The 57,671-nt window shown below is 50.1% G+C and carries 49 protein-coding genes and 6 pseudogenes (2 of these 55 cut by a window edge); 25 read left to right on the forward strand and 30 right to left on the reverse strand.

The genetic code is table 11. The features are described from left to right. From ACM1PF_RS05345 to ACM1PF_RS05355, 3 genes are all read left to right on the forward strand, one after another. Positions 1 to 357: the 3' end of a pentapeptide repeat-containing protein gene (locus ACM1PF_RS05345; RefSeq protein ID WP_416672886.1), read on the forward strand. It extends 369 nt beyond the left edge of the window; only the last 357 of its 726 coding nucleotides appear in the window; the start codon falls outside the window, past its left edge; it ends in the stop codon at positions 355 to 357. After that, positions 339 to 620, forward strand: a complete 282-nt coding sequence (locus ACM1PF_RS05350) for a pentapeptide repeat-containing protein (protein WP_416672888.1) — start codon at positions 339 to 341, stop codon at positions 618 to 620. The genes ACM1PF_RS05345 and ACM1PF_RS05350 overlap by 19 nt, the downstream gene beginning before the upstream one ends. Before the next feature lie 301 nt (positions 621 to 921). Further along, a complete protein-coding gene (locus ACM1PF_RS05355) occupies positions 922 to 2,379 on the forward strand; it encodes a glycoside hydrolase 100 family protein (RefSeq protein WP_416672889.1) in 1,458 nt (485 codons plus the stop codon). Between the two features lie 51 nt (positions 2,380 to 2,430). Here ACM1PF_RS05355 and ACM1PF_RS05360 read toward each other — a convergent pair whose 3' ends face one another. Both ACM1PF_RS05360 and ACM1PF_RS05365 read right to left on the reverse strand, forming a co-directional pair. Then, positions 2,431 to 2,676, reverse strand: coding sequence for a hypothetical protein (locus ACM1PF_RS05360; protein WP_416672892.1), 246 nt, complete (start codon positions 2,674 to 2,676; stop codon positions 2,431 to 2,433). Between the two features lie 524 nt (positions 2,677 to 3,200). Next, positions 3,201 to 4,630: pseudogene (locus ACM1PF_RS05365) on the reverse strand (folate/biopterin family MFS transporter). A gap of 138 nt (positions 4,631 to 4,768) precedes the next feature. Between ACM1PF_RS05365 and ACM1PF_RS05370 the strand changes: the two are divergent. Beyond that, complete coding sequence (locus ACM1PF_RS05370; RefSeq protein WP_416672895.1) at positions 4,769 to 5,095, forward strand: hypothetical protein; 327 nt, start codon at positions 4,769 to 4,771, stop codon at positions 5,093 to 5,095. Positions 5,096 to 5,212: 117 nt separating this feature from the next. Beyond that, positions 5,213 to 6,078: pseudogene (locus ACM1PF_RS05375) on the forward strand (M28 family peptidase). Positions 6,079 to 6,193: 115 nt separating this feature from the next. Here the strand turns inward: ACM1PF_RS05375 and ACM1PF_RS05380 are convergent. The 5 genes from ACM1PF_RS05380 to ACM1PF_RS05400 all read right to left on the reverse strand — a co-directional run bounded on the left by ACM1PF_RS05380 (position 6,194) and on the right by ACM1PF_RS05400 (position 10,956). Continuing rightward, positions 6,194 to 7,219: a 2-hydroxyacid dehydrogenase gene (locus ACM1PF_RS05380; protein ID WP_416672897.1), complete on the reverse strand. Its 1,026-nt coding sequence runs from the start codon at positions 7,217 to 7,219 to the stop codon at positions 6,194 to 6,196. A 362-nt stretch (positions 7,220 to 7,581) separates the two neighbouring features. Further along, positions 7,582 to 8,121, reverse strand: coding sequence for a cofactor assembly of complex C subunit B (locus tag ACM1PF_RS05385; protein ID WP_416672898.1), 540 nt, complete (start codon positions 8,119 to 8,121; stop codon positions 7,582 to 7,584). Between the two features lie 199 nt (positions 8,122 to 8,320). Next, on the reverse strand, positions 8,321 to 8,695 hold the full coding sequence (locus ACM1PF_RS05390) for a PadR family transcriptional regulator (protein WP_416672900.1): 375 nt from the start codon (positions 8,693 to 8,695) through the stop codon (positions 8,321 to 8,323). A 631-nt stretch (positions 8,696 to 9,326) separates the two neighbouring features. Further along, positions 9,327 to 9,983, reverse strand: coding sequence for a response regulator transcription factor (locus tag ACM1PF_RS05395; protein ID WP_416672901.1), 657 nt, complete (start codon positions 9,981 to 9,983; stop codon positions 9,327 to 9,329). A 334-nt stretch (positions 9,984 to 10,317) separates the two neighbouring features. Continuing rightward, entirely contained in the window at positions 10,318 to 10,956 is a 639-nt protein-coding gene (locus ACM1PF_RS05400) for a hypothetical protein (RefSeq protein ID WP_416672903.1), read from the reverse strand. A 163-nt stretch (positions 10,957 to 11,119) separates the two neighbouring features. Between ACM1PF_RS05400 and ACM1PF_RS05405 the strand changes: the two genes are divergently transcribed. Together ACM1PF_RS05405 and ACM1PF_RS05410 are read left to right on the forward strand one after the other, a co-directional pair. Beyond that, the gene (locus ACM1PF_RS05405) at positions 11,120 to 11,797 is read left to right on the forward strand and encodes a response regulator transcription factor (protein ID WP_416672906.1); all 678 of its coding nucleotides are present in this window, start codon (positions 11,120 to 11,122) and stop codon (positions 11,795 to 11,797) included. A 2-nt stretch (positions 11,798 to 11,799) separates the two neighbouring features. Then, positions 11,800 to 13,287, forward strand: a complete 1,488-nt coding sequence (locus tag ACM1PF_RS05410) for a sensor histidine kinase (RefSeq protein WP_416672909.1) — start codon at positions 11,800 to 11,802, stop codon at positions 13,285 to 13,287. Between the two features lie 260 nt (positions 13,288 to 13,547). On the opposite strand, the gene ACM1PF_RS05415 is transcribed toward ACM1PF_RS05410, so the two are convergent. Next, complete coding sequence (locus tag ACM1PF_RS05415) at positions 13,548 to 13,796, reverse strand: hypothetical protein (RefSeq protein WP_416672911.1); 249 nt, start codon at positions 13,794 to 13,796, stop codon at positions 13,548 to 13,550. Between the two features lie 323 nt (positions 13,797 to 14,119). On the opposite strand from ACM1PF_RS05415, the gene ACM1PF_RS05420 reads away from it, so the two are divergent. Further along, positions 14,120 to 15,025 (forward strand): Rpn family recombination-promoting nuclease/putative transposase, encoded by a 906-nt coding sequence (locus ACM1PF_RS05420; RefSeq protein WP_416672912.1) that lies wholly within the window; start codon positions 14,120 to 14,122, stop codon positions 15,023 to 15,025. 36 nt (positions 15,026 to 15,061) lie between these two features. Here ACM1PF_RS05420 and ACM1PF_RS05425 read toward each other — a convergent pair whose 3' ends face one another. Then, entirely contained in the window at positions 15,062 to 15,706 is a 645-nt protein-coding gene (locus tag ACM1PF_RS05425; protein WP_416672915.1) for a hypothetical protein, read from the reverse strand. A gap of 332 nt (positions 15,707 to 16,038) precedes the next feature. Further along, a complete protein-coding gene (locus ACM1PF_RS05430; RefSeq protein WP_416672917.1) occupies positions 16,039 to 16,257 on the reverse strand; it encodes a ribbon-helix-helix domain-containing protein in 219 nt (72 codons plus the stop codon). A gap of 75 nt (positions 16,258 to 16,332) precedes the next feature. Between ACM1PF_RS05430 and ACM1PF_RS05435 the strand changes: the two genes are divergently transcribed. The 4 genes from ACM1PF_RS05435 (at position 16,333) to ACM1PF_RS05450 (ending at position 20,053) form a co-directional block, all read left to right on the forward strand. Next, a complete protein-coding gene (locus ACM1PF_RS05435) occupies positions 16,333 to 17,034 on the forward strand; it encodes a response regulator (protein WP_416672920.1) in 702 nt (233 codons plus the stop codon). After that, entirely contained in the window at positions 17,034 to 18,446 is a 1,413-nt protein-coding gene (locus ACM1PF_RS05440; RefSeq protein ID WP_416672922.1) for a HAMP domain-containing sensor histidine kinase, read from the forward strand. Before ACM1PF_RS05435 ends, ACM1PF_RS05440 begins: the two co-directional genes overlap by 1 nt. Before the next feature lie 233 nt (positions 18,447 to 18,679). Next, the gene (locus ACM1PF_RS05445) at positions 18,680 to 18,988 is read left to right on the forward strand and encodes a hypothetical protein (protein ID WP_416672923.1); all 309 of its coding nucleotides are present in this window, start codon (positions 18,680 to 18,682) and stop codon (positions 18,986 to 18,988) included. A gap of 240 nt (positions 18,989 to 19,228) precedes the next feature. Continuing rightward, positions 19,229 to 20,053: a calcium-binding protein gene (locus ACM1PF_RS05450; protein ID WP_416672926.1), complete on the forward strand. Its 825-nt coding sequence runs from the start codon at positions 19,229 to 19,231 to the stop codon at positions 20,051 to 20,053. Here the strand turns inward: ACM1PF_RS05450 and ACM1PF_RS05455 are convergent. Continuing rightward, entirely contained in the window at positions 20,031 to 20,261 is a 231-nt protein-coding gene (locus tag ACM1PF_RS05455) for a hypothetical protein (protein ID WP_416672928.1), read from the reverse strand. The two genes, ACM1PF_RS05450 and ACM1PF_RS05455, sit on opposite strands and share 23 nt — an antisense overlap. Positions 20,262 to 20,334: 73 nt before the next feature. Here ACM1PF_RS05455 and ACM1PF_RS05460 point away from each other — a divergent pair, with 73 nt between their 5' ends. After that, entirely contained in the window at positions 20,335 to 20,769 is a 435-nt protein-coding gene (locus ACM1PF_RS05460) for a DUF29 domain-containing protein (RefSeq protein WP_416672930.1), read from the forward strand. A gap of 21 nt (positions 20,770 to 20,790) precedes the next feature. Here ACM1PF_RS05460 and ACM1PF_RS05465 read toward each other — a convergent pair whose 3' ends face one another. Further along, positions 20,791 to 21,732 (reverse strand): YihY/virulence factor BrkB family protein, encoded by a 942-nt coding sequence (locus ACM1PF_RS05465; RefSeq protein WP_416672932.1) that lies wholly within the window; start codon positions 21,730 to 21,732, stop codon positions 20,791 to 20,793. A 45-nt stretch (positions 21,733 to 21,777) separates the two neighbouring features. After that, a complete protein-coding gene (locus ACM1PF_RS05470; protein ID WP_416672935.1) occupies positions 21,778 to 22,410 on the reverse strand; it encodes a hypothetical protein in 633 nt (210 codons plus the stop codon). A gap of 476 nt (positions 22,411 to 22,886) precedes the next feature. On the opposite strand from ACM1PF_RS05470, the gene ACM1PF_RS05475 reads away from it, so the two are divergent. Further along, positions 22,887 to 24,191, forward strand: coding sequence for a YegS/Rv2252/BmrU family lipid kinase (locus ACM1PF_RS05475; RefSeq protein WP_416672938.1), 1,305 nt, complete (start codon positions 22,887 to 22,889; stop codon positions 24,189 to 24,191). A gap of 90 nt (positions 24,192 to 24,281) precedes the next feature. Here the strand turns inward: ACM1PF_RS05475 and ACM1PF_RS05480 are convergent, their stop codons facing one another. The 10 genes and pseudogenes from ACM1PF_RS05480 to ACM1PF_RS05525 all read right to left on the reverse strand — a co-directional run bounded on the left by ACM1PF_RS05480 (position 24,282) and on the right by ACM1PF_RS05525 (position 37,050). Next, the gene (locus ACM1PF_RS05480; RefSeq protein ID WP_416672940.1) at positions 24,282 to 25,949 is read right to left on the reverse strand and encodes a SulP family inorganic anion transporter; all 1,668 of its coding nucleotides are present in this window, start codon (positions 25,947 to 25,949) and stop codon (positions 24,282 to 24,284) included. Next, positions 25,930 to 26,316 (reverse strand): YqhA family protein, encoded by a 387-nt coding sequence (locus tag ACM1PF_RS05485; RefSeq protein ID WP_416672943.1) that lies wholly within the window; start codon positions 26,314 to 26,316, stop codon positions 25,930 to 25,932. Before ACM1PF_RS05485 ends, ACM1PF_RS05480 begins: the two co-directional genes overlap by 20 nt. A gap of 31 nt (positions 26,317 to 26,347) precedes the next feature. Further along, a pseudogene (locus ACM1PF_RS05490) lies at positions 26,348 to 27,706 on the reverse strand (DUF1254 domain-containing protein). Between the two features lie 63 nt (positions 27,707 to 27,769). Continuing rightward, a pseudogene (locus ACM1PF_RS05495) lies at positions 27,770 to 29,166 on the reverse strand (DUF1254 domain-containing protein). Between the two features lie 176 nt (positions 29,167 to 29,342). After that, complete coding sequence (locus tag ACM1PF_RS05500) at positions 29,343 to 29,537, reverse strand: hypothetical protein (RefSeq protein WP_416672946.1); 195 nt, start codon at positions 29,535 to 29,537, stop codon at positions 29,343 to 29,345. A 100-nt stretch (positions 29,538 to 29,637) separates the two neighbouring features. Beyond that, a complete protein-coding gene (locus ACM1PF_RS05505) occupies positions 29,638 to 32,013 on the reverse strand; it encodes a sulfatase-like hydrolase/transferase (RefSeq protein WP_416672948.1) in 2,376 nt (791 codons plus the stop codon). 82 nt (positions 32,014 to 32,095) lie between these two features. Continuing rightward, a complete protein-coding gene (locus ACM1PF_RS05510; protein ID WP_416672950.1) occupies positions 32,096 to 32,623 on the reverse strand; it encodes a YqhA family protein in 528 nt (175 codons plus the stop codon). Positions 32,624 to 32,692: 69 nt separating this feature from the next. Beyond that, on the reverse strand, positions 32,693 to 34,663 hold the full coding sequence (locus tag ACM1PF_RS05515) for an alkyl/aryl-sulfatase (protein WP_416676574.1): 1,971 nt from the start codon (positions 34,661 to 34,663) through the stop codon (positions 32,693 to 32,695). An 822-nt stretch (positions 34,664 to 35,485) separates the two neighbouring features. Next, positions 35,486 to 35,674 (reverse strand): hypothetical protein, encoded by a 189-nt coding sequence (locus ACM1PF_RS05520; protein WP_416672952.1) that lies wholly within the window; start codon positions 35,672 to 35,674, stop codon positions 35,486 to 35,488. 206 nt (positions 35,675 to 35,880) lie between these two features. After that, on the reverse strand, positions 35,881 to 37,050 hold the full coding sequence (locus ACM1PF_RS05525) for an ATP-grasp domain-containing protein (protein WP_416672953.1): 1,170 nt from the start codon (positions 37,048 to 37,050) through the stop codon (positions 35,881 to 35,883). 324 nt (positions 37,051 to 37,374) lie between these two features. Between ACM1PF_RS05525 and ACM1PF_RS05530 the strand changes: the two genes are divergently transcribed. Then, positions 37,375 to 38,349: a formylglycine-generating enzyme family protein gene (locus ACM1PF_RS05530; protein ID WP_416672956.1), complete on the forward strand. Its 975-nt coding sequence runs from the start codon at positions 37,375 to 37,377 to the stop codon at positions 38,347 to 38,349. Between the two features lie 79 nt (positions 38,350 to 38,428). Here ACM1PF_RS05530 and ACM1PF_RS05535 read toward each other — a convergent pair whose 3' ends face one another. Continuing rightward, positions 38,429 to 39,388, reverse strand: a complete 960-nt coding sequence (locus tag ACM1PF_RS05535; RefSeq protein WP_416672958.1) for a helix-turn-helix domain-containing protein — start codon at positions 39,386 to 39,388, stop codon at positions 38,429 to 38,431. 464 nt (positions 39,389 to 39,852) lie between these two features. Between ACM1PF_RS05535 and ACM1PF_RS05540 the strand changes: the two genes are divergently transcribed. The 5 genes from ACM1PF_RS05540 to ACM1PF_RS05560 all read left to right on the forward strand — a co-directional run bounded on the left by ACM1PF_RS05540 (position 39,853) and on the right by ACM1PF_RS05560 (position 46,544). Then, entirely contained in the window at positions 39,853 to 41,346 is a 1,494-nt protein-coding gene (locus ACM1PF_RS05540; protein ID WP_416672960.1) for an arylsulfatase, read from the forward strand. Between the two features lie 120 nt (positions 41,347 to 41,466). Then, a complete protein-coding gene (locus ACM1PF_RS05545; protein ID WP_416672963.1) occupies positions 41,467 to 42,384 on the forward strand; it encodes an HAD family hydrolase in 918 nt (305 codons plus the stop codon). 56 nt (positions 42,385 to 42,440) lie between these two features. Further along, on the forward strand, positions 42,441 to 43,124 hold the full coding sequence (locus ACM1PF_RS05550) for a hypothetical protein (protein ID WP_416672964.1): 684 nt from the start codon (positions 42,441 to 42,443) through the stop codon (positions 43,122 to 43,124). Positions 43,125 to 43,265: 141 nt separating this feature from the next. Then, complete coding sequence (locus tag ACM1PF_RS05555; protein ID WP_416672967.1) at positions 43,266 to 44,351, forward strand: lipase family protein; 1,086 nt, start codon at positions 43,266 to 43,268, stop codon at positions 44,349 to 44,351. 450 nt (positions 44,352 to 44,801) lie between these two features. Then, complete coding sequence (locus tag ACM1PF_RS05560) at positions 44,802 to 46,544, forward strand: mechanosensitive ion channel family protein (RefSeq protein WP_416672969.1); 1,743 nt, start codon at positions 44,802 to 44,804, stop codon at positions 46,542 to 46,544. 32 nt (positions 46,545 to 46,576) lie between these two features. Here ACM1PF_RS05560 and ACM1PF_RS05565 read toward each other — a convergent pair. Further along, positions 46,577 to 46,708, reverse strand: a pseudogene (locus ACM1PF_RS05565) (DDE-type integrase/transposase/recombinase); the annotation flags it as partial. Between the two features lie 931 nt (positions 46,709 to 47,639). On the opposite strand from ACM1PF_RS05565, the gene ACM1PF_RS05570 reads away from it, so the two are divergent. The 3 genes from ACM1PF_RS05570 to ACM1PF_RS05580 all read left to right on the forward strand — a co-directional run bounded on the left by ACM1PF_RS05570 (position 47,640) and on the right by ACM1PF_RS05580 (position 49,532). Next, positions 47,640 to 48,803, forward strand: coding sequence for a Na/Pi symporter (locus tag ACM1PF_RS05570; RefSeq protein ID WP_416672972.1), 1,164 nt, complete (start codon positions 47,640 to 47,642; stop codon positions 48,801 to 48,803). A 197-nt stretch (positions 48,804 to 49,000) separates the two neighbouring features. Further along, entirely contained in the window at positions 49,001 to 49,219 is a 219-nt protein-coding gene (locus tag ACM1PF_RS05575; RefSeq protein WP_416672975.1) for an L-lactate permease, read from the forward strand. A gap of 13 nt (positions 49,220 to 49,232) precedes the next feature. Beyond that, positions 49,233 to 49,532: a hypothetical protein gene (locus ACM1PF_RS05580; RefSeq protein WP_416672978.1), complete on the forward strand. Its 300-nt coding sequence runs from the start codon at positions 49,233 to 49,235 to the stop codon at positions 49,530 to 49,532. Positions 49,533 to 49,684: 152 nt separating this feature from the next. Here the strand turns inward: ACM1PF_RS05580 and ACM1PF_RS05585 are convergent. The 4 genes and pseudogenes from ACM1PF_RS05585 to ACM1PF_RS05600 form a co-directional block, all read right to left on the reverse strand. Beyond that, positions 49,685 to 51,051 (reverse strand): annotated as a pseudogene (locus ACM1PF_RS05585) (chloride channel protein). Between the two features lie 471 nt (positions 51,052 to 51,522). Continuing rightward, positions 51,523 to 52,257, reverse strand: a complete 735-nt coding sequence (locus ACM1PF_RS05590; protein WP_416672980.1) for a beta-ketoacyl-ACP reductase — start codon at positions 52,255 to 52,257, stop codon at positions 51,523 to 51,525. A 69-nt stretch (positions 52,258 to 52,326) separates the two neighbouring features. Next, entirely contained in the window at positions 52,327 to 53,520 is a 1,194-nt protein-coding gene (locus ACM1PF_RS05595; protein WP_416672982.1) for a thiolase family protein, read from the reverse strand. Between the two features lie 283 nt (positions 53,521 to 53,803). After that, positions 53,804 to 54,883 carry a patatin-like phospholipase family protein gene (locus tag ACM1PF_RS05600; protein ID WP_416672983.1) on the reverse strand — a complete coding sequence of 360 codons (1,080 nt, stop codon included), beginning with the start codon at positions 54,881 to 54,883 and terminating at the stop codon, positions 53,804 to 53,806. 434 nt (positions 54,884 to 55,317) lie between these two features. On the opposite strand from ACM1PF_RS05600, the gene phaE reads away from it, so the two are divergent. Both phaE and phaC read left to right on the forward strand, forming a co-directional pair. Further along, positions 55,318 to 56,373, forward strand: coding sequence for a class III poly(R)-hydroxyalkanoic acid synthase subunit PhaE (phaE, locus tag ACM1PF_RS05605; RefSeq protein WP_416672985.1), 1,056 nt, complete (start codon positions 55,318 to 55,320; stop codon positions 56,371 to 56,373). Between the two features lie 64 nt (positions 56,374 to 56,437). Next, on the forward strand, positions 56,438 to 57,541 hold the full coding sequence (gene phaC / locus ACM1PF_RS05610) for a class III poly(R)-hydroxyalkanoic acid synthase subunit PhaC (protein ID WP_416672987.1): 1,104 nt from the start codon (positions 56,438 to 56,440) through the stop codon (positions 57,539 to 57,541). Between the two features lie 75 nt (positions 57,542 to 57,616). On the opposite strand, the gene ACM1PF_RS05615 is transcribed toward phaC, so the two are convergent. Further along, positions 57,617 to 57,671: the final stretch of a hypothetical protein gene (locus ACM1PF_RS05615; protein ID WP_416672990.1), read on the reverse strand. It continues 281 nt past the right edge of the window; only the last 55 of its 336 coding nucleotides appear in the window; the start codon falls outside the window, past its right edge — the gene reads right to left on this strand; it ends in the stop codon at positions 57,617 to 57,619.

Raw genomic sequence — 57,671 nt, forward strand, 5'->3', positions numbered from 1 at the left:
GGCGCAGACCTGCGGGGGATCAACCTGCGATCGGCGAATTTGCAGGGAGCAAACCTGAACTGGGCGAATTTAACTGGGGCAAAACTGAGCGGAGCCTGTATTGAGGGTGCTTCTCTGTATGGGGCAAAACTGAGTGAGGCTTTTTTAAACGGGGTGGACTTTCGCGGGTTTGATCTCGATGGCGTGGATCTGAGTCAAGCCAGGCTGAATGGAGCCAACTTTGCTGGGGCGAATTTATCTGCCAGTAATTTAAGCTGGACTCAGGTGCGGGTGTCTAACTTGATTCAGGTGAACCTGCGGGCGGCAAATTTGACGGGGCCGATCTGCGGCGATCGGATTTGCGGGAGTCCAATTTGAGTAAGGCGGATCTGACCGAAGCAGATTTAAGCGAAGCGGATTTAACGGGGGCCATTCTCAATGCTGCGGTTTTGAAACAGGCTAATCTATTTGCGGTTTGCCTTTATGGTGCTTATCTCTGGGGAGCCAAACTAATTGATACGAATCTGCGGCGGGCCAATTTAACCAAGGCCAGCCTGCGGGGAGCGGTGACGGCAGGGGGCGATCGTCAGGAGGTGGTCTGGAGTGAGGTAATTCTGCCGGATGGAACGCTGCATCGTTGATGGGGATGGATTGAATCACACTTTAATACAGTCTAGGGAATACAGTCTGGGGAATACAGTCTGGAGTGAATAACATTTGGGCGTAATGGCATTATTGAGAGGATGGAAGAAATATAGGTTCGATCGGGAGCATCCCAATTGTGCAAGGTATTTCACTTCCGTAGCGCAGGCATCTTGCCTGCCAGTGAGATAGTTGTCGCGCAAACGCGAAATTGGGATACACCCGTTTAGATCGCCGCTCCATCCCTGCTTCTGCTTCTCTCAATTCTTTTTCGCCAATTTTTTTCGCCAATTTTTCCCCATGAGTCAGCCTACTTCATCCTCCACAGTTGTTCAGATGGCCGAAGCGTTGCTGTATCAGCAGGCAATGGTGCAAATTCAGGGAGCCTGGGCTGGAACGTTGGCCGCGATTCCACCTAAATCATTCAAACCAGATGCAAAACCAGGGGCGATCGAGCCTGATCTGAACTACAGCGAGCTATTCATTCGGGACAATATTCCGGTGATGATCTACCTGCTGATTCAGGGCAAGCATGAGATCGTCCGCCATTTCCTCACCCTCTGCCTATCCCTCCAGAGCCAGCATCCTCCCACCAGGGGCATTTTTCCCACCAGCTTTCTCGAAGAAGAGGGCAAACTGATTGCAGATTACGGTCAACGGGCGATCGGGCGAGTGGTTTCCGTGGATGCAACCCTATGGTGGGTGATTCTGGCTCACTGCTATGTGGAGCGATCGGGCGATCAAGCCTTTGCCCGGCAACCCCAGGTACAGTCCAGCCTCCAGAGCTATCTGGATCTGATTCTCCGTCCTTCTTTCCGAGCGGCTCCCACCCTTTTTGTTCCTGATGGAGCCTTTATGATCGATCGCCCAATGGATGTGTGGGGAACGCCGTTGGAGATTCAGGTGTTGCTGTATGGCTCGTTGCTGAGTGCGATCGGGTTGATGCAGGGAGGAGAGGGAGTTGGAAAGGGAGAATGGGGAATTGGGGATGTCGCGGAGTATGCCCATCGGTTGCGGCAGTATGTGTTGAAGCAGTATTGGGTGACGAGTACGACGGTTCAGGTGTTGCGGCGACGACCGACGGAAGAATATGGTGAGGCGATCGAAAACGAATACAACATCCAGACAGAAACAATTCCCCACTGGTTGCAGGAGTGGCTGGGAGAGCATGGGGGGTATTTGATTGGTAATGTCCGCACGGGACGGCCGGATTTTCGCTTTTTTACATTGGGCAATAGTTTGGCAGCTATTTTTGATCTGATTACTGCACCTCAACAGCGATCGTTGTTCCAATTGATCTGGCAAAATCAGGCTGACCTGGTGGCGCAAATGCCGTTACGCATCTGCCATCCGCCGCTGGAGGGGGAAGAATGGCGCAGTCAGACGGGATACGATCGCAAAAATTTGCCCTGGTGTTACCACAATGCGGGACACTGGCCCTGCCTTCTGTGGTTTCTGGTGGTTGCGGTGCTGCGACATCAACAGCTTCACCCGGATGCCGATACCGATCTGCTGGCTGGGATGCGGGAACTGATGGAGTCGAGCTATACGCTGCTGTTGGAGCATTTGCCGCGACAAAACTGGGCGGAATATTTCGATGGCCCGACGGGAAGATGGATGGGGCAGCAGGCGCGACATTATCAAACCTGGACGATCGTTGGTTTTTTGCTGGTGCATCACTTGCTCTATGTCAATCCAGAGGATGCCAATATTTTGAATCTGCCGACTCTGAAGGACATTCGATTGGGGGAGGAATAGGGGCATAGTCTATATCAGGTTATGCCCCTACCTGGAATCATTCAGAATCTGTTATTGGTTCCTCCGGCGGTAGTGAGTGTTGATTTTCATCACCTCGTTTGGATTGGGCGTAGGCAGAAACCGACTCCAGGTGGTGGCATCGCGGAAATTGAGGACGTGCAGTTGATGGATGATCTCGTTCACGCCTTCCGGGGAACCGATCGCAATCAATTTGATCGATTCCCGATGGGGCAACTCCTGATGGGGCAACGAGTCGGATTCGCTGCCAGAGTTGAATATGCAGTTTTCGCCTGTCATGAAAAGAATTCCTTTGAATATTTGAGGGAAGAAACTCAGGAACCCAGTTTTCCCCACCAAACCAGAATCGCTCCTAGCCTTGGACGAACCTCAGCTAAAATAGACCCCAGCCTGTACAGACTCGTTGCTAGCCTGTCTGTCGGGTTAGTGGCTGAGTGGTGTTGGATCTCACCGCTCGGTCACGCCAGATTCCTGAGAGCCAGGCGACGTTTTTTACCACACCAGGGGATTTCATCGCCTTAATCGAATAGCGTAGTGAATTCTGAGGGTTCCGTCAATCTCTTTGCCCAAGATTTTTTATTGATAGATTCCCGTAGCGCAGGCATTCTGCCTGCCTGTGAGATATGAGTCATGCAAGTGTAAAGATACACCTGTAGACTGGGCGGGCAAGATGCTTACTCTACAAGAGTTTGAGTGGGTAGACTGGGCGGGCAAGATGCCCACTCCACAAGAGTTTTAGTAGGTAGACTGGGCGGGCAAGATGCCCACCCCACAAGAGTTTTAGTTGATTGAATTTGTATTCCTTAAGATCGAATATCGGTAACGAGTTCCTTGTCGATCGCCGTTGCTGTGGAGGATGGATCGTCTCGATCGGCTGTGGGGGAGATGGACGCTGAACCGTTGGTATCTAGATTCGGTGGGTTAACGGCTCCAGCCTGGGCATCGGGCAGCCAGCGCAGCAGGGGCAGGGGCAGCAGGGTACTGAGGTTAGTGATCGTAACCAACAGCCAGAGATTGTCAAAATTGGTTTCATTCACGCCCAGCCACTGAGTCAGGAGGCCCCCAGTTCGTAGGACAGTAGCCCCGCTAGATTAGTGACGGACATCAGTAGGGCAAATAGGGTCGCTTCCACCCCTGGAGGACATAGCCGAGCCGCCAGCACCAGGACAGGCATATAGGCAATTTGCCCCATCACCGTCAGAATCAGGCTATCCCCCAGGCTGAACCAGTGATCATCAATGCCGATCGCCCGGTTGGCGTGGGTAACGAGCAGTAAGGAGGTCATGCCTAAAAGGGTGGAGATGATAATTGACCAGGCAAAAAAGGTGCGAAAGGGAACGGTGCGGAAAAATCGTTGAAATAACCATACCCCCAGTAGGGACGCGATGCTGGTCACAAGCCGAACCCGCCCTAAAAATTCAGGTTGGAAGCCTAGCTCATTTGTGGTGAAGAAGAAGAAAGCAGCATCGGCCGTGGGTGTTGCCTGCCAGAGGAAGAGGAACGCCGTTGGCAACCAGATCGCCTTCTGGGTAATTGCGCCCCGCAGTTGGGTAATTTGATTCCAGACGATCGACCAGTCCTCTGCCCGTTCCACCCTGGATTCAATGATCAGCCAGGCCACCAGAGACACGATCAGGGGAAAGGTGGCTGTCACTCCAAATACGGTGCGATTGCTGAAGTGTTCCAGCAGAAACCCGCTCAGGTAAGCCGTGAGTAAGCCTCCGACTGCCGAAGCTCCCCAGCAGAGGGATTGCAGCGATCCTGCATCGCTAGCCGACTCATCCCGGGCCCGCTCCACCACCAGGGAATCGACAATCACATCACTAAAGGCGATCGACAGGGAGCTAAACGTAATTGCCGTGATGGCGGCCCAGGCTGAATGAACAACGGTGGCCATTGCAACCCAGGCTCCTGCCCCCAACAAGCCCGACAAAATCAGGTAGGGGCGGCGACGGTAGCCAAAAATCGGCAAACCATCTGAGATAAAACCGAACACAGGTTTCACCATCCAGGGCAGAGCTGCAATTCCCATCAATGCCGACACCTGAGCTGGACTTAAACCCAGATCGTCCTTCAGGAAAAAGCTGACGGCCAGGCGGGCCAATCCCAAAATTCCCTGGACAAAGTAGACCAGCAGAATAGCGATCAACTCTGGGCTCGGTTCGTTCCCGAAGAAAATCTTCTCGGTCAGGAATCGCTTGGCAGGGGTGAAGCTGGGGAAAGAAATCGTCACAGGGATCGTTAAGAAATATCAACTGCTTAATATCATAGCCTTCCCCTTCGTCCTGTCCAGGCTTATCCTATGCAGTAGAGGTTAGGGAGATCGCTCAATGCCCCGCCTCTGCTGTGTTTTCCCTTTCTCCCGTTTCTAATGCCCAATCGCCGCCATGATGGTTTTTATTTTTTGCAAGGCATGACCGTTACCTTTGCGGTTCTGGGCGCAGTAATGACCCTGGGAGCGGGCTTTCTGGTCTTCATGATTGCCTTAGCTCCCAGAGAATTGGCGGAGCCGTTGCGGCAGGCGGGTGGACGGACGCTGGAGGGGGATGTGATGTTAGCTGCCTTCATCCAAACAGTGGGCTGGTTCTGGCTGCCCCGGATTCATTTTGTTTCATCTCAACTGGGGCGAGGGATGATGATCACAATGGGAATCCTGACGTTACTGATGTTTGGGATGGTTGTGGTGGCTCTGTTCTAAGGAATGCGAATTTAATAGTCTGAAATTTTTGTGGGGTGGGCATCTTGCCCGCCCAGTCAGCGGAGTAAAACATTGCACAGGTTATCTAACCCATGATCCTAAGCATATCTGGTTTGTATGGATGACTCTACCCTAGACGCTACGCTGCGGCACAATCTGCTGGCTCACCTGGAGGAAGTGGTGCGCGATCGAGATCCGTATTTTGCGCCGACGGGTCATCTGTATGTGCGGGAATACGTGCGGGAGCAATTGGGACAATGGGGGGCGATCGAAACCCATGAGTTTGAGTTTCGGGGGGAAACCATCAGAATTTGATTTTGCAGGTGCCCGCCCAAACTGGAGAACCCGATCGCCCGCCGATTGTAATTGGGGCCCACTATGATGCAGTTCCCGGCGTTCCCGGCGCGGATGATAATGCTAGCGGGCTGGCGGTGCTGCTGGAAATGGCGCGGAGTTTTGCCGATACGCCTTGCCGCTATCCGGTGCAATTTGTGGCGTTTGATCTGGAAGAAATGGGTTTAGTTGGCAGCAAAGCCTATGCCCGAACTCTGCATCAACAGGGGCAAAAGCTACGACTGATGCTGTCGCTGGAAATGGTGGGCTATTGCGATCGGACTTCTGGCTCTCAGCGCTATCCGGCTGGACTGGAGCGGTTTTATCCCGATCGCGGTGACTTTATTGGGCTGATTGGCAATATTCCCACCCTTCCCGACTTACTGCGCCTCAGCCGTCAGATGCGTAAAGCGGGGCCAGTTCCCTGCGAGTGGCTGCCAGCCGGACAAAAAGGATTGATTGTGCCTGAAACCCGCCTCAGCGATCATGCTCCATTCTGGGATCTGGGCTACCGTGCCCTGATGGTGACAGATACTTCCTTTATGCGGAATCCCCACTACCACAAAGAAAGCGATCGCCTGGATACCCTCGATCTGGATTTTATGACTGGCGTGTGTCGAGGATTAATTGCAGGCGTGCGATCGTTGTAATCCTCGTAATCCTCTTCAAGGCTGCAAATTGAGTCAAGCTGACTGTGGATATTACGGATCTGACAGTGCTAAAGCGTTACAGCGGTCGTTTTTCAGATTGATTCGTTCATAGTCCTTATGCTGTGACTTTTGGAGTACTTGATTCAGGGAGCTTTAATTCATTGGTCAGTGCTTCCCCCTGCTCAAAACTGCTGATGTTGGACAGGGTTGTTTCAGCAATATTTTGTAACGCATTTTGAGTGAAAAATGCCTGATGAGCGGTAATCACTACATTGGGGAAAGACTGGAGCAATTGAAAGGCATCATCTTGGATAATGGAATCTGACCAGTCGGCAAAAAATAGTTCTTCCTCTTGCTCATAGACATCAATTCCCAGGTAGCCAATCTTGCCGATCTTAATCCCTTCGATCGCCGCTTTCGTGTCAATTAACCCACCCCGACTGGTGTTAATCAGCATTACGCCGGTTTTCATCTGATCGATCGCATCGGCGTTAATGAGGTGATGGGTTTCAGGCAGTAGAGGACAGTGCAGTGAAATAATATCAGCATTCTCAAACAGTTCTGATAACTCAACGTAGCGAGCTGCCCCAATCGCTGTGAAGTCTGAATTAGGGTAAGCATCGTACCCCAACAGGGAACAGCCAAATCCGTGCATAATCTGAGCAAAAATCAGGCCAATCTTACCCGTTCCAATTACACCGACCGTACTGCCATAAATGTCAAACCCTAACAGTCCTTCTAGCTCAAAATTATCTTCCCGTACCCGGTTATACGCTCGATACAGCTTCCGGTTCAGCATCAAGATCAGACCCACTGCATGTTCTGCGACTGAATAGGGAGAGTAGGCGGGCACACGCACCACAGTCATTCCCAGGCGAGCGGCAGCATGCAAATCGACATGGTTAAACCCAGCAGAACGCAGGGCAAGCAGACGGGTGCCGCCAGCCGCTAAAATTTCTAAAGCTTCCGCATCGGCCTTGTCATTGACAAATAGACAAACACAGGGGAATCCATTGGCTAGACGGGCAGTTTGTGAGTTTAGTTTCGTTTCTAGAAATACCAGCTCGTGATTGTGCCTGGTGTTGGTTGAACTCAGGCTCTGACGATCGTATTTCTTGGTACTAAAGACGGCAACTTTCATGTCAGCGTCTGCCTCCGAAAAAACAACTCAGTCTTAAACAGTCTTAAACAGTTTTAAACAGTTAGTTTGAACTAGAAGATGGTCAGGTATGGGCTGCTTTCACCCTTCCCAATACTACCCATTTTCCCTGAGCTAGACATTCCCTGCGGCATTCTCCCCGCAACCCAACATGGTCAATTCCATATCATCCAGGTTAAGTTCCTCGATTGCGCTGTGTAAAGCTATTGGTCAAGCGATCGAATGTGGGAGTATCCTATTGCTGCAAATTGAGAATTGCTACCCCGCAGGCATCTTGCCCACCAATGAAGGATTGGTCATGCAAATGCACAATTGGGACACACCCTCGAACGTTGGATGAATCGTTAATCTCCCTCAAACTCTTGTAGATTGAGCGATCGCCGCATCGCCAACACCTCATCTCGGTGAGCAGTAACCGTCAGCAGGCTCTTGGCTTGAGCGTTAGCCTGCGTTAAAGTTTCAACCTGAAGGGAAACCTGTTCTGGACGACCTGCCTTCTGCCAGTAAAACCAGCCCGCGATGGGAGCAATCAGCACCAGGGCAGGTAAATAACTCGCTGCGGCAGGAAAAAGGAAAGACAATACCAGAGAGAGACAGAAAATCCCGATCGCAGCTAAAAAAGTAAGAAAAATTGCCAGAAATAGGCTGGGACGAACCAATCCCTCATACCGGATCTGATGTTGCTCTGCATCGACCCCACTGAGACGATACGATCGCTGGGTGAAGTAGGTTTGCAGTTGCTCAAACAGGGGTTCCTCCTGCTGATCGGTGACAAGCTGAACCACCTGAGTCCGATCTTTAGCAGAGGCTCGGATAAAGAAAAACAACCCTACCGACAACAGCAGTGTCAGCAGGGCAGTTGATAAAAGAACTGGATTTTGCATTACCAACCAATCTTACGGCTCAGAAAGGGCTACCAGATTTGAGTATAAGGCACACCCTTCAACTAGACGTAGAAGACCGTCCGATTGGGCAAAAAAGCACCTGGTAAAAAAGCGTTCAGCAAAAAGCGTTCGGCAAGAAAGCGGACAGGCACAGCCCTGATCAGAAGACCGGATCCGACGATGTCCCTCTGATGTCCCTCTATCGTTGCGAAGAAGCCTGCTGAAGCGGTTCAGACCGTCCAACATAGCTATACCAAAGCCGAGCTAAATCCTGAGCCTGCTGTTGCCAGTCTGGACAAATTTGGTACATCCGACGGGGCCGACCCCGCCCTTCCACCTTCTTCCAATAACCCGTGATTGCTTCCGCATCCTCAAGGAATTTCAACGCGCTATATAGCACCGTGTCGGACAATCGGTAGTTGGGGTACTCATGCTCCAGTAAGCTAATCAGTTCTGTCCCGTAGGAATCTCTATGTAATAAAACAGCCAGCACGTAGCAAACTGCCAATTCCTTATTAAGATAGAACGGAGGAGGATTCCGAAAAAACTGGTATATGTCTTCAAAAGTAGTCATATCGCCCATTACCCTAGAGATTGACTAGTCAGTGAATCAATGCCAGCAGTTTTGTTAAAAACCGTCTAGGTAGAGATAAACTTGTCGAAATATGAAACAGTGCTTCAAAACAGCATTAATACTGTCTTTACCATCTCGCTCACACCTGAAGCTTCATCTGCCAATGCATATTGACCTGCGTATTGACTAATGATCTCACTGATGCATCTGCCTAGTCCTCACTGTTTAAGCCATCACTAGGATCACTTAAACCCGATCGGAACTAAATTCAAGCAAAAACCGCCCTGAACATAAGCCTGTTCAGGTTAGATTGCTTACTGCCAGATAATATTCATATTGTAGTCACTCAGGGCTAAATTCGTCTGTTAATAATCAACGCGAGTTTTGCTGAAAGTGCCTTGAAATGGGCTTTTCAGGTTCCGCCTTTTTAGCCCATTCATCCAGTTTTGATTGTTACTTACGCCATAGGTAGCGTCCGAAAAAAGAAAATCTGTAAAAGCGTACCTACCTACAGGGATTGGTTTTTTGTTACAAAAATTAATGTTGATTGCCAAAAAATTGCACTTTTACCTTGATCCCTGGAACGTGGGTCAAAGCCGCTGACAAGATAGCTCCGTTGACAAGGCAGCTCCTAAACTAATCCGGCTCGCAGTGCCACAACCGCCGCCTGGACTCGATCGTCTACCGCCAGTTTGTTCATAATGCCCCGAACGTGGGTTTTGACGGTGTTAGGACTCAGGTAGAGAGCCGCCGCAATTTCAGGATTACTCAGCCCTTCGACCATCAGCTTCAGCACTTCCAATTCTCGTTGGGAGAGTTGCCCCACGATGCCGGTTTCCGCCGATGCAGTGGGCTTGAGATGATCCATCACCTGCCGGGCTACCAGGGGATCCAGGTAGCTTGCTCCCTCCTGGGCTGCCTCAATCGCCGTTAAAAGGCGATCGACCGTTGTTCCCTTGACACAGTAGGCATCTGCCCCGCTGGATAGGGAGCCAATCACCTCATTTTCAGTCGTGTGCGAGGTCAGCATGACGACATGAACCTCTGGCATTGCCTCCTTAATTTGTCGCGTAGCCGCAATCCCATCCTGGCGAGGCAGCCCAATATCCATCACAATCACATCCGGCTTCAACCGCTTAGCCTCTTCCACGGCTCGATAGCCATCATCCGCCTGTCCCACCACCGTAATGCCGGGTGTAGTTGATAGGGTTTGCTCCAACCCCAACTGCATCATTGGATCGTCTTCAACAATCAAAACTCGAATGGGTGCGTCAGAAGAGGCTGTCATAATGATTTTGGATAAGTGACTCTGAAATCAATCTAAATGAATGCGCCACAACGGGAAGTTGTTGCTCCTCTAGTTTGCCGCTTTTCTAGTCTTGCCACAAGAATCCCCCCAAAATCAGCAGTAGCGGGGACGATCGCCAGTTGCCCTGCCACTGCTCTGGATAGATGATTCGATGGTAATAGCTCGACTACTCCGGGAGCATGTCACGTTTGCAAGTCTGACCCTCATCCCCTAACCCCTTCTCCCAAGCGGGGAGAAGGGGAACCGGATCGAAGTCCCTCGCCCTTTGGGAGAGGGATTTAGGGTGAGGGCGACAAAAGTGACATGCTCTCGACTACTCCTGCTCCCGTCCCGCTCTCAACGCCTCGATTAACTGTTCTTCTGTTACACCCAACCGAGTTGCCGCTTGCTGAAGGTTCTGGCGCATTCTCTCTGTCCGTTCTGTCCGATCGCCCCAGGAGCGATTTCCTCTGGCGCGATCCGCTCGATCGCCGGACGTATGCTCCGATCGTCCCAGGGCTGACCGCAGTTGGGCTTCCGTCACGCCAAGATCAGCCGCAGCCGTTTCCAGGTTGGGACGAGAGGGGGGACGGGAGAAGCGACCCGTTTCTGGATCGATCGTGATCCCCAAAGCTGCCTGAAGTTGAGCTTCCGTGACGTTTAATTCAGTGGCGGCAGTTTGCCATCGCAGGCGCATTCGGTTCGCCCATTCTTCCCGATTGTCCGAAATTCCCAGAGCGTCCTTCAGTTCTGCCTCAGTGGTTTCCAGTTGAGCCGCAGCCACAGCAAAATCAATGCGGGTGCGTCTTCTCCCTTCCGCGCGTTGTCCCTTAGGGCGTAGATCCGCTTGAGGCATCAGGATCATTTCCTGAGCTACAGACGGGTTTGTGCCAGTAAACCCGATCGCACCAGGCAAAATCACCGCCGCGACGAGCACCGCCGTAGAGAGCCGCATCAAATGATCACGATTCACAACCATTGCACTCCTAAACTGAATAACAGGATAGTGTCGATTATGATCTGCATTAAGCAACCTGAATATGACCTTTAACCCTCCATCTAAATTACAGTTTTGTCATTTTGGGTAAAAACGGACAAAAGCCTACAGTTGTGTTCAGTGGAGCGATCGAGACGCAATGCACATCCTGTTTGTGGAAGATGAGCCAAAAATTGCTAACTTTGTCCAAACTGGATTAAAGGAGCAAGGGTTCGTGGTGGACTACTGCGACAACGGGAATGAGGGATATCAGCGGGCGATGGGCAATCAGTATGATGTCATTGTGCTGGATATTATGGTGCCGGGAAAGGATGGACTATCTATCCTAAAATCTTTGCGGCGATCGGGGCGCAATGTACCCGTGATTTTGCTCACAGCCCGAAATGAATTGGACGATCGCCTGGAGGGGTTGAACCTGGGAGCCGATGATTACATTGCCAAACCGTTTTTTGTAGAGGAGTTGGTGGCGCGGATCCATGCAGTGGTGCGACGCAGTGCGGGCGATCGGCAAAATCTGCTGAGTGTGGGAGAAATTAAGCTCGATCGGCTAACGCGGGAAGTCACCTGCGATCAACAAATGGTGGAACTGACCACCCGTGAATTTAACTTGCTGGAATACCTGATGCGCTCTCCGGGTCGCGTCTTCACCCGAACTCAAATTTTGGAACACGTTTGGGGGTATGATTTCAATCCTAATACCAATGTGGTGGACGTTTGCATTCAGCGGATTCGCAAAAAAATCGATCGCCTGAATGACACAAGCTGGATTGAGAGCGTCCGAGGAGTAGGATATCGTTTTCGTAATCCAGAGTCTTGATCGTGAAATTAAATTCCTTCCGCCTACGCATTGCTGTACTATCGACCGTTCTGGCGGGTAGTAGCTTAATGGCATTTAGCTTTGTCGCCTGGCGGTTAATTTACGTGGCAAAAGTCAGTCGATTGGATGCCCGGTTAGAGCAGCAAACCCGTCGGGCTGCCCGTCCCCGCTTGTCCGATTGGTGGCCTGGCTTCGTCAGAGCGTTACCCGGTGAATTGGGAACGGATGTAGCAACTCCGATTCGCCTCCAGGTGCTTGATGCCAATGGCAGCCCAATCTATCAATCCGAGGATTGGTCTGAGGATTGGTCTGCGGAATTACGGATTCCAGCCTTACCAACGCCCCCCTCTCCAGCTTCGCAGCCGCCCCAGCTAAACCGCAGCCGCTCTCCCCGGACGTTTGATTCCCTGGAGGACTCTGAAATTCATCCAGACTTTCGGTTTCCAGGCGCTGTCCCTGTCCCGGAACCGCGTTTGGGGACTCAAACCCTGGACAACGGAAGCTGGCGGGTGGGTGCGGTCAGATCTGCCCATGCTCAGGCGGTAATTGCAGTGAGTCTAGAGGCGATCGATCAGGAGATGGGCGCAATTCGCAATATTTTTTTAGTGGCGATTTCGGGGACCCTGCTGGTGGTGGCAGTGGGAGCCTGGGGACTGGCTGGAAGTGCCCTCCGTCCAATTCGTAAACTGACGACCGAAATTCAGCACGTCACTATTACCGGACTCGATCGCCAGGTTCCGGTTGGTGAGGCGGATGTGGAATTTGTCCAACTGATCCAGGTGTTTAACCAGATGTTGGAACGGTTGGAACGTAGTTTTAAGCAGGCTTCTCGCTTCAGTGGGGATGCAGCCCATGAACTGAAAACACCCTTGGCAATTTTGCAGGGAGAATTGGAACGGGCCATGCAGCACGCAGAACCCGGATCAGAATTACAGCAGAATCTGAGCAATTTACTGGATGAAGTTAGTCGGCTGAATGGAATTGTTCGCAAACTCTTACTCCTCTCTCTGGCCGATGCTGGACAGATGAGTTTATACACGGTTGCGGTCGATCTATCCGAAATGCTGACGGTAATGCTGGAAGATATGGAACTGCTGGCTCCCCACTTGACGGTGCAGATGGATATTGCGGATCATCTCTGGGTTTGGGGCGATCGAGACTTACTGATGCAGGTCTTACAAAACTTGATTAGCAATGCTATTAAGTACAACTTACCGAATGGTTGGATTCAGATCCAAGGACAGCAGCAGGATCAATCAGTACGAATTACGGTGACGAATGCCTCTAACCCAATTCCTGACGGTGAACGCGATCGAATTTTCGATCGATTTTATCGGGGTGATCCGGCTCGAAATCGCAAGGTGGAAGGAGTCGGATTAGGACTGAGTTTGTCACGGGAAATTGCTCGTGCTCATAATGGGGATCTGATTCTGAATGAGGCGATCGAGGGTCAAACGGCGTTAACGTTGACGTTACCGTTAAAGGATTAGGATTTGTTGGCGTTCTAGATGGTTGACTGGGCAGGCAAGATGCCCACCCCACAAGAGGTTAATCATGGGAAGATCTGGTAGGGGCGTACCGCTGTGCGCCCTTCCCCACAAGAGGTTCAGGGTGAGATGGCTGGGCGGGCAAGATGCCCACCCCACAAGAGGTTAATAAAGACGAGATCTGGTAGGGGCGTACCGCTGTGCGCCCTTCTTAGAAGTAAACCACCACAATAGAAGTAATAATCAGAAACACGAGAATGCCGTTAGAGGGTCATCGATCGCTTGTAGATTCGCATCACTTCTCCGGGTTCTTTGGTGGTTGCCTCTTGAATTTGCGAGAAGGGTAAGGGTTTTGACCAATCTTCGACTCGGCAAAAGCCACACTGATGCAGACGGGCGATCGTCAGTTCCACATCTTCCGGTTGTCCAATCATCAAAATTTTGACGGAACGACGGGCAGGGGAAATCAGCCGATCGCCAACTGGAGGCTGACCGAAAAATTTGTCGGACATATGAATAATTTCCTTTGTTCCAGGGTTTGAAGAAACCCTAGAGACTGGCTCTCAGCTTTTTCAGACAGCACAAGCCAAGAGCATCGGGTGCTATCATACACCCTAGCCGAGGACTAGTCTCGTTAGTCTGAGGTGAGGAGGTCGAGCGTAAGCTTGTCAGGGCACGCTTGGCCTCCGCTAGAGAAGTCGTCTCTAGGTGAAGCAGCCATCTCGCAGATTTAGGGAACCCAAAAGATAGCTATAGCTGAAGAGCGTAACATTAATCGATCGAGCAAATCAAGTCACAAATGTTACGGTTCGATCGACTTTCTCCGTGAAGTTTTATGTTTGATAATGTTTCCAAATTTCTCGTAGAACAGTTTCCAGAAGACTTTGCCACCTGGCTCATTGGCAAACCGATCGCCCTGACTGAACTCAGTTCCTCTGAACTGTCCCTCGAACCGATTCGCGCCGATGCCCTAATCTTGCTGCAATCCGATGACCTGGTACTGCACTGCGAATTTCAGACCGCTCCAGACCCAACCATGCCCTTCCGCATGGCGGATTATCGACTGCGCGTGTATCGTCGCTTCCCCAACAAACGCATGGTGCAAGTCGTGATTTACCTGCGTCCTACGGAGTCTGACCTGGTACAGCAAACCACCTTTGAGCTAGACACCCTGCGCCATGAATTTCAGGTGATGCGGCTCTGGGAACAACCGATTGAGCCATTTCTCCAACGTCCAGGACTCCTGCCCTATGCTGCATTAACGGAAACAACCGATCGAGTTGGAGCTTTACAACAAGTTGCGCAGGCGATCGAGGGCATCGGTAATCCAACCGAAAAAAGTAACCTGGCAGCAGCGACAGGAATTATGGCTGGGTTAGTATTAAATCAAGAAACCATCCGACGAGTGCTACGGAGAGAACTCATGCAAGAATCAGTGATTTACCAGGAGTTGAAAGAAGAAGCGCGCCAGGAAGTTCGCCAGGAAGTTCGCCAGGAAGTTCGCCAGGAAGTTCGCCAGGAAGTTCGCCAGGAAGTTCGCCAGGAAGCCAAACAGTCTGAAGTCAATCTGGTGCTTCGACAACTGACTCGTCGTCTGAACCAGACTCTTCCCGCCTCATGCACCGCTCAAATCCAGTCCCTTTCCTTCACTCAACTCGAAGCCCTGGGTGAGGAACTGCTGGATTTTACATCGCTCGCCAATTTGGAAACCTGGTTAGCTGCAAACCCTGGTGAATGGTGAAGTGTGGTTGATGGCAGAGAAGGCAAACGGCAAAAATTAATCCTGATTCGCTTCCTCCGCCTCCAAATTTTGAAGCACATTTTGGATATCCTCTGGAGTCGATCGCCGTTGCAGGTTTACCCAGCAATGCCCCTGTACGCTGTGAGACAGGTCTTGATCGCTGACGGGGACAACTTGACTACTGGCAATCAACTGACTCCCTGGAATGTCTTGGCGACCGGGAACAATGGGGCGATCGGAGACAAATGGGCCACTGGAGGGATTCGTCGGAGCCAATCGGCGGCTGGTTAACGTCATTGGGGCAGGCGGTTGGCGGCGGAGTTGCCGGAGGGCATTGATGCAGGCCGGACAATCACAACCAAACAGGGCGACTGCCGCATCACTCTCAGCCTCACTGAAATCTAAAACGGGATACTCCAACGGCTGCTCAGGCGGCATCTCCACCGGAATTTCGATCGCAGTAGCCACGAGGGTTCCATCATGGGGCGATCGAATCACTGGGTTGGATAACCCCATCAGTTCGGGAGGCACACTACAGGAAGCCGCTTCGGGCGCAAGCGTACTGGCTTGATAGGGGTTTGCTGTTTCAGCCGCATAGACTAAATTGGCTAACAACATCGTCAGCATTGAGCCGGTCAGGGTTGGGATTGCCACCAAGCTCAACAGTAGTTTCTGGTTCACGGGAACACGCCTCACTGACTCACATCAACTGGATCAAGGGTACTGAGAAATAATAGTATATCGCTTTGGCAATTTTGGCACACTTTTACCCATCTCAAAGGAAACCACTCCCGCATATCCGCTAAATCTGGAGTGTTTTCAATTCAGCTCCTCCAGATCTAGGGGGGCGATCGAACAAAAATCCCTGAGATGACCTGAGATTAGCCGATCGTTCTTCGCTGGAAAGAGAAGGCTCTGAATGAGTTCTCACCTCAAATCGGAGCAGAACTAACGGTTAAACCGGATTTGCGCAGGAGTCGCTCGATTGCGCCCCTTCCAGCATTCTGGTTGGCTCAGTTTTTCCGCCCGAAGATCTGCCAATGCTGCACCATCCCTTCGATCGCCGCATCAAGCTTGACTTGCACATCTTCAACCCACTCTGCTTTACAGCGATTGTACTCATCAAGCCACCGCAATGCAATTTCCAAAATTTCTTCAACAGAGCCATACTTACCCCCTTGCAGCTTGGTTTGAACAAAGCGTTCTTGATCAGGAGTAAGACTGATACTCATATAGCCCTCTTATCAGACTACCGGCTACTTTAAACTATGAATATGGATTAATTGGGGAGCACAAGTTCGCCGGATATGCGCGTATTAGTCGTAGAAGATGACGCAGGTATTTCCAGGTTTATCCATCAGGGCCTGAACGAAGCGGGGTACGCCGTGGATATCGCCTCCAATGGTCGTGACGGAATCAACTACGCGATCGCCGCTGATTACGATGTCATTGTGCTAGATGTCTTGCTTCCTGAATTGGATGGTCTCAGCGTATTGAAAGATCTGCGCCAACGAGGATTGCAGACCCCGGTACTGTTGTTAACGGCACTGGACACGGTACAGGATCGGGTGTTGGGTTTAGATGCAGGAGCCGATGATTACCTGATTAAGCCGTTTGACTTCACTGAGTTACTGGCTCGGTTGCGGGCATTATTGAGGCGACCTCCCCTCCAGACTGATGTGGTGCTCCAGGTGGGGAATCTCCAGATGGATACAGTCCAACGCTTGGTAAAACGGGGCGATCGCCTGATCGAACTTAGCCCCCGCGAGTTTTCCTTGTTAGAATACCTGATGCGCCATCCTAACCAGGTTCTCAGCCGCACGCAAATTGCCCAGCATGTCTGGAGCTTTGATTTCTATGGAGACTTTAAAGTGATTGATGTCTACATCGGATACCTGCGGCGCAAAATCGATCGGAACGAGCCTGCTTCGCTGATTCAAACAGTGCGGGGTGTAGGATATCGGATTAATGCCGACGATGAACGTCTGATGTCCGAGTTTGAGCCATAATGAAGTACCGAAAACCCTGGCAAAATCTGCGGTTACGCCTGATCGCCTGGTATAGCATGCTGGCAGGGCTGTCTATGCTGGTGTCAGATGGTTTCATGTATCTTGAGTTTCGTCAGACGTTGTTCGATCAAATTGACAACTCGCTAGAAGTCACGACCATTCAAGCCTTGAAAAATCTCGATGATGAGATTGATGTCCTAGCGTTTGACCCTCGCCAGGAAGCTCCGGTTCTAGCTTCGTTGTTGAATGATGCAGGAGTCGAGATTTATTTGCTGGGACAAGATGGTTCTGTCAAAGAGCACTTTGGCAATTCACTGATGTTACTGGCTCCGCAGAGCTTACAGCCTGGGTTTAAGACGCTCGCCACTGACGACGGACGGTGGCGAATTTATACTCAGGCAATCCTGCCGCGCGATGACAGACCCCCCGGTTGGTTAAAGGTAGCGCGTTCCCTACAACCCGTTGACATTACCTTACAAAACCTGTTGAATCAACACCTCCTGAAAGTTCCGCTGCTCCTCGGCATGGTTGGTTTAGGCGGGTTGTTTCTGGCGAACCGTGCCCTTAAACCGATTGGTCAAATCACTCAAATGGCACAACAAGTCAGGGTTAGCGGCGATCTGACTCAGCGCATTCATTATCAGGGCACAACCAATGATGAATTGGAACGGCTGGCCACGATATTTGATGAGATGCTGGATTCACTGCAAGAAACCTTTGAGCATGAAAAGCGATTTACGGCTGATGCATCCCATGAACTCCGCACACCCTTGACCGCCCTTAAGGGACGATTGCATGTGGCGCTGAGCCAACCGCGTACCGTAGAGATGTATGAGGAAACCCTGCAAGCGATTGAGCAAGAAGTCGATCGGTTGATTCGTCTCAGTAACGATCTCCTACTCCTCTCTCGGCTGGAGCAGCGCCATCAAGACGTGCATTTAGAACCCATTGATCTGAGTGACTTATTAGCGGCGATCGCCGAGCAAATGCAACCGTTAACCGATCTTCAGCAGCTTCAGTTTTCAACTCACATCGCACCCAACCTTCAGATTCAAGGGAGTCCAGATCATCTGATTCGACTGTTTCTTAATCTGCTCGACAATGCGGTGAAATATACTCCCGAGCAGGGTAAGGTCAGTTTAACCGCAATCGTTCACGACCATGGCATTCAGGTCAGCGTGAGTGATAGCGGGATAGGGATCTCACCAGAGCATTTGTCCCATCTGTTTGAGCGATTTTATCGAGTCGAAAAGTCGCGTTCTCGCGCGATGGGGGGAACGGGGTTGGGACTGGCGATCGCTCAGGAAATTGTCCACCGCCACCACGGGGCGATCGCAGTTCAAAGCCAGCCCGGATACGGCACAACCTTCACAGTCACCTTTCCCAACTACAGCCAGAGTCAGATTGGCTAAGACAAACGCATAAAGAAAAAGCGAAGCTCCCCTATATGGCATCGTAAGAGCTTTCTTACCATTTTCCTACGATTCTCTTACTACTCAACTTTTAGACTAAGTTCAGTTCACCGATACAGGCTGAACGCGCGGATGGAACGTTATTTACTTCCAGGTGTTGCCCCAAAACAATGCCCTAAGGAACGCCGTTTCATCCTCAACGCAATAGACACAGGAAATGGAGGATTATCGCAATGAAATTATTTACAGCAGTACTGATGACGCTCAGTGGTTTGATTGTTGCGAATGTAATGTCCAATGCCTACGCGCAGCAAGACAATTCTTTTACCGGAACCGTGCAGCGTGTCTGGGAGGATGGCTTTCGGTTAAATACAGGCGATCGCACCCTCCGGGTTGATTCCTGGGATCTTTGCGGTGATTCTACGGCAAATTATGTCAGTGTGGGCGATCGCTTAACGGTGACAGGTGAATTTGGAGGAGGTGATTTTGATGCCTTTTCCATCACTAATCCTGATGGAGTTGGGGTTTGCCAGAGAAACTGACAAACATTTCGGATTGGTGGATGGCATGGCTGAATTCAGCAAGAAATTTTCCACCTCCTCCACTTTTCTTTTCAATTAAACCCCTTTGATCCTCCCTAACTCTCCTTAAAAACGAAGGAGAACAACTCAAAGTCCCCCTTTTTCAAGGGGGATTCAGGGAGATCATCGCAGTTCAGCAAACAACTAGAAGCTTTAGAACACATCCTGGTACTAGCAACTTCGTAAAATATTTGGAAAGAGATGAGTAACGAGAATCGGGCACGAAATCGCTTTTCGCTAACTGGAACCGTCGAGCGGGTATGGGAAGATGGTTTTTCCTTAAACATCGGCGATCGCACCTTCCCAGTGGATGCCTGGGATCTCTATGGCGATGCGACCCAGCGTTATGTATCAGTTGGCGAACAATTGACTGTTTCCGGCGAATTTGATGATAGAGAATTTGATGCTTTCTCCATCACCCTGGGAGATAGTAGTGGCAGCAATGGGATTGGTACGCGCGAGGGTACTAGTGACGCTCCTGTAAACACCAATCCTGTAAACACCAATCCTGTAAACACCAATCTTGTAAGCACTAATTCTGTAAGCACTAATCTTGTAAGCACTAATCGCATCAACGTGATTCGCGGCACCAACGGCTCCGATGACCTCATAGGAGGAAGAGGACGCGATCGGCTGATTGGGCTGGGTGGAGATGACGACCTGATTGGAGGAGCCGGAAACGATATTCTGATCGGTGGTGATGGTGACGATGATCTCTTCGGCGGTGCTGGCAACGATATCCTGCGGGGTGGTAACGGTCAGGATGATTTGGTTGGTGGTTCAGGGCGGGATACGCTCATTGGCGGTGCCGGCCGCGATACGTTTATCCTACAACCGAGAGGGAATGATATCATTCGTGACTTTCAAGGCGGAATCGATGAACTGGGGCTTTCCGGTGGTCTAGAATTCAATAACCTGTTATTTCAGCAGCAGGGCAATCATACGCTGATTCTCGCTAATGGTAGTCGTGTGGCTCTGTTGCTGGGCATCAATGCAAACTCCATCACCCGCGCCGATTTTGACTAGATCGAGCAAGGGGCGATCGAATCACTGGGTTGGATAACCCCATCAGTTCGGGAGGCACACTACAGGAAGCCGCTTCGGGCGCAAGCGTACTGGCTTGATAGGGGTTTGCTGTTTCAGCCGCATAGACTAAATTGGCTAACAACATCGTCAGCATTGAGCCGGTCAGGGTTGGGATTGCCACCAAGCTCAACAGTAGTTTCTGGTTCACGGGAACACGCCTCACTGACTCACATCAAGCAGAACTAACGATTAAACTGGAGCTGTTAGAGTAAGGGTTTCATATGCGCGAGCAGTATTCAACAGACTTTAACTTGTGGATTAGCCAAACAGCCGAACTATTACGGGAACGTCGTTGGCATGAAGTTGATATACCTAATTTGATTGAAGAGGTTGAGTCCTTGGGCAAAAGTGAACGGCGAGAAATTGCCAGCCAACTGACTCGTCTTTTGCTGCATCTGCTCAAGTGGCAATATCAACCGCAACGCCGCTCAGATAGCTGGCTTGACTCGATTACTGATGCGCGAACCCAGATTGAATTGACGATCGAAGACAGTCCTAGCCTGAAGAATTACCCTACCGAGCAACTGGAAAAGAGTTATCAACGCGCACGTCGTCAAGCGGCAAACCAAACCCATATGGAGATTTCGGTGTTTCCAGAGGTGTGCCCCTATTCGCCAGAGTGGGTGTTGGCAGAAGATTGGCTGCCGGAGAACTAATCAATTCATTGACTTGAGCCATTAGCCAGCCTGATGCGAGCTAGGAGAACGATGGCGACGACTTCCCAACAGATAGGCATAGGTATAGGAAAATACACAGCCCAATAGAAAAATTTGGCACGTGAAGAAGATCCACAATAGCAGAATCATGACGCTGCCGATGACTCCATAGGAGAGAAACCGACTGCCGATCGTAATCACGCTATTACTCACCAACTGTTGCAAGCCCACCAGCAGGAGGGCCGTCAGTAAAGCCCCCAGCCAAACATCCCGCCAGGACACCTTCGCTGCGGGCAAAATTTTGAACAAAACGCAGGCCACCAACGTCAGAATGAAAAACGATGAGCCAATCTGCAGTCCTCTCGTCAGTTGCAATTCATCCACCTGGACAAAGGCAAAGGTTTCCTGAAAGGTTGCCACCAGTTGCAGAATCGTCTTAATGGCAATGCTGGACAACAAAGCAGCAAACAAGATCAAAGCAGTTCCGAAAACCAGCAAAAAGGACAATAGTTTATTCGCCACAAAAACCAGTACCATCTTCGTCGGCGAGCCTGCATCCGGGGTTGGCTCCTGGGGCGATCGCCAGATGCGGTTCACTGAATTTCTCAGGATGGCAAAGGCCGTGCTGGCACTCATCAACAGTAAACCGGAACCAACGACTCCAGCCCCAAAACTATTTTCATTAAGGGCAATAATGGTTCCCCGCACCAGATCATGCACCTGCGGCGGCAAAAACCGTTGTACGGACTCTTGAATGGTTTGAAAGGCCTCGGTATCTGCCCCAACAAAGGCACCAAAGATGCTCAATAGGATCAAGAGCAAAGGAAACAACGAGAAGAGGGTATAGTAGGCTAGAGCCGCCGCCATGCCAGGAACGTTGTCTTGATTCCACTTCATCCCTGTCTGGATGAACAGTTGGGCCGGTCTGGAGGGCAGAATGGTAGAGCGCAAATACCGAATCATAGGACGAATGGATCAAGAAGACTGCATTCAGCTTAGATGAATCCGCTAACGGACTTCTATCACATCAAATACCTGACCATTCCAAATAATCACATCGATCGCTTGATTCGCATCTCGATTCCATCGCTCCACAACCCGCGTATCCGTGTGATCCATCGTCTGGGTGAAGAAGAAGTTATTCTGCCGCAGCCATTCCCGCGCGGGAGCTTGCTCCACACCCATCAAGCTTTGCTGCACCATTGCGATCGAAAGGGGAGCCTCTGCCTCGGTTCGTTCATTCGGAGATGTGCCGCAGGTTCCTCTAGACCATCCCCACTCTTCAACTCCTACCGAAATTTCTGACCCTTGCCCCACACCTCCGCCGGACAAATCCACTAACGTTACAGACACTGCCGCCATCAGCGAACCTTTATATACAGGCTGTCCCTGAATATTGTTGGCCACAAAGGTCAGGGGAGTCATTTGGGGAGGTTGCCCCGATCGCTCCCAGCGAATATGAGTAAAACGCCCATCCAGAAACTCAGCGGTATAGCTCCAGCCGCTATTCATTTGACCGCTACAGAAAAGTTGTTGTGCGGCCTGAGCCGAAGAAAAGGTCGATTCTAAAGCCAGTAAACCAACACCGATCAATCCAGTGGCAATCGATCGGTTTATCCATCGCAAAATTGCTCTATTCATAATCAGGTCTATTCATAATCAAATCGATATTCCCACCATCCATTTTAGCGAAAGGAATAGAGACTTTATCCCCTATCTTTTAACACAATTTAATATTCAAAATCTGTTTGATCCTTTCAAAGATCAATCCAATATAAATAAAGTGCTGAGAGCATCCGCTTTTGCGGTTGTCGGGCAGATGCTTGTCTGGCAGGCGAGCGGGCTGCATCCCAAACCTCTGCTTGAAACCCTGAAAAAACTCCCTATCCAGACTCTACACAAAGAAAATATGAAATAGATAGGAAACAGATTTTTGAATTCATTAAAACTAGCTTGACTATAATCACGGTGTTGACAGGATCTTGAAAACAAGAAAAGATTAGAAGCTAGAGACTATAATTAATGACTTAATTCCACTTCTTTTCCCTAAATTAGTTCAATCAATTCAGTAATGCTGTTTGCCTAAACCATCATTAGAACCCAATTAAACAGACAATATGCCCAGTACCCTTGCCATCCTCGCCCATTCCCCTCAAGTCGATCGCCTGCTTGATTGGTTATCTAAAAATCAGCGAGTTCTAACGCATTTTCAGATTCGAGCGACCGCAGAAATTGCTGAACGGATTAAACAGGGATGGGATGTCACGGGAATTGATCTGGTCTCTCTGCGATCGGCGGATCAGGGGGGCGATATTGAACTGGCGGCACAGATTCTTGCAGGAGACATCGCAGGCGTTCTGTTTTTTGCAGATTCTCAAATGCTGACAACGGGTCATCCCAGTTTTGCAGTGGTGCTGCACGCCTGCCAATTGCAAAGCATCCCGATCGCCTTAAATGAAATGTCTGCCACCCTGCTGCTGCGGGGGTTAGCCAAGAGTCAGATTGCCTACTTAATTTTTAATCCAGTCGCAGGGCAGGGGAATCCGAATCTAGCTTTAGCCATGATTCGGGAAATCCTAGAACCGCAAATTTTAGTCAATGTGATCATGACCCAACCGGATGTTGATCCGGCAGATCAGGCGAGGGCGGTGATTGCCAATATTCAATCCAAGAATGAACATGAACTCGGGGGCAGTTTGATTATTGCGTCTGGCGGGGATGGAACCGTATCCGCTGTTGCTGGGGCGACGATCGGCACGGGCATTCCGTTGGGAATTATTCCGCGAGGTACGGCCAATGCCTTTTCCGTTGGTTTGGGAATTCCGACCAATCTTCGGGCTGCCTGTGAAACGATTCTGGCCAGCAATACCCATGTGGTGGATGCGGCTCGCTGTAATGATATTCCGATGATCTTGCTGGCAGGCTTAGGGTTTGAGGCGGGCATGGTGAACCGAGCTAACCGAGAACTGAAAAACCGAATTGGTTCCCTCGCCTACGTACTGGCAGGAGCCCAACAGCTAGCAACCGCCCAACCCTTTGAAGCGACTTTAGAAATTGATGGACAGACGACCCATCTCAGTACGACCGCCATCACCGTTGCCAATGTTGCGCCGCCCACTTCAGTCCTGGCTCAAGGTTTGGGCGAGGTGATTCCAGATGACGGCTTGCTGGAAGTGACGATCGCCATTAGCAAAACGCGCTTGCAGGGGCTAAATGCTTTTGCCTCCCTGGTGGCTTCTGCGGCCGTCGGCAATCCCACTCAGCGCGACGATCTTCTGTGTTTGCGAACCTCACGCTTAAAGGTGACGACAGAACCTGCTCAAACGTTGGTCGTTGATGGAGAAATCCTGGAAGCGAACCCGATCGAGTTTGTATGCATTCCGAAGGGTTTGACGGTTTTTGCACCACTTGTTACGCTCTAGAATTCTGAGGAAATATTCCAGGTATAAAATACTCCAGGTATAATGTCCTCTTAGTTCGCCAACTGGGCCAAATCGCTGAGGTGTGTGTTCTTATCTGAGAGTCATAAGCCACTCTTCAGCAGCGGTTTGTGCTTGTTGGAGGGATTCTCCGAGGATAGCCGTGGCGGGGAAGATGTCGGAGGGGGGAATGGTATCAGTGATGCCTGTTTTAGTAAGCTGTTTAATCACACTGGGGGCAACCCCTGTCAGCATCAGTTTACTATTGCGAGTACACAGTTCATCGGCATAGCGTTTCAGCAGGTTGATAAAGGTGCTACCCAGTTCGTTGCGCCCCCGTAAGCCCAGGATAACGACTGATCGATCTGCGGTGTAGGGGGAGGGCAAAGCTTTTCGCAGAATGTCTGCACTGGCGTAGAAGACGCTGCCGTAGATGTGCAAAATGGTAATGGCATTAGGGGGGAGATTAGCAGGTGCAGGATGTTCCCGGAAGGATTGCCCTGCATTCGCTGGCAGGATCTGCTTCACCTGCACATCCAGAGAGGATTGGTAAATATACAGTAGGATTGACAGGACAATCCCCAACAGGACGGCGTTTTGAATGGGCAGCAGTAGTGTTGCTACGAAGGTTGCTAGCATGACGATCCTGGGAACCCAGCCCGTGTCCCACACATCCTGCCATTTCCCAACGTTGAACGACTGATACCCCGCAACGACGAGTAAAGCTGCGATCGCAGGCAGCGGAAACTGCTCCACAATCCGACCAAACACCAGCACGGCTAAGATCACCAGCGACCCCACCAGCACGATCGCCCAGCGTGATACGGCTCCGGCACTGATGTTAATGGCGGTGCCAGACACACTCCCTCCCAGTGGAATACCCCGGAAAAAGCCAGACCCAAGGTTGCACACCCCTTGAGCCAGAAAATCTTGCCAGGCTTTGCCGTACCGTCCATCTGCGTTGGGAATGGTTTTGCCTACCCCAGCCCCCTGAATTAAACCAACTAAGGCGACTGCGATCGCTCCGAGGAACACCTGGGGGATGAGGGAAAGGTCGGGAAGGACAGGCATCGGCAGCGATTGTGGGACGGGGGAAATATCCTTCACCAGTTGAACAGAGGCAGGTTGCCACAGGGAGACCAACCCTGTGATGATGAGCAATGCCAGTACCAGGTTAAATTGCATCAGGCGGGTACGCGCTAAAACCAAGATCAGGGCGATCGCGCTTACTCCGATTACAGTAGTTGGGATGTCTATTTGATTCAGGTTCAGTAGCAAATCGAGAGTTCGAGTAATGCGATTTCCAGCCTCACTTTTGTATCCAGTCAAATCACCGAGTTGTCCTAGAACGATTGCAACGGCAATTCCATTCATAAATCCAGTCAGGACGGCATTGGAAACGAAACGGAGAAAGCCATCCAGGCGAAACAGCCCCAGTAATATTTGAAAGACTCCGATCAGCACCGTCAGCGTCACAAGGACAGTCCCTTGCTGCTCTGACCTGAAGTCTGCCAGCACACCCGCCGTGACCACCGCCATCGCACCCGTAGCATTAATGGTCATGAACTCAGACCCGCTAATCAGTGCTCCCAGGGGAGTTCCCACCATCAAGGCATGCAGCCCATAGACTGGATTGACCCCCATCAGCAGCGCGTTCGCCAGGGCATCGGGGATCATCGTCAGCGTGTTGGTGAGTGCGGCACTTCCATCTGCTCCCCAGTTGGGAGAAGGTTGTAGTTGTTTAGATATTGAACTTGCCATAGGGTTTTCGATTATATGAATTAGATAGATAGTCGCACTCGTTGCTCACTAGGATCACTTTTAACTCATCAAAATCGTCAATTTTAAGCCAGTTTGGTAGACGCAGGGAACGATCAATAAACAAATGGTAAAGACCTAGGGCAATAATATACAGGGCAATACTCAGAAACAGTAGATCAATTGACTGAATAAAACTCAGGGTTATAGTGTTTATGGCCTCACGGGTAAAGTCATGGGAATTGATTAAAACGATCATGATATGGGCTAATACAAATAGCCCATATATCAAAATAGCCGTCGCTCCAACTAGGGCAGCGATTACGGCCAGGTTAACCAGATAACGGCTACTTAATAAAAGACGGTTCATGGTTTCCGATGGAATAGTTCCCCCTTAAAAGTCACTCGAGGCGTTCGATGTCTGGCAGCACCCACGTCTTGTCGAAGAGTGATGGCAGGGGACCATAGAACCTGAACAGGATCTCGAATTCCCCATTGGGATCCGTGGGGGTCCAGTTCGACTCTTGACCCGCTGGGGCTTTGGGCCGAAGTACAGATCCACCGATCCATCCGCATTGACCTGTAATCCCGGACTCTGGGAGGAACGCGCCGCATGGGACATCTCGCGGATGAGGGCGTGGGTCTTCATGTCGTAGACCGTAGCCGACCAGTATTGCCGCACGGGGGCATTGGCCGGAACGTTGAGCCGATATGTTTTTCCGCCGTCAAGCGTCTGGCCCTCTTGGTCGTCAATGGCCATCAGGTAGAACTGACCTTCACCCATGCGCTTGGGCGTAAAGAAAATAAAGGAGAATAGCAGTCCGCGCGCATCGACCGGATAGAGGTTCGGATCCGCAAACTGCTCCTGGGCCGCTTTGAAGACGAGTCCAATGGACTTAGGAAAGGACCAGCGACTACCCTTGGCGAAAGCGCCGCCCCTGACCACGTCCTTGTATGTCCCGTCGAGGAACGCCTGCGCCTGGGCGGCTGCCTCATTGAGCAATTTAGTGCGCTCCGCGTCCGGTGCGAACGGCTTTCCTTTTCAATGCCGATCATGCGCAACTTATCGATCAGGATCCGATCGCGCTCCAGCCAGGGTTCGGACTGAACGATGCGGTTCAGCGACTCAAAAAAGCGGATGTCATAGGGGATGGTCGCATCGTAGAGCACGCCAGCCGCATCCACATACACGGTGGGGGGCGGAGCCTGCGCCTGCGACAAGGGGTAGATCTGCATCCGCTTGCCGTATTCGACCGCCTTGGCCAGGTCTGCCTCGCTACCGCTTTTCAGGACGGATCGGATGAGTGCATATCCCTTGTAGGTCAGCGACGGCAAAACGATGTATCCCTCAGGAACCTGCTCGTTGTAGCTCGGTGGCAGGATCAGGTATTTTCCGCCCTTACCCTGGTCTACACCCGCTACACCAATGTCCTCGAGCGGCATCTGCCAGGTATCCATAATGTGGCCTACGATGGCCCCATCATCAGCCGGGGGATCTCCAGCACGATCGGCCCCACCTCTTTCGTATCGAAGTAGGGCGTGAAATAGATGACATCGGTGTTGGGTGTGAGCGTCTGGGTCTTCCAATCGAGCAAGCGCGACCAGTACAGCATCTGATCGTCCCGGCACGCGGTCTCGCGCAGCATCGCCTGGTACATGAGATCACGGTTGACCGCTGGCATCCCCCAGATGATTGCCTCAATGGCGCGATGCTGCAAAACCTGTCGCTCGATGTCAGGAAATGACTTCTCTTTATTCATCGGTTTGTCCTTATTCGTTGGTTTGTCCTTGATACCGTTGCGTCAAATCGTTGGCACCGCTGCTTAAACTTTCACGATGTCGTCCGGTCTCCAGGTCTGATCGAAGAAAGGCTCCAGTGGTCCGTACAGGCGAATGTAGGTGAACCAACCCTTGCCAGGAACCGTCTGAACCCAGTTCCTTTCCTTGCCTGCTGGGGCGCTGGGCCAAAATAGATGTCATAGGAACCGTCGGGGTTCTGTTCCGGTTGATCAAAGCTGTTTACGCTCGGCTTGGGTTGGTCGGTTTGCAGCAGCGATCGCGTGCCAGGATCGTACAGGGTCACCGACCAGAAGTTGTTGATGGGGATGTTTGGCGGCAAGTGAAGCTGGTAGTTCTTGCCGCCATCCAGGTAATCGCCGTCGGCATCTACATAGGCGCACATGTATTGAGATCCGACGCCAACCATCTTGTTCACCATCGCCGGGGTCACGCAAATGACGGCAAAGTGGAACAAGGTTCTGGCATCGAGGTTTCTAACGCCATTCCTCAAGAATTCGTGGCTGCCGCCAACGAAGACGTATTCCCACTTGCGGTCAGGATAAACCTGCGCTTCCGGCTCGCGCGATTGATAGGCAATGGCCCTGGCCATACCCAAGCCGGTTTTGGCCGCCGTATCGAGGATCTGCTTCATGCGCTCGTCGGGGGCAAACGTCTTGCCCTTCTCGATACCCAGCGATCGCAACAGCCCCAACTGTTCTGGCGCAAATGCCGCCGTCGGCTCGTATTGAATCACCTGGTCGAGGTTGACGAAATACTGGAGATCATTGGGGTGAGTGGTATCTGCTGACACGCTGCCGCAATTCATGACATTGGGCCTTCTGTAGCCATCCTTTAACGGGTAGACCGCACAATGATCGCCATACCACTGGAGGGCCTGTTCGCCCATGCCGCTGATCGTTTGGCTGGCACGCCCCATGACCCAAACTCTGTAGGTGCGCGACTGCGCGACGAAATAACCTTCGGGCACGTCGCCTTCATAATCCGGCGGCAGCAGCAAATATTTGCCCCCTTGTCCCTGATCCGGGCCAGCCATGCCAAAATCGACGATATACCGGAAATAGGCATCGTTGGCCATCCCCAAGACCTGCGGCGGGATTTCAACCACCGTAGGACCATCTTTCTTGAGGTCAACATTACAGGCGAAATAAACGCTTTCCGTGTTGCCGGTCAAAACCAGCGGGATGGCGGTGAGCAAATTGGCGGCCACCGCCAGGTCAAAACATTCCTTGCACCCCCAGCCCTTTTCCTGCCCCTCAAGCAATGAATACATGGACATTGCGGGCATGAAATCAAGGTAAGCCTGGCAGGCGCGCTGAAAATCAAGCGCATCAAACAGCTTTTTCACTGACTCCTGGGTTGGATACCCGCCCAGCACAAATTCAAAATCGCCAATCGGTGTGGTTAGTTTTTCTGTGTTCATGATATTTTCTCCTGAATCAACGGCATTAGTGCAGCGTCAATCCTAAAAATTAGAGTTGGTGTCTTTTGAAAGCCTTACTTGGCAGTCTTTTCGTAAAGTAGCAACCCTAAAATTAAGATTTGACGCTGCACTCGCTTGATTCTTCGCGTAGCAATTTTTTAGAAAGTAACCTGTACCTAAGCTTGATCTACTGTTCTATGAAAGTGATAGGAAGAAGCTATGCAGCAGCAAGCTTTGAAATTTGGGTGGCTGGTAGCGATCGCCTGTTTGTATAGTGTTTTGTAGCTTTCAACCATTGGAAATCCGTAGGTGTAGGCTTCACAGGCAATATTGCGGGCTGTTTCGGGGGTAAGAGTGATTGATGATTGCATCCGATTTAGAATCCTCGTTAAGGGGGGGATGAGTACACGCTCCTGAAAGGCGGTTGTGTGCTCAGATAGGGCAGGCACTGCCCGCCCTCGATTTAGGCTTTTACTGAATGGCCATTGCCACCCGCAGCCGTTCTTCCGGTGAAATCAGGTGATCGGCATCTTCCGCATCTTTATCCACATCAATCTGCACCCAGTTCACCTCGCCGCTGAATTTGCCGCTTGGGGTTGGGTAGTCGTAGGTTACCGGCGAACCCGCTTCAAAGCCGACATCACAGGTCTCATCGGCGGAGAAAACGATCGGTTCTGTGCGATCGACTCTACCCTCACCCGCTTTCTGCCCATCCACGTACAGTGTCACGGTGCCGCCCTTTGCCAGTCCGCCGCCATCGTAGGCAAACTCCATGCGCACCTGATGGGTTCCGGGTGGGATGGGGATGGTGCCGTCGATGGTGTAGCGATCGATGCCATAGAAGTTGTAGCAGTACTTGGGTTTACCGCCCCTGGTATAGAGGCTCCAGCCCCCCGTCAACCCGCCCTGAGCAATGATCACCCCTTCTGCGCCAGACTCCGGCACCACCACCTCAGCCGTGACCGCATGGGACTTGTTCTTAAAGTTGACGATCGAACTTTCGGTCAGTCGCCCCATGCCGCTAAACAGGATTTGCCGTGTCCCCTTGATCAATTGGGGACGACCCGCAATTTCGGGATTCGCCCGCTCGGCAAAGCGATCGTCCAGGGGCAGCACGTTGTATTTCACGGCTTCGATCAGCCATAGCCGTTGCAGTTCGTGTAATTTATCGGGATGCGCTTTGGCGAGATCCTTCGATTGAGTCCAATCGGTATTGGTGTCGTACAACTCCCAGACATCCTCATCAAAGGCGGGAAGTTTGACATTGCCCGTCTGCCAGGGAATGCGGTGGCGGGTCACAGCCGTCCAACCCTTGTGATAAATGCCCCGGTTGCCTGCCATCTCGAAGTACTGGGTTTCCCGTCGTTCTGCGGCACTGGCATCGTTAAAGGAATAGGCCATGCTGACCCCTTCGATCGGACGCTGTTGGATGCCATTTACAAAGGTGGGTTCCGGTAATCCGGCGACTTCCAGCAGGGTCGGTGCCACGTCGATCACATGGTGAAACTGGCTGCGAATTTCGCCTTTCGCCTGAATGCCTCTGGGCCAATGAACGATCAACCCGTTGCGGGTGCCACCCCAATGGGAGGCGATCTGCTTCGTCCACTGATAGGGCGTGTTGGTGGCGTGTGCCCAACCCACCGCATAGTGGTTGTAGGCTTCAGGGCCACCAAACAGATGCAGCCGCTCGGTCATGAATTCGACCGTTTCCAGGTCGGCAAAGCCCGTCAGGGGAGTCATTTCATTGAAACAGCCCTGGAGTGTTCCCTCAGCGGAGGCTCCATTGTCGCCAATGATCACGTAGATCAGGGTGTCATCCAGAATTTCGAGATTTTCCAGCGTGTCAATCAACCGTCCGATATGGTAATCGGTGTGCTCCAGGAACGCGGCATAGATCTCCATTTGACGCGCCAGAACGGGTTTCAGATCAGGCGAAATGCTGTCCCAGGCGGGAATTTCGGGGTGGCGATCGCTCAACTGACAATCACCTGGAATCACCCCCAACTCCTTCTGGCGAGCAAAGATCTGTTCCCGCAGGTTGTCCCAGCCCTGGTCAAACTGCCCCTTATACTTATCAATCCATTCTTGCGGAGCCTGGTGGGGTGCATGGCAAGCTCCCGGTGCATAGTAGACGAAGAAGGGCTTATCGGGCATCAGGGACTTTTGCTGGCTGACCCACTTGATCGCCTTGTTGGTCATGTCTTCCGTGAAATGGTAGCCCTGCTCCGGGGTTTTCTCCTGCTCCACGGGGGTTGTGCCTTCGTAGAGGGCGGGGTAGTACTGGTTGGTTTCGCCGCCCAGGAAGCCATAGAAGTACTCAAAGCCACCGCCCCCGGTCGGCCAGGAATCAAACGGCCCCATTGGGCTGGTTTGCCACACGGGCACTTCATGGCATTTGCCAAATTGGGCGGTGGAGTAGCCGTTGAGCTTGAGGGTCCGGGCGATTGGGGAGCAGTTGTTGGGCAGAATCGAGTTGTAGCCGGGGGCCGATGTGGCAATTTCGGTAATGCCGCCCATCCCCACCGAATGGTGATTGCGTCCGGTCAACATCGCCTGACGGGTGGGAGAGCAGAGCGCCGTGGTGTGGAACCGATTGTATTTCAGCCCGTTGGCTGCCAGTTTCTCAAAGGTCGGTGTTTTGCAGGGGCCACCAAAGGCACTGGACGCACCAAACCCGACATCATCCAGCAGAATCACCAGAACGTTGGGCGCACCTTTGGGAGGGCGGAGTTCCCGGATGGGTGGATACTTTGTGTCGGGATCTTTGGCATCGTAGGTGGTTAACCCGACATAAGGCAGTTCGGGAATTGGGAGGGTTTGGCGTTGAAGGTTATCGTTGGTTGTCATGGTGTATTTTGCAAGAGAGCTGATTTGTGAATTCATTAATCGTGAATTTATTAATCATCGTTAATGTTTGCCGTTATCGGGCTTAGGGGGGCTCCTCCAAAGATCGTTTCGTTACAGTCATTTCCCCTAATTCTGAATAGCGAGAGGCGATCAGGCGGACATAGAAGATGAGCCCCAGTCCTGTAATGACAGCGGCGATCGCCAACCCCAGATTCAAAATTGCAGCACCACCATCCCAATCCACCACAACGCCCGTAAAGTGGATCGCCAAAATGATAATGACGACACTCAACAAGATAATCTTCAACTCATCAAAGTCGTGGATTTTAAGCCAGCGTGGTAGACGCAGGGAAGTATCAATAAACAGATGGTAAAGCCCCAAGGCAATAATATATAAGGCAATCCCTAGAAACAATAAATCAATCAACTGAATGAAACTCAGAGTTATATTCTTTACTGCCTCGCTAGTAAAGGTGCGAGCTTGGATTAACTCAATCATGAGATAGATTAATACAATCACACCATAGACCAGAATAGCTGCCGCTCCAACCAGAGCTACTATTACTGCCAGGTTAATCAGATAACGGCTACTTAATAAAAGACGATTCATAAACGATTCATTTCGATGGTCAGGTGAGTATTCAGTCCCCTGGCAGAGCCAGGGGATTACCACAATTAATTAACCCCCCGATGTGTTTGCGGGTTCAGGCTGGGCAAAAGCATCTTTTTCTGAGGCGATCGCCACTTTTGCAGGCTTGGTTCCCGGCATGATGTCAAAGTCTGGAGTGAATTCAACCAGGACACTCTTGAGTTGCTCAAAGACGGCGGGATTCCCCTCTAGCTTGACCTTGCCTTCGCCGATCAAAGCCGGAAATGTGGTCAATCCCGCCATCACCAATTCCAGATCGCTGCGGTTGATCGTAATCGTGAGATCGGGATTTTTCGCCTGGAAACCTTTGATGTTAGTCAGAGTGGAATTGCTCATTTCCACCGCAAATTTCTCACCATTGTCGGGAGTGACTAAGTTAATGGTGAACTTCATCCCAGTCGCCTTTTGGCTATCGACCCGAATCGCGACGAAGTCGAGCAGGAGTTCGGTGGACATGGCGCGAACCGTGTCCGGAGTCACCGACTTTGTCGCCACCCCGCTAGGAAAACCATTGCGTAGCTCATAGGCAGCGGCCAGAAAACTATTGCGGACACTGGGGCTTTCTTTCTGATAGCCAATCTGTTCAAACGCATCCGCCAGCAGATCTTTTGCAGTCTGGTTCTGGGGTTCGGCATAGACCAGTCTGTTCAAGATCTCCATCGCTTCCCGATATTTGCCCTGGTCGTACAGTTCCTTACCCTTCGTCAAAATCTTCTCTGCACCACCCATCATTTCAACATACAGCGGCGCAGATTCACCCGGAGATAGGGGAATGAGGGTGGCTGGGTTGGCATCCCAGTATCCCAGGTAGCGGTTAATTACTGCGCGGCTATTGTGTTCTTCCGAGCCGTGATAGCTGTGGGCCGCCCACTGTTGGCGCAAACTTTCGGGCTGTTTGTAAACATTGTGGATTTCATTAATGGTGACGCCCTGGTTCGCCTGATGCAGTACCTCGTTATGCAGATGGGCATAGGCATCCCGCTGTACCCGCATCACTTCCTGAATCCGATCGTTTCCCCAGCGGGGCCAGCTATGGGAGGCAAACATCACCTCGGCTTCCTGCCCAAACAGGTAGAGGGCTTCGCTGATTTTCTTCGACCACTCCAGGGCATCCCGTACCAGCGCCCCCCGCAGCGTGTAGATATTGTGAATCGTACCGCAGATGTTTTCCGCAGCCCAGAATGCCTTCCAGTCCGGGAAATAGGTGTTCATTTCGGCAGGTGCTTCGGTGCCGGGAGTGTTCTGAAACACCATCCGAACTCCATCAATCGTTAATTCTTCAATATCCTGCTCAATGTAACGGGTGGGTTCAATCAGTCCGACTCTGCCCGCTGCGGTGTTCTTGCCGATCGCCTGATCGACATGACCAAACGGACTGCGCGGTAAGAGCAACCCATACTGAAAGTATGCGCGGCGGGTCATGGCGTTGCCAGTGTACACATTTTCCGCGATCGCATGTTCCATGAAGCCGATCGGGGCGATCACCTGCACTTTGCTACTTTTCACATCGGCCTCATCCACCACGCCGCGCACCCCACCATAGTGATCGATGTGGGAGTGGGAGTACACCACCGCCACCACCGGACGCTGACCGAGATGCTCGTTCACCAGTTCCAATGCGGCTCTTGCGGTTTCTTTACAGGTCAGCACATCAAATAGAATCCAACCTGTGTCACCCTTAATGATTGTCATGTTCGCCAGGTCAAATCCGCGCACCTGATAAATCTTATCTGGCACGACTTCATACAGCCCGTAAGCCATGTTGAGGATCGCTTGACGCTGTAAGGAAGGATGAATGCTATCGAACACACTGTCGAAGCCACGCAATAGAAACTCATAACTGCCCATATCCCATGCCACATTACCAGCTTCTGCCACGATTTGTTTGTAGGGGGGAGCGGCAATGAAGCCTCGTTGCGCTTCTTCAAAATCACGCTGATCCTGGAATGGTAAGCTCTTACGTAAACTATTTTGCAACTCGATCGTGCATGCAGACGGCATCTTACCCTTTGGATCAAAATGCTCATCCTTCGCGAATTGGGAATCTGGAGTGACTGATTGTTGAATGCTCATTTAACCTTCTCCAAGAAATAAGATAAACCCAGTAAGGAATTCCTGCACTTTTGGGTGATCTGACTCCAATCCCATAGGACTGATTGCATCTCAGGAATACCTGGAAAAATCACCTGAGAAGCCGCTTGAAACCCTGCCACGATGTATCAAAACAGGCTCCACGATCGCCTCCTAGTCTCTACTTCAAAGAGAGGGGAATTCAGTTCAAAAACCCCTCTAGAATCAAAGAGGGCTTAGGAGACTTTTCAAGATTGGCAACTCACCGTAGAACCTTTAAATCACCCGCTAATCAAAATCACCCGCTAATCAAGAACCAAAACTTGAGAAAGTGTAAGATTATTTCTCACACTAAAGTGAAAAAATATGAAACTGATAGGAATCCTAAACTGAAATCTTGAAGAATTACCTTGGGTAATTTTCAAAGGCTTGCGGGTACTCCCTTTATACCCCTCCTAGACGCTGATCGAGATGTCTAACTCCGCTCATATCGCTCACCACGATCCGTCCCGCGCCCTTTTCCTTCTATAGCGTTCACAAATTGTTTGTGAACAAGGGGTTAGGGGCAACGCCCCCACGCCAGGGTTTTACCCCTGCACCCCGTTCAAATCCTACGGAGGATAGCTATACTACAGCTAAAAGAGCACGATCGAAAGATAAAGTTAAGAAAGTCAGAAGATAAGCTTAAGAAATCAGGAGAGGAATTTAAGAGTTATTTCAGCACAGAAAATATATACTCAAGGAATATGAATTTTAGTTGCTTTGATCGAGTTTTTGAAGCGTGAGTTTGTATGCTCCTCCATCGCCTACCGTGGCACTCGTAACCAGAATATTGTAGGTTCCAGTCATCGGTAAATTCATGCGAATTAAGGCATTCACCCCATCAGTCTGTTCAGGTTGTTGAACAATAATCTTCCCATGAGGAGCCAGCAGAGCTACCACAGGATTAATCAGTAAGGAACGCGGATTAAATAAAATCGAAAATTTAATCTCCAGAAGGGGTGTACTGCTGTGCGCCCGTACAGAAAAAATCGGAGTTATTTAATTTGCGTCCCTAAGGAACTCGTTTGTAGAGGAAACCGTTTTACTGCATACCTGGAATGGAAAAAGTCATTGCCCCCAATAATCACCGAACCCGATCGCTGCCCTTATAGTTCAGCACTTCTTATCTCTGAGGGAACAGGTTTTCTGTCTTGACAACCAGCAGGCGATTCGCTGAGTCGTTGTTTTAACGTGGCTCTAAGTTGATTTTGCTGCGCGATTGATCCGGCTAAGAGCACCCCCAATTTGCCGACTTGAATCGTGCCCCAGTTGACCAAAATAACACCTGTATGGCTGTGGGGATCAAACTCGATGTCCTGTAAATCAAGATCTTTCAGCGAGCGGAAAGCTGTCGTAAATGTTTCACTGCTCCAACAAGGAATCTTCAGTTTATTGGCAATTCCTGTCGGGTAAGATGCCCCATTAAAGCGAGGATTACATTCGATCGCCAGGTAACGATACCCAGTTGGTGTTTGAATCACCGCCACATCAAAGGCAAAGAGATCTTTCATCCCCTGTGCGACCAACCACTCAGCCATCGGCTCGACGATGTCCCAGGGTTGGTGCAGAGTCGGATAGCGATTGCCGCTGTGCGCATATCCATCTAACACTTGCTCGGTCGCAGCCAGTCGTTCTGCCCCCTGGACACTGACGTGATATTGCAAATTCAAAAACGCACATGCTACTACCTCGGCTTGAATTTGTAGAGGAATCAGGTCATCCCATCCCGCTAGCACTTGCCTCAGGTCTGGTTCATCCTGGCACCGAAAAATCCCCACCCCATCCACAGAAACAGATGGTTTGATGTAGCAAGGATATGGGAACGCGGCTAAACTCTCAATTGCTGCTTTCCGCTCAAAACACCAGGTTTCAGGAATCTCAACCCCCAGTTCATCCGCCATCTGGACAAAATTGTTCTTATTGTTGATGAACTCAACACTGGTGAGCCAATCGGCATCCATCTCACGGAAGTATGCTTCATCGAGACTTCCAGGATGAAGCGGATCACCGAAGATAAAGACGGAAGGTTGGTAGTCGGGGTATTCAGTGAACCGTTTGAGGTCTACATCCCAAATGACATTGCAACTGTAGCTCAAACCGATGCGGTCATAATGAGCGGTGATTGCCCCCCAATCCGGCTGAACCTCAGGGCGCAGTTGCACTATATCCTCAGGATGCGTGAGTCCTAGGATGCGGCTACCATACAGGTAGTTGCCAGTCACGTTCTGATGGGTGCAGTGCATGATGTCGTGATTGTAAATCTTTGGGGGCAGCACGTGATTGCTCCTCAATATTTGATGGGGGGACAACGCTTACAAATGTAGGTTTTAACAAGCAGCGGAGTGAAGACTATCCCGGCATCTAGAACAGCATTGAACAACCCAGCACTCTTTGCCAGCTTGTGGGTATTCCCTTTATACCCCCTCCTGAACGCTGATCGAAAGCTGTATCTATTTCCCATTCCTTGTAAGATGCAATTTTGTATACATCTTAAAGTGATGCAGTTGTCTCAACGTGTAAAAAAGCACTTTTTGAATACTCCGAAATCAAAAATTTCAGATCTATATTCTGGATAATAAAACTTACATAACGAATGTTTTATGGGTCAAAATCAGTTTTTATCCTCACTGACTAAACCTCCCGGTCGTCCCCCTGGGAAAGACATGGTGTGGATTCCCGGCGGCACCTTTTTGATGGGATCGGATCATCACTATGGGGAAGAGGCTCCCGCCCATCGGGTAACGGTGGATGGCTTCTGGATGGATCAATATCTGGTCACAAATACCCAGTTCCAAAAGTTCATCAAAGCTACAGGCTATGTCACCTTTGCAGAGCGACCAGCCAATCCCGAAGACTATCCTGGTGCCCGACCGGACATGCTGCACCCCTCTTCCTGTGTCTTCGTCAAACCCGATCGCCCGATTGATCGCGGAAATCACTACAACTGGTGGGCTTATATTCCCGGTGCAAATTGGCGACATCCAGAAGGTCCTGGCAGTTCCATCAAGGGGCGTGAGCATCATCCGGTGGTGCATGTCACCTATGAAGATGTAACAGCCTACGCGAACTGGATGGGCAAAGCGATTCCCACCGAAGCAGAGTGGGAGTTTGCTGCCTGGGGCGGACGGCAAGATGCTGAGTTTGCCTGGGGCGATGAACTTCATCCCAAGGGCAAAATGATGGCGAACACCTGGCAGGGCGAGTTTCCCTGGGAGAACTTGAAAACCGATGGCTATGAGCGCACCTCGCCAGTGGGTGTGTTTCCCGCCAATGGCTATGGGCTGTCCGACATGATTGGCAACGTCTGGGAATGGACGACGGACTGGTATCAGGAACACGGTCAGATTCAAAAAGACGCCTGCTGTGACTCCCTGGTGAATCCTCGGGGCGGCGATCGCGAAGCCAGTTACGATCCCCAGATGCCCGGTGTTAAGATTCCCCGCAAGGTCATTAAGGGGGGTTCCTTTTTGTGTGCGCCCAGCTATTGTCGTCGCTATCGCCCGCCCGCCCGCATGGCAGAACCGCTAGATACCTCCACCTGTCATTTAGGCTTCCGTCTTATTGTGCGTCCCTAATCTGGTTTTCAAGTCGGGAGACTCTCAGGTGTTGTTCGCATCAGGGGTCGAATTGCTGAAACGCGGTACCTGGCGATCGCTATCCCTGCTTCAGCGTTTCTGAAGGCAATTCCCCAAACATGGTTTTGTAATCTCGGCTAAAGTGCCCCAAACTCCAAAAACCATACTGGTGGGCAACGTTGGCAATCACGGTCGTGGTTGGATCAGCCGTTTGCAATTGTCGTCGCACACTTCTCAAGCGCAGGGCTTTGAGATAAGCCATGGGGCTAATTCCGAATACCTCCTGAAATCCATAATTTAAGGGGCGTTTGCTAGTGTTTAAAGCTTTGCAGAGATCCATGAGGGTAAAGGATTTCTGTAAGTTCGCGTGCATATATTCATTCGCTTGTTCAACTAAATCAAATCGACGTGGGATGCACAATGCTTGCCTTGATCTGGAAGGAAAAGGAGGCAGGGCATCCACTAATTGGGGTAAAAAGTCTTCAAACAAAATGCGTTCTGATTCAGGAGACTTGAGAAAGCTGGCATGGTGAGTTGCTAAACAATAAAGCTCTTTTAGATAAGCATGAACCCCAAGCGATCGATCGGATCTACAGACATAATTCGTCTTGAGAAAATGAGCATCCAGATCCGTCCGTTCCATGATTTGAGTACACAATTCAAACGCCGGTTGCTGAATCTGCACAACGCAGAAATGAGTATTTTCAGGCACAATCAGGTTTACTTCACGGGTTGGGTCAAAGCCAAATATCGTACCTTGGGGAACGGCAAACCGATGGGAAAAAAGCTCCTGTTGCCCAGTTTGGAGAATAAACGCAAATTCGAGCGAGTCATGCCCCTTGCCCCCTATAACCCGAACGGGAACCGATAACTTTGTACAGTAAGCAACTTGGATGTGGTCAAATTCAACCAACAACAGATCACAGCGAAACGACTGTAAGCTGATTTGCGTAACGGTTGTTTGTCGTCGAGCCGCCATCGCCTGCGAAAATTGCTCACAGTTGCGAAACGAATGTTGGTAAATGAGCCGAGCAGACATGAATGCTAGCTATTAGTTGGATTGATTGATTTGAGGTTTCGACCCTGTAAACTCTAATTGCCTTCAGACAAAATTATGTAGCCAGCAAAATCATTTTAAGGGAAGGGCTGAAAGGAGAATTGGAAGAGATTGTTAAAACAATCTAAAAACTGTTTCTAAGGCCGCACCCTAAAAAGCAATTTCTGAATATTCTACAAGATCTTATCTAGTAAACAATAAATGTGTGGTTAATCTTGCATCTGATGACCTATCAGAATTTCATCCCTTGCCATCAGGCTTACTATTGCTGTTCATCGGGATATGAGAATGCCAGAATGCTCGCTCTTGGCATCATATCAGTTTCCTATTTTTTAGAGTTAGCCTGTCGATATTGGGGTTACGGTGTTCAACCCAATTTATAAAAAAATTCAGGCAATCAGGTTTTAACTCATTTCAGGCCCTTGAGCTCTGCTGGAGATAATTTTATGACAACGGGTAAGAAACCAAACATTTTGATCCTTTGGGGTGACGATATTGGCTGGTGGAATATCAGCTATAACAGCCGGGGGCAGATGGGCTACCGCACTCCTAATATCGATCGTGTGGCGAACGAAGGCGTGGCCTTTACCGACTACTACGGGCAGCAGAGCTGTACGGCTGGACGGGCCGCCTTTATCACCGGACAGAATCCCATCCGCACGGGTTTAACCAAGGTGGGAATGCCGGGAGCCGATCTTGGCATACAGAAGGAAGATCCGACGATCGCTGAACTGCTCAAACCCCTGGGTTATGCAACCGGGCAGTTTGGCAAGAACCACCTGGGGGATAAGGACGAGTTTCTGCCCACCCTGCACGGCTTTGATGAGTTCTTTGGCAACCTCTACCACCTCAACGCTGAGGAGGAACCCGAAGACCCCGATTACCCCAAAGACCCCGCCTTCAAACAACGGTTTGGCCCTCGCGGCGTAATTCACAGTTGGGCCGATGGCAAGGGCGGACAGAAGGTGGAGGACACTGGCCCACTGACGAAGAAACGAATGGAAACCATTGATGAAGAGGTGACCGAGCATGCCCTCCGCTTCATCGACCAGTGCCATCAAGACAACAAACCTTTTTTCATGTGGTACAACACCACCGCCATGCACTTCCGCACCCACTGCCCGGACAAACACAAAGGCAAGAGCGGCCAGGGGGATTACAACGATGTCATGGTGGCCCATGATGAACTGATTGGCCAAATGCTCGACAAGCTGGATGAATTAGGCATTGCGGACGACACTATTGTCATGTACTCCACCGATAATGGGGTTCACTACAACACCTGGCCCGATGCAGGAATTACTCCCTTCCGCAGCGAAAAGAACACCAACTGGGAAGGCGGTTGGCGGGTTCCGGCGTTTGTCCGCTGGCCCAGTCAGATTCCGGCAGGTTCCGTCGTAAATGGCATTACTTCTCACCAGGACTGGTTGCCCACCCTGTTAGCGGCGGCGGGTGAGCCAGAGATTAAGGAAAAGCTGTTAAAGGGGCACACCATCGGCGATCGCACCTACAACGTCCACATTGATGGCTTCAATATGCTGCCCTATCTCAGGGGTGAAGTGAAAGAAAGCCCCCGCAACTCTCTCTTTTACTTCAGTGATGATGGTGAACTGATCGCCCTCCGGCATGGGGATTGGAAGATGGTCTTAATGGAACAGCGGGCAAAGCAACTGCAATGCTGGTTTGAGCCGTTTGTGCCATTGCGGGTACCTAAAATGTTTAACCTGCGCCGCGATCCCTTTGAACGAGCCGATGAGAATTCGAATACCTATTGGGACTGGGTGATCTCCCATGCCTATCTGGTGTACGCCATGCAGGGGCTGGTCGCGCAGCAAATTGAGGGGTTTGTGCAGTTTCCTCCCCGTCAGAAGCCGGCTTCCTTCAATCTGGATGCGGTGATGCGGCAGTTAGAAGACGCGGCCAGTAGCCGTAACCACTGATTTAGATAGGAGGGAGTGGGGAGTAGGGAGTAGACAGTAGGAATCTCAACTTTGGACATTAATCACCCTTACTCTTACCTACTCCCCATTCCCTATTCCCCACTCCCCACTCCCTTCTCTATGACTGACCTTCTCACTTCCTGGAATGATGGGGTTGCCAAACAAGCAATCCTCGATTTTGTGGCGAAAGTAACCACACCGAATGCCCCATCCTTTGTGCCACCCGCCGATCGCATTGCGGTTTTCGACAATGATGGCACTCTCTGGGTGGAGCACCCCCTGTATGTGCAGGCATTCTTTGTTTTTGATCGCGTCCGACAACTGGCCCCCCAGCACCCGCAATGGCAGACCCAGGAGCCGTTTGCGTCCGTGCTGAACGGGGATCTAAAGGCGGCGATGGCGGCAGGCGAATCGGCACTGGTGGAACTGGTGATGGCGACCCACGCCGGGATGACAACCGATGAGTTTGGGGCGATCGCCAAGACCTGGCTGGCCACGGCAACCCATCCCAGCCTGAAACGACTTTACACTGAGTTGGTGTATCAGCCGATGGTGGAACTGCTGGCCTACCTGCGGGCAAACGGGTTCAAAACCTTTATCGTCTCTGGTGGTGGAGTCGAGTTCATGCGAGCCTGCGCTGAGCAGATTTATGGTGTGCCTCCAGAACAGGTGATTGGCAGCAGTGCCAAAACTCAGTTTGAAATGCGGGACGGTAATCCTGTGATTATGCGGCTTCCAGAGCTGTATTTCTTTAATGACAAAGCAGGTAAACCGGCTGCGATTCAGCACTACATCGGCAAGCGACCGATCGCCGCCTTTGGCAACTCTGATGGTGATTTACAGATGTTGCAATGGACGACCGCAGGGCCAGGAGAAACCCTGGGACTAATCGTGCGACATACTGATGGCGATCGCGAATTTGCTTATGACCAAACACCAATGGGTAGCCTCAAGGACGCACTGGTTGAAGCCGACAAGAAGGAATGGATTGTGGTGGACATGCAGCGAGACTGGCAACGGATATTTGCCTTCCAGTAATGTTAGTAGTTACGAACTGGCTGGCAATGCTTTCTGGCAATCCTTAGGAGGATATAATGCAGCCCACACCGTTAAACCTTCGTGCTCGTTTGAGGGCACCCAAAGCTGCCGCTATTGCCGGTATTGTGTTCTCAGTTCTCCTCATGATCAGCATTGCGCTAATTTTGAACAGCACCGCGTCCGTTCTAGGTGATGCCGGGACATCATTTCTTGCTAACAAAAATACCCTGCTAGCCCTCAACCTTGTTCCGTTTGCAGGAATTGCATTTCTCTGGTTTATTGGTGCAGTGCGCGATCGCTTGGGAGAGCGAGAAGACCAGTTCTTTGCGACCGTATTTTTCGGCAGTGGGCTATTGTTCCTTGCCATGCTGTTTACCGCTTCGGCGGTGGCCGGGAGCCTGCTGCTGCTGGACGACAACGTATCCAATCCCTCAATCGTATTGACCTATTACAATCTGGGACGCACTGTCACCCGTATAGTTCTGAATACCTACGGCATTCGGATGGCAGGTGTTTTTATGATTTCTATTTGCACCCTTTTCCTGCGTAGCAGAGTTGTGCCTGGCTGGATGGCGCTGTTGGGATATGGATTAGCAGCCCTCATGCTTCTGAGAATTGGCAGCATCGATCGGCTGGGATGGGTCTTCATGCTATTTCCACTGTGGGTACTTCTGATTAGCGTTTATATTCTGATTGATAACTACCGCAAGCAGGCAGGTGTCACACCAGAGGAGTCTTGAAAAGCAGTTTTTGCGATCGCTGTGCCCATGTCAACCTTTCACTGCTGGATCGCCTTCAGAGAACAAAATAAGATTGCCAGCAAGTAATTTTCTAGGATATTTCGAGACTAAGTTTCATCCTCTAAACTTCATCCTCTAAACATGAGTAATATTAGTCGCCGCAAATTCCTGTTTGCAAGTGTGACGGCAGGTATTGCAAGTAGGGAAGTCACCCGTTCCGCTCAGGCACAGCCTTCCCAACCCAACCCTGACGAAATTATTGCAGACGAAATCATTGCAACCGACGAGACACTGGATGCCATCTTTGGTTCAGAAAGTTTAGCTCCTAGTCGTTCTCCCGCTAACCCTCTTGGGTTGTCTATATCTCCCTCAATCCCCTACGATCGAGCCATGTCGCGCTTATTGATCCGCTGTAGTCAATTGGGAATGGAACAGTTTACCCAGGGACAGCGCGATCGCGGATATGAGGGTTCGATTCGAGCCTTAGAGAGTTTTTCCCGTGAACTGGAGCAATATACTCAGGTGGCAACCTTCAGAGTTGAGCTAGATGCAACCACCACGCTGCTGCCAGATTTGAGTCAGCTCGGCAGGCGAATAACTGGACGAATTATTCCCTCGACCCTTGCGTTTATCGGCTTTGTGCTGGCATCAAAAGCCAACAATATTATTCTGTTTCGCGGGACATCAAGCCCAAAAGAGTGGATGGCAAACTTTCAATCCCGTCAGAGTAACTATGTGCAATCACGGACGGTGCGAGGTCGCGTCCATAGGGGTTTTCTGCGACTGTATAATCGGCTGTCAAGACAAGTGCGACAGGCGGCTAATACGCTCGATCCCTCTCTGCCCTGTTTCATTGCAGGTCACAGTTTAGGAGGCGCACTCGCAACGCTGGCAGCAGCAGATCTTGCCTATAATTACCCGACGCTCAAGGATCAGATTCGGCTCTATAGCTATGGTGCGCCCAGAGTCGGTAATCAAGCCTTTGTCGAATTTCTGGAAACGATCGTTCTAAACAGTTACCGAATTTTGAATATGGCAGATATGGTCACGATGGTTCCACCCGCTAATCTGGCGGAGCATCAGTACAGTCATTTTGGAGAAGAGTGGGTGTTCTTAGACTACGCCCAGGGCAGTGTCAGCCTGAGCCACTCTACATCCATTTATCAGAGGGCAATTGATACCCAGATTGAAACAAATACAGTTCCCAATTTTCCGACATTCTGTTAGTACTGACAGTCATGCGCCTCCAGGATCGAATGCCGCTGCGGGTGTCGCGATTAAATAACTCCGATTTTTTCTGTACGGGCGCACTGCTGTGCGCCCCTTCTGGAGATCAAATTTTCGATTTTATTATTTAATCCGCGTTCCTTAGCCCGTTGCACTCCGTCAATTTCAATCGGTCGCCCTGACCTCGGTTTTTTGTTGACGCTGTACTAAGTTTCATCCTTAAATTTCATCCTCATTGCTCAATCAGACTATGATGGAGAATGCCCCTAAAAACTATCCACAGTTCTAGAACACGACCCTTCCGATTAATTTCATATTTTTTTTTCACTCAATTGCCACCCTATTGACTCAAAGACTCAAATCCTTCAGCCGGGTTTGGTAGGTTTTGGTCAGGATGTTCGCTTTGCAGTGCTTGTTGGTTTGCTTCAAAACATAGCCAGGAATAAGGAGATGCAATCCCTTCTTCAGCAATCTCACCGGCTTTATCAGCGATTGCAGTGCTGGCTGATTCTTAGTCTGGCAGTCGCGCTTTTGACGATCGCCCTTAGCCCAGCGGTTGCTCAATCGCAGATTTTAGCTGGAAATCCGATCGATGGATATCCAGTGGTTCTGGATGGAACCGAATTATTTCGCGTCAGGCAGGGAATTCCGGGCGTTGCGTCTGCCCAGGAGCGGGCGAACATTGTCAATACTCGCTTAGTTCAGATCGCAAATGATGAATCCATTTCACCGGAAACAATCCGGGTTGAGGAAGAGAAAAGCGGTTCTGTAATTCTGGCAGGCGACACCGTTTTGTTTACAGTGCGAGAGAGCGATCGCGATGGCAATGAGTCTCGGCAGGCAACTGCAGCCAGGAGTGTTCAGGCAGTACAGTCTGCAGTGGCGCAGTACCGACACGATCGCAGTGCCCAGCAGCTTGTGTACGGTGTGTTATTCACCCTCATTAGCACGATTGCCCTGATCGGATTTCTGGCGCTGGTGCAGTGGTTCATTTCGCGTTTTCTCCTCAGAATTAAAGCGGCTCAAAGAACCAGGGCACTCAGTTTCAGAGTTCAAAATCTTCAGCTTCTCGGCTCTGGAGCAACGGGTTATTTGCTGAGAGGTCTAGCTGGACTCCTGCGGCTGATTCTGGTTCTCGCCAGCTTTTATCTCTACATTCCCTTTGTACTCAGTCAGTTTCCGGCAACGCGCGCGCTCGGCAATTCTCTTCTGAGCGGTACTGCTGAGCGCATGAATCAGACCGGTGCCGCATTTGTGGAATACCTGCCAAATCTGGTTATTATTGTCCTGATCGGAGTTTTCACCTACTACCTCATTCAGTTTGTCAAACTCGTTGTCACCGAATTAGGACGAGATGATGCCTATCCCTGGTTTTATCCAGAATGGATACAGCCGACAAACCGACTGGCAACCGTCTTTTTAGTGATCGTCGCCTGCATTACGGCAACTCCCTTTATGCCTGGATTCAACTCACCTGCTTTTCAGGGAATTGGTTTGTTTTTGGGTGCGCTGTTTACGCTGGGGTCATCCTCTGCGGTGGCAAATGCGATCGCAGGCATTATTTTGATTTATACGCGGGCTTTCCACATTGGTGATATTGTCCAGATCGGCGAGATTAAAGGTGAGGTGGTTGAAAAATCATTATTTGTCACTCGATTGCTGACCTTTAGGCGGGAAGTCATTACGGTTCCCAACTCATCGGTTCTAAACAGCAATTTGATTAACTTCAATGCTATTTCCCGCATTCCCGGAGTTCCCAAAATAGCATCTAGTCTTCGCAAAGACAGCACAGCACCCCGCGAACCCAAGCAATATCTTCTGCTTCAAACCACAATCACCCTGGGATACGATGTTCCCTGGCGCACAATTCATGCAGTCCTGATTCAAGCCGCAGAAGCAACTCCGGGCGTTATTTCCGATCCGCCGCCATTTGTACTACAAACTGGATTGAATGATTTTAATGTGAGCTATGAGTTAAATGCGTACACAAATCGTCCTGAACTCATGCCCCAAATCTATTCAGAACTCCACCAAAACCTTCAGGACTACTGCAATCAAGCAGGCATCGAAATTCTATCTCCCGCTTATGCTGCGCTTCGTGATGGAAATCATTCGACGATTCCTGACCAGTATCTCCCGGAAGACTACACTTCCCCTTCATTTCAGATTCACGATCAGAATCATCATTCCTGATCAATGGTGTCCCATTGTAGGGTTAGCTTCTTTATGTCTCGCTTCTTGCTTATCCTTACATCGAACAAATGGCCATCTTCATCAATGCCTCGGTACAAATAACATCAGCTGCCTCGCACTCGGATGTACGTTTCGTCCACAAACCATAGTTGCCTACTTTTCCCTGTTTATACTAGCGTGTTGGGACAATTAAAAATATGAGAATTGCTACTTGTATGCTGTTTTCCTCTTACAAATTACTATTGTATAGAGTAATGGAAATTAATAAATATGTGGGTTAAATTTGGATTAAAATTGCATTAAAAATATATTTAATTTGGGTTCTGAATTTGTAAGCTTAATGACATAAGTTTGACCTAAAGAAAAGAAGCTGTAGGGAAGGAAAGGTAGTTAAAGGATTTGCACAATAATCAACATGAGGGCGTGCAGTCGATGAGCGTTTTGTGGAATTAATTCCCTGTCGATAATATCGCTATATTGTTAGCTTCTTTCCTATGAGTTTCATATCTTTTTATCCTAATTTAACGAATAGATAGATCAACCCAGATTAATCTGGAAGGGTTGCTGATAGACGAAGCGATCGCCTTCTGTAACGTAAAATCCATATCTCTTGAAGCGGCTATCTTATCAACTTCAGCGATCGAACGACTTTGTTCTGCAATCTTTCATCAATGTCGCCGAGTATTGTCCTGGTTACTGCTCAAGTTATTACTGTGCAACTGTTATAGATAATTATCTTTAACCCCTTCTGGGTAAATATAGCGTTCACAAATTGTTTGTGAACAAGGGGGTAGGGGCAACGCCCCCACGCCAGGGTTTTACCCCTGCACCCCGTTCAAATCCTACGGAGGATAGCTATATATTAATTTGTAAGTCTCTGTATAATCACGTAGCAAACGCGATCGAAAAACGATCGCTCAATTTAGATGAATTGAGTTTGGTTACAAAGTCTTTCTGCAAGCCTAATTGTTTGTTGGCTTTAAAGATCGCTATACCTTGAGTCGCGACAAATTCAGATAGACAAGTTCAGGATGTCTAAGCGTAAACAGTGTTAGCTCAGATTTTTTCATTTTTGAGAATAATACGAGGTTCTTTATGGGTACTGCCTTAGAGCAAACTTCTCTACTGCAACCAACAAGCAGAAGAAAAACGCTTCTCCGCTGGCTGGCTGTTCTTGCTTTAATTTACTTGCTGCTCGTCAGCATTCAAGTCATTAGCAGAGGCTTTAGAGCCACTTTTGGCGATGAGGCAGAGCAGCTTTTTGCCTTTGCCGAAAACCCATTTGTCGGACTCGTGGTTGGGATTCTTTCCACCGCATTAGTGCAGTCCTCCAGTGCTACAACGGCGATTATTGTGGGTCTAGTTGCAGGCGGTCTACCCGTCCGCATCGCAATTCCTATGATCATGGGTTCTAATATTGGCACCTCTATTACCAATGGCATTGCTAGCTTAGGCTTTGTAAGAGGCAACAAGGAAGACTTTAAACAAGCCTTTGCCGCATCCATTGTGCTGGATCTATTCAATCTCATCGCGGTGCTGATCTTTTTCCCACTGGAGATCTTATTTCATCCTCTGGAACGCCTCAGTACCGCTTCTGCCAGCCTTTTTGTCGGCGACTACGATCTGAGCGTGGACAAGTTTGACCTGGTGGGTGCCATGACTCGACCTGCCCGCAATTTGATTCTGAGTGCGACAGGTTTTCTGCCTGAACCCTATAACGGTATTGTGCAGATTTTCATTGGCGTTGGCTTAGTTTTTGTCGCCGTTTACTTCGTGGGCAAATTGCTTAAACGGTTGATGGTGGGTCGAGCCAAGGATATCCTTCACACCGCTATGGGCAAAGGTCTGATCGCTGGAATTTTGGCGGGTATATTTATCACCATCCTGGTACAGTCTTCTTCAGCAACCACTAGTTTGATGATTCCGCTCGCCGGTGCCGGCGTGTTTGGGCTCGATGTCATTTATCCCTTTACGCTCGGTGCAAATATCGGGACGACCGTGACTTCCCTGCTTTCTGCGACGGCTGTCACTGGGGAAATGGCGTTACCCGCTCTAGAGATTGCGAAAGTGCATTTGTTTTTCAACCTGTTAGGAGTTTTGCTGATTTTTGGCCTTCCATTCTTGCGCCCGTTGCCTGTGATTGGGGCGGAACGCTTGGCCGCAACAGCTAGCGAGAATAAGCTGATTGCTTTGGTATATCTTATTGGCGTGTTTTTTGTGATTCCCCTGATTCTATTAGGGCTTTCGATCGTGCTGTGATGCCAATTAGCCGATCATGAATGACCATACGCTCTGGAGTGCTTTCCTCATCGGAATTGTCAATGCTGGTTCGATGTCTCTGGGAGCTTTGACCTTCCTTGTCTAGCAACCGAGAGGGCAGTTGCCTATGAACTAGAAACAAATTGCTGATTTCAACTTGTTTGATCCATTTGTTGACCCATCTACGATGTCTCATCATGGAACTTGCCCTTTACTCACTCCTGGCGATCGCCCCCATCATAGTCGCCTTTTCACTCCTGATTATGGCAAATCGTCCGGCTACTCAAGCCATGTCCGCAGCCTATGCTGTTACGGTGCTGCTGGCTTTGTTGGTGTGGCGAGTGCCCTTTTTGCACGTTGCTGCATCCACGGTAGAAGGGCTGGTGGTCACCATGGTTACAATCACTCCAAATTGATTTCAACAATATTTTGGGAACTACCGTCAGTATTTCCACTCAGCCGCTGTTCTTACCCGGAACCTTTTTCATCATGGTGGTGTTCGTCGCCTACTTCCTGTACCAGATGGAACCGTCGCAGATGCAACGGGCGATCGCTGGTGCGATGCAGAAACTGATGGGAACCGCCCTGGCGATCAGGACCTCAGTTCCAATGGCAAAAGTGTTTATTAATTCAGGTGTGAATGGGTCAGGACTGGCGAGTATGCCCCTGACGCTGGCGGATGGGGTATCCAGTCTGGCAGGTTACGCAAAGTTCTCCCAGTCAATTTGATCTACTTAGCGATCGCAGGATTGATTGGTCTTTTAGCTGCATTTGGATTTTGATGACGGAGTTTGGGGTTGATTCACGCCTCTCCAGGTTCTATTTTTTTAAAACTATAGCCGCAGCCGGATGCAAGCTAGATTCAGCGTGCCAGGTAGGTCTCAGTCTTCTGATGATGTTCTTTGACCCAGCCTCGTACGTACAGAACTGGAACATTGATAGGCTAGCCGTGAGGCAATCAAGCCAGAAAGGGTGGCGACCCCAACTGTGGCGAGGCAAGTTAGCTTGGCGGTCGCTGGGCCACCGACTCCCAGTACCATTGCCACTGCCGTCAGCGGTAGTCGATAACCCCCAGCAATACCCGCCGCTGCCCCCGCCGCCCCCGCCAGATCCGCAGGCACCCCAAAGGCTGCTGCAAACACTCGACCACTCAAATCACCGATCGCCAGGAAAGGCACAAACACTCCACCACACCCCCCGGCTACAACCGCAGCTGTGGTAGATGCAGCTCGAAGCAAGGATACAGCCAGCAGGTGGTAAGGGGTCGTTTCGACGGATTCGGCCAGACGATGGCCCCTCCACCTGGCCCTAGCGCTGCTGCTGGAGATGCGACTTGTGCAGTCACGATCGCCAGCAGCAGCATGGCCAGACTGCCAAACAGCAGACGTGTGGCTGGACGGGTCTGCTTCTGTAAGCCTCTAGCCCAGTAGATTGCCTCACCTGAGAGCGATGTAATCACACCTGCGATCGCTCCGATGAACAACGCTGCCGTCGTCGCATCCCACAAGTCAGCAGGAGGCACCCTGGGCACGACCAACCGGATCAGACTGAGCTTGAAGATGAAGTTGACCCCCCAACCCACCACTCCCCCGGCTAACATCGCCGCCGCCCGTTCCGGGGTCAGTGGAATTTTTCGGCGCTGACTCAACTCAAACATGAAGAAGCTACCCACCAGCGGGATCCCCATCAAGGCTGACACCCCTGCAGCACCCCCCCCGATCGCAGCGGGACGCACCAAATGGTGCAGGGCTGGATTTATGCTACTCAGCCAGACTCCTGTCGCAACGCCAATATGGGCCGCCGGGGATTCGGTTCCCATCGGTGCGCCCAACCCAACCGTAGACAAGATTGCAAGAGCACGTAATGGTGCCCGCTTCCAGGGGAACCGCTCCTCTTCTCCGGTAGTGTTCACCACGTCACCTGTTAGATCGGCTCGAGCAACGTCGTGAGGGAAAGAGTACCAGGTCTGCTTCAGCCGATGATCAAGATTGGCATCCTGACGGGGAACCAGGGTTTGTACCGGCGTGCCTCTACCCAGGCCAAACAGTATCAGCACCGCTAATGTGACCCCGAGTAGTGGCAGCAGCAGCAGCCAGATAGGGCCTAGCCCGGAGACGAAATCAAGGATTTGCTTAATCTCCTGAGTCAGCATTACCGCAGTCAGGGAGCCGACTAAACCTCCGAGCAGTCCACCAATCGTCCAGAGGCTCACGCTAATCAACAGAGGGAACGGTTTGTTGTTTTCCATGGCAGCGAAATGGGATTCAAGTGAAAAAGGGGATAGCAACAGACCCCTCTGCAATGCGTCTCCGCCTCGAATTCCGGTTCCTATTGATTGATATGGCTCGAATTCATCAGTCTAAAGACTGCGATCGCTGATCACCTCAAGGTAAATTCCTTGAGCAGGAATAAAGCTCGCACTCTCTTGTTGATTGATTTGGGAATGCTGTAGCTTCAAAAAACAAACGTTATCTCACCACATCAATACGCTGTAGAAATAATTAATGCAGTACATGAACGACCTACTTGTACAACAGTTTACGAGGGGAAGATATGAAACTGATAGGAATATGTGGAAGTGATGGGGTTGCTCGTGTTTGCCAACCTTTCACTGCTGGCTCGCTTTCAGAGGACAAAATGATGTCTTGGGTGACTGCATCCTTCACTGCCATCGCAGAGAACTTCGGTAGGCTGTGAGTTTCTATTTGCTGTGAATCCTCTATGTGTAATGCCCCCCGTTCACCGAAAGCACCGTGCCGGTGACAAAACTGCTGGCGATCGGTGACAACAAAAACGCTACCGCCCAGGCAATTTCCTCTGGCTTGCCAAAGCGACGGAACGGAATCTCTGCAATAATCTTCTCTTTCACTTTGTCGGGGATGGACTGGGTCATTTCCGTCTCAATGAATCCTGGGGCGATCGCGTTGGCTCGTACCCCATACCGTGCTGCTTCCAGAGCAAGAGATTTGGTTAGCCCGATCACACCTGCTTTTGATGCAGCATAGTTGGTTTGCCCAATATTGCCTCGTTCGCCGGAAATAGAGCTGATGCAGACCACAGAACCGGCTCGATGCTCATACATCCTGGGAATCACAGGACGTAGCGTGTTATATACGCCCTTCAGGTTAGTTTCAATGACAGCATCCCAATCTTCAATTGTGAGCTTTGGGAAAAAGTTGTCTCTGGTTATTCCGGCATTCGCCACAACCCCATAAATTGAGCCGAGCTTCTGTTCAACGGATGCCACTGCTTGCTCCATTGCGATTGGATTCGTCACATCTGCTTGCAGTGCTAAAACATCATTGTGAACCGTACCATGAATCCCTGGCTCACTCCGGCAGGTATAGGCAACCTGGCTCCCTAACTGCTGCAATTGGCTGACGATCGCCGCTCCAATCCCTCGGTTGCCCCCCGTCACCAAAACAACTTTACCTGCTAATCCCAAATCGTTCATACCCTGAAATTGTCTATACAACAATGACCAATGTTTCTGTGTTTTTGTTCGTTCTGCTGCTGGCAACTTCTATGACAACCGCTCAATGGCAATCGCCGTTCCCCCCCCGCTTCCATGACACACAGAGGCCAATCCCATGTGTCCGTTTTTTTCCTGCAATGCGTTCAGCAACGTCACCAGAATTCTTGCTCCCGAAGCTCCGATTGGATGTCCCAATGCGATCGCCCCTCCAAACACATTCAGTTTGTCATAGGGAATCCCCAGAATGCGATTAAACAAAACACTACTCAGGGCAAAAGCTTCATTATTCTCGAAAAAATCAAAATCTGTAGCCTGCATTTTTAGCTTGTCTAACAGCTTCTTCACCGCATGAATTGGAATTTCTGGATAACGCCACGCTTCACCCCCTGCCCACGTTCCTTTCACAATGCGGGCAATGGGTTTTAATCCGTACGCTTCCACTGCCTTCGGGCTTGCCAAAACCAACGCTGCGGCTCCGTCAGAGAGTTGACTACTGTTGCCAGCCGTAAATACCCCATCCGCACTAAAAGCTGGTTTGAGGCTAGATAGTTTTTCCAGCGTCGTTTCTGGACGGATACCCTCATCCTTCTCCACCAGTTGCATACCCTTTTTGCCTGCAACCTCAATGGGAACAATTTCCCGATGCAGAAAACCCTGCTGAGTTGCATTCATCGCCTGCTCCTGGGAACACAAAGCGACTTCATCTAACTCATTTCGCGTCACCTTGTAGGCTTTTGCCAACCGTTCCGCCTGCTCTCCCATCTTTTCAGCGGTAATGGGATCCGAAAGACCGTCACGCACCACTAGATCAATCACTTGCTCTGATGCATCCATGATCAACTTACATCCCCATCGCATCCGGTGGGACAACAGCATTCCAGTTTGAGACATGGACTCCATTCCACCCGCCAGCACCAGATCTGCTTCCCCCGCAGCGATCGCAGTGGCGGCATTCATTACGCTCATCATGCCCGATGAACACACCATGTCTACTGCATATCCATTTGCCGTCTCTGGAATACCGGCTTTAAATGCAGCCTGACGAGGCAAGAGTTGACCGTGCCCTGCACGAAGGACATTACCAAAGATGTATAAGTCTACAAAATCTCCAGAAACATTGGCTCGTTGCAAAGCTGCCTGCATGGCGATTGCACCCAAATCAACCGGAGAAAAACTGGCAAGTGCCCCTCCAAAGCGACCAATTGGGGTACGGACGGCTGAAACAATGTAAACCTGTTGCATACTCTCTACTCCTCTGGTTCAGGACGATCGAATTAAGTTCCTTTAAATCAGAAAAATCAAGAAGACGAGAGCTTTATTGTTGAGTGAAAATGACATCTCAACCTTATGAAAAGGCAGGCTCACCTAATCACTTGTCCCTTAGTCTAAAACGAAAAGATATAGCGTTCACAAATTGTTTGTGAACAAGGGAGTAGGGGCAACGCCCCCACGCCAGGGTTTTACCCCTGCAACCCGTTCAAATCCTACGGAGGATAGCTATATGAAAAAGATATAAAGCTCGGCTTTAGCCCCGTGCTTCTAAAAATTTCTTCCCCTGATGTTTTCCATCTTCTATGAGTTGATTAATTAATGTAGGATTGCGATCGAGTTTACTTTCATAGTTGAGGACTTTCTGTAAGTCAGCAGACATTTCAATAAAAGGAATGTAGTAGGGTTTATCTGCTTTTTCAGCAAAAGATCTGGGGATTTTGATTGGTTCTCTAACGTGATACCTTTGCAAAAACTCGTCCTTAAATGCTCCTCTTAAGATGAGGTCATTGAGCCGCTCAACGCTTCGTAGACTTTGAAATAAGGAAATATTTCCTTCTAACTCATTACGGCGATCCAGAATATCGTCGATTTGAATGGGAATTGTCTCTCTAAAAGTCGGGTTTAACTTGATGACCCAGATTTCTTGAGGAATATTTGTATCTCCGACAAAAGATGGTCTAATCAGCTCTTCAATCGGTGGATTGTCTGAAAAGATGCCGTCCCAATATACCCCGCCATCTACTTCAACGGCAGGAAAGAGATTCGGAATCGCACAGGAAGCTAAAATGTGTTCGACTTTAATGGCTTCATGGGATGAATTGAACATCCACAATTTTCCAGTCAGAATATTGCTGGCTCCTAAGAGTAGGACTGGCGGATCGGGTAACGCTCCCCAATCAGCGAGTTCCTGAAAGTCGATATGTGCTTTCAATAGTTCGGGGAAATTGACAAATCGGCTTCGCAAACCCATTGTTACTAAAGATAACCAGCTTTGTAGCAGGGGTGATGCAGGACTAATATTGATTTGCGGAAGTAATCCCTTGTTGGTCAGTTCTAGCGTTTTAATGGATGAATCATTAAATATCCGTTCTTGATAAGTCTGAGCCGTATTATCCTGCCAAAATTCAAGCAATCGTTGCTCAACGGGATGTTCCCCTTTTTTCAAGGCATACCATACTAAAGCCGCACAGATCGCACCTCCCGAAGTGCCACTTAAACTAACAATTTCAAACTTGTCTTGAATGTTGTTCTCAAAAAGAGCCTGAAGTGCTCCGGCTGTAAAAGCAGCATGGCTCCCCCCTCCCTGACAAGCAATTGCGATCTTTGTTCTCATAAAATTTGTTTACATAAAAATTGAATAGCCGATCGACGCTCAATATACTCGAATTCGATTCCAAGTTGGTGCATCCTAGATCACATTTTCCGATCGTTTTATTCCTAATAAACCAAAGCTTATTATCAAAAACTACCACAAAAAACCTATGATTTAACGAATGGTTAATAGAAGCGTTTTTGATGGATTAGCCAGTATAAAATACAGAAATAGGAAACTGATATGAAAGTCAGAGAAATTTTAAATTGAGGGTTCGTCTGTTTGTCCGCCTGCTGTTTACCTGTTTACTTTGTCCCCAAAGTAGGGAAACCCTCAAATTAGAATTTTTGTCTGAGATTTCGGATGGTGTATTGTTGAAGCATCATTTCTGCCAAGCAGTTTGGACACCTAGCTTAATCAGGTCACTTCGACAAAATCTCCGAGAGGCAAGACAAATGGAAGAAACAGATTTTATTGGTGTAACAACCCCCCAACTGATCAAAGCCTGGGCAGAGGTTAGCATTGCGACGTGGAAAAGCTGGTTAGACTTAATAGAGTCTGCTCCAAGCAACTCTATGGCCTACGATCAGGCAAAGTCGGAGCCAGATCCCCAAAGCTTTACAGACTATCAGCAACTGCAACTTCGCCTGCTGAAACTTTCTTTTCAGGCCTGGCAAGAACTTTTGCCCAAATTTGAATCTGGTGAAGGTTGGCAGCAACTGCTCGATCACTATGTACAGGAATTACGTACTCAGATTCAAGCGTTCTCTGAAGAAGCGCAGAAAACCAGACAAAACACGGCAGAATTATGGCAAATCTATATTCAAGAACAGCAGAAATTTAATCAGATATGGGGCAGCACGTTTGGGGCATCTATTTTTGGGACATCTATTTTTGGGGCATCTATTAATCCATTTAGTAATCTATTTAGCCAGAACTCCACAAGCAGCAGCAATCCCTGGACTGAGCTAAACCATCTTTACTGGAACCAAATTTACGAGAAAACATGGGGGCATTTCATCCAGATGCCGGCTTTGGGGCCCAATCGGGTGCTCCACCACAAGCTCATGCGATCGTTTGACGCTTGGGCACAACTCTATCCAGCTAGCCTTAACTATCAGATCGTACTGGCGGAGGTTCACATCCAATCCTTTGAGGCGTTGATGCAGGCACTGCTGTCCCTGGCAGAACAAGGGGAAACGGTAAGAGAATGGGCGAAATTTCAACAGCTTTGGAGTCAAACTGCCGACCAGATATTTGATCAAGCATTCTGCTCTGAAGATAATCTAAGAGTGAGAGGCAAGTTTTTAAATGCCGTTAACCAATACAAGCTGTGTCAGCAAGAGCTAATTGAAACCTATATGCAAATGCTAAATCTGCCTACCCGCAGTGAAGTGGATGAGGTGCATAAGAATATCTATGATCTCCGTAAAGAGATTAAACACTTGAAACAAACCCTGGCGCAGTACGAATCTCAAGTGCAAATTATTCCCTTTGAGGATGCTGAATAGGATTCTTGAGAGATCTTCTAACGTCTTCAGTATTTCTACTTTTAGAATAGGGAAAACATTGACTATGTTGCCATTTTTGACCATGCATCTGCCTTTTACGCGGGCAACCAGCGCGTATACTGAGATGACTAAAAAGGTGATGCAAGGAATTGAGCATTTAAGTCATCTGCGGGAAGAAGATATTGCCATCGGTGTGACTCCTAAGGAAACCATTTACCACGAAGATAAAATCACGTTATATCACTTTCAACCGATCGCCGAACAACCCCTGAATATTCCGGTTCTTATTGTCTATGCCCTCGTCAATCGTCCGTTTATGGTTGATTTGCAACCCGATCGATCGCTGGTCGCCAATTTACTAAAGCTGGGTTTAGATGTTTACCTCATAGACTGGGGCTACCCTACTCGGGCCGATCGTTGGCTAACGCTGGATGATTACATCAACGGCTACATCAACCGCTGCGTGGACTGCATTCGCCAACGGCTGAATTCAGATGCCATTAACCTGCTCGGAATTTGTCAGGGTGGAACTTTCAGCCTGTGCTATTGCGCCATCTATCCGCAAAAGGTGAAAAACCTGATCGTGATGGTTGCTCCGGTCGATTTTCAAGTTCCTAACGCGCTTCTAAATATGCAGGGGGGCTGTACGCTCGGGGCAGAGGCTTTGGACATCGATTTAATGGTAGATGCATTGGGCAACATTCCCGGTGATTTTCTCAACCTTGAATTTTTGATGCTGAAGCCGTGGCAACTCGGTGTTCAGAAATATTTGGACTTCATCGACATCATGGACAGCGAAGAAAAACTGATCAACTTTCTGCGAATGGAAAAGTGGATCTTTGACAGTCCCGATCAGGCAGGGGAAGCCTATCGTCAGTTTCTCAAGGATTTCTATCAGGGGAATAAGTTGATTAAAGGGGAAGTGAGGATTGGCGATAAGCCAGTTCACCTGAGCCATATCCGTATGCCTGTACTGAACCTGTATGCTGAAAAAGATCACTTGGTCATGCCAGCATCTTCTTTAGCTCTAGAACAGTATGTTGGCACAGCAGATTACACGGTGCGATCGTTTCCCGTGGGGCATATTGGTATGTATGTCAGCAGCCGGGTACAACAAATCTTACCTCCGGTGATTGGAGATTGGCTGAAAGCGCGTGTTGAAGCGTGAATATCGAAGCGTCAGGCAGGGAATTTCCCATTGCTGAGACGAGTCATTGCAATGGGAAACCCCTGTCAAGAGAACTTAACTCGCCGTTGGAACTTGCTGCACCGTCTTCTTCACCAGTTGAAAATAGCTA

Origin of the sequence: Egbenema bharatensis FJBBOT/2019, assembly GCF_048077055.1 — a bacterium.
GTDB classification, from domain to species: Bacteria; Cyanobacteriota; Cyanobacteriia; order Elainellales; family Elainellaceae; genus Egbenema; species Egbenema bharatensis.

What these genes read in the sequence shown, in the direction of transcription:
- ACM1PF_RS05445 (WP_416672923.1), top strand. Translation starts at nt 18,680, where the DNA reads ATGAAATTATTTACAGCAGTACTGATGACGCTCAGTGGTTTGATTGTT.
- ACM1PF_RS05550 (WP_416672964.1), top strand. Translation starts at nt 42,441, where the DNA reads ATGCAGCCCACACCGTTAAACCTTCGTGCTCGTTTGAGGGCACCCAAA.
- ACM1PF_RS05500 (WP_416672946.1), bottom strand. Translation starts at nt 29,537, where the DNA reads ATGCAATCATCAATCACTCTTACCCCCGAAACAGCCCGCAATATTGCC.
- ACM1PF_RS05570 (WP_416672972.1), top strand. Translation starts at nt 47,640, where the DNA reads ATGGGTACTGCCTTAGAGCAAACTTCTCTACTGCAACCAACAAGCAGA.
- ACM1PF_RS05390 (WP_416672900.1), bottom strand. Translation starts at nt 8,695, where the DNA reads ATGACTACTTTTGAAGACATATACCAGTTTTTTCGGAATCCTCCTCCG.
- ACM1PF_RS05480 (WP_416672940.1), bottom strand. Translation starts at nt 25,949, where the DNA reads ATGGCAAGTTCAATATCTAAACAACTACAACCTTCTCCCAACTGGGGA.
- ACM1PF_RS05590 (WP_416672980.1), bottom strand. Translation starts at nt 52,257, where the DNA reads ATGAACGATTTGGGATTAGCAGGTAAAGTTGTTTTGGTGACGGGGGGC.
- ACM1PF_RS05600 (WP_416672983.1), bottom strand. Translation starts at nt 54,883, where the DNA reads ATGAGAACAAAGATCGCAATTGCTTGTCAGGGAGGGGGGAGCCATGCT.
- ACM1PF_RS05475 (WP_416672938.1), top strand. Translation starts at nt 22,887, where the DNA reads ATGCCCAGTACCCTTGCCATCCTCGCCCATTCCCCTCAAGTCGATCGC.
- ACM1PF_RS05505 (WP_416672948.1), bottom strand. Translation starts at nt 32,013, where the DNA reads ATGACAACCAACGATAACCTTCAACGCCAAACCCTCCCAATTCCCGAA.
- ACM1PF_RS05470 (WP_416672935.1), bottom strand. Translation starts at nt 22,410, where the DNA reads ATGAATAGAGCAATTTTGCGATGGATAAACCGATCGATTGCCACTGGA.
- ACM1PF_RS05460 (WP_416672930.1), top strand. Translation starts at nt 20,335, where the DNA reads ATGCGCGAGCAGTATTCAACAGACTTTAACTTGTGGATTAGCCAAACA.
- ACM1PF_RS05385 (WP_416672898.1), bottom strand. Translation starts at nt 8,121, where the DNA reads ATGCAAAATCCAGTTCTTTTATCAACTGCCCTGCTGACACTGCTGTTG.
- ACM1PF_RS05485 (WP_416672943.1), bottom strand. Translation starts at nt 26,316, where the DNA reads ATGAACCGTCTTTTATTAAGTAGCCGTTATCTGGTTAACCTGGCCGTA.
- ACM1PF_RS05560 (WP_416672969.1), top strand. Translation starts at nt 44,802, where the DNA reads ATGCAATCCCTTCTTCAGCAATCTCACCGGCTTTATCAGCGATTGCAG.
- ACM1PF_RS05360 (WP_416672892.1), bottom strand. Translation starts at nt 2,676, where the DNA reads ATGACAGGCGAAAACTGCATATTCAACTCTGGCAGCGAATCCGACTCG.
- ACM1PF_RS05420 (WP_416672912.1), top strand. Translation starts at nt 14,120, where the DNA reads ATGTTTGATAATGTTTCCAAATTTCTCGTAGAACAGTTTCCAGAAGAC.
- ACM1PF_RS05405 (WP_416672906.1), top strand. Translation starts at nt 11,120, where the DNA reads ATGCACATCCTGTTTGTGGAAGATGAGCCAAAAATTGCTAACTTTGTC.
- ACM1PF_RS05450 (WP_416672926.1), top strand. Translation starts at nt 19,229, where the DNA reads ATGAGTAACGAGAATCGGGCACGAAATCGCTTTTCGCTAACTGGAACC.
- ACM1PF_RS05555 (WP_416672967.1), top strand. Translation starts at nt 43,266, where the DNA reads ATGAGTAATATTAGTCGCCGCAAATTCCTGTTTGCAAGTGTGACGGCA.
- ACM1PF_RS05465 (WP_416672932.1), bottom strand. Translation starts at nt 21,732, where the DNA reads ATGATTCGGTATTTGCGCTCTACCATTCTGCCCTCCAGACCGGCCCAA.
- ACM1PF_RS05540 (WP_416672960.1), top strand. Translation starts at nt 39,853, where the DNA reads ATGACAACGGGTAAGAAACCAAACATTTTGATCCTTTGGGGTGACGAT.
- ACM1PF_RS05530 (WP_416672956.1), top strand. Translation starts at nt 37,375, where the DNA reads ATGGGTCAAAATCAGTTTTTATCCTCACTGACTAAACCTCCCGGTCGT.
- ACM1PF_RS05595 (WP_416672982.1), bottom strand. Translation starts at nt 53,520, where the DNA reads ATGCAACAGGTTTACATTGTTTCAGCCGTCCGTACCCCAATTGGTCGC.
- ACM1PF_RS05370 (WP_416672895.1), top strand. Translation starts at nt 4,769, where the DNA reads ATGCCCAATCGCCGCCATGATGGTTTTTATTTTTTGCAAGGCATGACC.
- ACM1PF_RS05545 (WP_416672963.1), top strand. Translation starts at nt 41,467, where the DNA reads ATGACTGACCTTCTCACTTCCTGGAATGATGGGGTTGCCAAACAAGCA.
- ACM1PF_RS05515 (WP_416676574.1), bottom strand. Translation starts at nt 34,663, where the DNA reads ATGCCGTCTGCATGCACGATCGAGTTGCAAAATAGTTTACGTAAGAGC.
- ACM1PF_RS05395 (WP_416672901.1), bottom strand. Translation starts at nt 9,983, where the DNA reads ATGACAGCCTCTTCTGACGCACCCATTCGAGTTTTGATTGTTGAAGAC.
- ACM1PF_RS05380 (WP_416672897.1), bottom strand. Translation starts at nt 7,219, where the DNA reads ATGAAAGTTGCCGTCTTTAGTACCAAGAAATACGATCGTCAGAGCCTG.
- ACM1PF_RS05355 (WP_416672889.1), top strand. Translation starts at nt 922, where the DNA reads ATGAGTCAGCCTACTTCATCCTCCACAGTTGTTCAGATGGCCGAAGCG.
- ACM1PF_RS05435 (WP_416672920.1), top strand. Translation starts at nt 16,333, where the DNA reads ATGCGCGTATTAGTCGTAGAAGATGACGCAGGTATTTCCAGGTTTATC.
- ACM1PF_RS05430 (WP_416672917.1), bottom strand. Translation starts at nt 16,257, where the DNA reads ATGAGTATCAGTCTTACTCCTGATCAAGAACGCTTTGTTCAAACCAAG.
- ACM1PF_RS05440 (WP_416672922.1), top strand. Translation starts at nt 17,034, where the DNA reads ATGAAGTACCGAAAACCCTGGCAAAATCTGCGGTTACGCCTGATCGCC.
- phaE (WP_416672985.1), top strand. Translation starts at nt 55,318, where the DNA reads ATGGAAGAAACAGATTTTATTGGTGTAACAACCCCCCAACTGATCAAA.
- ACM1PF_RS05575 (WP_416672975.1), top strand. Translation starts at nt 49,001, where the DNA reads ATGGAACTTGCCCTTTACTCACTCCTGGCGATCGCCCCCATCATAGTC.
- ACM1PF_RS05510 (WP_416672950.1), bottom strand. Translation starts at nt 32,623, where the DNA reads ATGAATCGTCTTTTATTAAGTAGCCGTTATCTGATTAACCTGGCAGTA.
- phaC (WP_416672987.1), top strand. Translation starts at nt 56,438, where the DNA reads ATGTTGCCATTTTTGACCATGCATCTGCCTTTTACGCGGGCAACCAGC.
- ACM1PF_RS05535 (WP_416672958.1), bottom strand. Translation starts at nt 39,388, where the DNA reads ATGTCTGCTCGGCTCATTTACCAACATTCGTTTCGCAACTGTGAGCAA.
- ACM1PF_RS05415 (WP_416672911.1), bottom strand. Translation starts at nt 13,796, where the DNA reads ATGTCCGACAAATTTTTCGGTCAGCCTCCAGTTGGCGATCGGCTGATT.